The organism is Kitasatospora sp. NPDC058162, assembly GCF_042884005.1.
In the GTDB taxonomy this organism is placed as follows: Bacteria; Actinomycetota; Actinomycetes; order Streptomycetales; family Streptomycetaceae; genus Kitasatospora.
The window spans coordinates 1-56,169 of the sequence record NZ_JBHVUS010000050.1; the positions used below are offsets into that span (position 1 = coordinate 1).

Sequence of the window (56,169 nt, forward strand, 5' to 3'; positions counted from 1 at the left end):
CGGTCTGAAAATCACCCGTCACGCCCCTCTCCGCACCCACCCCCTCCACCGCCCCCTCCCGCAGCGCGTCCCTCTCGCCTTGGGCGGGGGAGGGGTGGGGAGGTGGTGAGGGTGGGTTGGTTTGTGCTGGTTTGTATGGGTTTGGGGGTGGGGGGACACTGGGCGCATGCCGGAGTTGCCTGAGGTTGAGGCGTTGAGTTCCTTTTTGGGCGCGCGGGTGGTCGGGCGGGAGATCGCTCGGGTGCAGGTGGTGGCGATCAGTGCGTTGAAGACGTACGACCCGCCGGTGGCTGCCTTGGAGGGGCGGACGGTGGGGGCGGTGGGGCGGCGGGGGAAGTTCCTGGATGTCGAGGCGGGTGGGTTGCACCTGGTGGTTCATCTGGCGCGGGCGGGGTGGTTGCGGTGGAGGGAGCAGGTGCCGGATGAGCCGGTGCGGCCGGGGGCGAGGAATCCCTTGGCATTGCGGGTGCGGTTGGCGGGTGGGGACGGGTTCGATCTGACGGAGGCGGGGACGAAGAAGGGCCTCGCCGTTTATGTGGTGCGGGACCCGGTGGAGGTGCCGGGGGTGGCCAGGTTGGGGCCGGATCCGTTGGATCTCGGGGTGGAGGATTTCGCCGCGCTGCTGCGGGGGGAGCGGCGTCGGATCAAGGGGGTGCTGCGGGACCAGAGCGTGCTGGCGGGGGTGGGCAACGCCTATTCGGACGAGGTGCTGCACGTGGCGCGGATGTCGCCGTACAAGTTGGCGTCGAGCTTGACGGAGGAGGAGACGGCGCGGCTGTACGAGGCGCTCGGGGGCACGCTGCGGGAGGCGGTGGAGCGGTCGCGGGGGCTCGCGGCGGGGGAGCTCAAGGCGGAGAAGAAGCTCGGGATGCGGGTGCACGGGCGGACCGGGCTGCCGTGTCCGGTGTGCGGGGACACGGTGCGGGAGGTGTCCTTCGCGGATTCGTCGCTGCAGTACTGCCCGACCTGTCAGACCGGCGGCAAGCCGTTGGCGGACCGGCGGCTGTCGCGGCTGTTGAAGTGAGGCTCACTTCAACAGCCGCGTTGTCTTTCAGCGCTTGATGGCGACGCCGCCCCAGTAGTAGGCGGCCTTCGGGTCGGCCGGGGGCTCGCCGTCCGGGCGCCAGGCCAGGACCGGGGAGAGGCCCGGCTCGACCAGGTCCCAGCCGTCGAAGAAGCGCAGGACGTCGTCGTAGCTGCGGGGGACGAGGGTCATCCCGCCGGCCCGGGCCGCTTCGGCGACCTTGCCGACAGCTTCCGGGGCGAAGTCCGCGGTGGGGGTGGTGAGGGCGATGCAGCTGCCGGCGGGAAGGGCGTCGCGCAGGGCGGCGACCCGGCCCCAGGGGTCGTCCTCGTCGGCGATCAGCATCAGGACGGCGATCATCAGCAGGCCGACCGGCTGGGTGAGGTCGAGGGTGGAGGTGAGCGCCGGGTCGGCGAACAGTTCCTCGGGCTTGCGCAGGTCGGCGTGGATGTAGGTGGTGCGGCTGGCCGGGCTGGAGACCATCAGGGCGCGCGCGTGGGCGAGCACGATGGGGTCGTTGTCGACGTACACGACGCGGGTGCCGGGGCTGACGGCCTCGGCGATCTCGTGGGTGTTCGGCGAGGTGGGGATGCCGGTGCCGAGGTCGAGGAACTGGCGGATGCCGTGCTCCTGGGCGAGGTACCGGACCGCCCGGCCCTGGAAGGCGCGGTTGGCCTTGGCCATCTGCTTGACGCTGGGCACGGCCTCCTCGATGGCCTGGCCCATGGCGCGGTCCGGCGGGAAGTTGGTCTTGCCGCCCAGCCAGTAGTCGTAGACGCGCGCGGAGTGCGGAGTGGTCGTGTCGACGCCGAAACGTTCCCACTGGCTCAGCTCGGCGGCGTCCTCGTGCTGGGGGAAGTCCTGACTTGTCGTCATGGCCACGTCCTCTGATGGCAGATCATCACACTGGGGGAGCCATAGCGTAGCGGTCGTGGGGGGAGGCCGGGCGTCCGGTGGGGCGGGTGGTGGCGGTGTGGGCCGTCGGAGTGGTGATGGGTGCGCTGGGGGAGGGGCGGTGATCAGGGGGGCAAGCATTCAGAATGCTGTCTGATCGTCAGATTACTTCGTCGGTGTCCTCTCGGATCACCTCGCGCAGGTTGTTGTTGGTCGCGGCCGGGATGTCGTTGCTCGGCGGCGCCGCTGGTTGCAAGAGTCCTTGGGGTGGTGGGGGCGTCGCCGCTCCGGAGGGGGTGACGGAGGTGCTGGCGACGGAGGCGCCCGGGGCGCCCGGGGCTCCGACGCCCTCGCCGGTGCCGCCGTCCGCCACTGCGACGGCCAGTGCGGCGGCTACTTCCGCGCCGAGCGTCCAGCCCGTCCGCAAGGTGCTCAGTGATGCGGAGAGCAAGCCGGTCTATGACCTGGACCCGGCCCAGCGGGTGGTGGCGCTCACCATCGACGACGGGCCGGACCCCAAGTACACGCCCCAGGTGCTGGCGCTGCTCCAGCAGCACGGGATCCGGGCGACCTTCTTCCTGATCGGCGAGAACGCGGTGGAGCACCCGGCCCTGGTGAAGGAGATCGCGGACCGGGGCCACCACATCGCCAACCACACCTGGACCCATCCGGACCTGCGGCACATGTCCGAGAGCGCCGTCCGGGACGAGCTGGAGCGGACCAGCGACCTGCTGCACCGGACCACCGGGCGGCTGCCCACCTGGTTCCGGGCGCCGGGCGGGGACTTCTCGCCGGTGTCGCTGCGGGTGGCCGCCGAGATGGGGCTGCGGAACATGGCCTGGTCGATCGACCCCAGGGACTGGTCCCGGCCGGGGACGTCATCGATCATCGACACCGTCCTCAAGGAGGTGCGGCCGGGGTCGATCGTGCTCAACCACGACGGCGGCGGGGACCGCTCGCAGACGGTGGCGGCGCTGAAGACGTACCTGCCGGTGCTGATCGATTCGGGGTACCTCTTCACGGCGCCGCCGAATTGATTTCGAATGTCGATGGCGGGCGATGTTTGGGTGGGTGGCGGCTTTGCTGTTTAAACCACTCGAATGGGTGGATTAGAAGAAGCGTTTCTGCGGATTTTTGGCCTTTAGGGTGATCTCGCACCAGTTCATCGGGTACCTCGAGTACCGCCTGAAAGGCTCTCCCATGCGTCTCCGCAATGCTGTTCTCGCCGTCGCCAGCGCCGCTGCCCTCGTCCTCGCCGTTCCGATGTCGGCCAATGCCGCCACCGGGGACTTCCTCTACAAGGTCGGGCCGCTGCCCGGGGTCCTGACCGGGCTGGCCGACCCGGAGAGCCGGGTGTGCATCGACGTCCCGGAAACCGGGAACGGGACGGCTTACGCGCCGGAGAACCTCACCACCTCGACGGCCACGGTGTTCCTCGAGGCCAACTGTGACGGTGACGTCTTCTACACGCTGAACCCGGGCAAGAAGGCCGGCGACCGGCTGAAGTTCCGCTCGGTCGTCTTCTCCTGAGTCGGGTGGCCCGGGTCGGACGGTCGGCGTAGCTTCGAACTGTCCGGCCCGGCCACCGGCGCCTCGCTGTGCCCGGGTGCCGCGGTCCGGGTAGAGCGAAGGAGGTCCGGGATGACCGGCTACGCACACCCTGAGGCGCTGGTCCGCACCGAGTGGCTGGCCGACCACCTGGATGACGGGACGGTCCGGGTCGTCGAGGTCGACGAGGACAGCAGCGCCTATGAGCGGGACCACATCCCCGGTGCGGTGGGGTGGAACTGGACCACTGATCTGCACAGCCAGGTCGGGCGGGACTACGCGGACCGTGACGGCGTCCAGCACCTGTTGCGGGCGGCCGGGGTGGAGGACGACACCACCGTGGTGCTGTACGGCGGCAACAACAACTGGTTCGCGGCGTACGCGTTCTGGCTGTTGCGGCTGCGGGGGTTCGGGCCCGTGCGGCTGTTGGACGGCGGGCGGAAGAAGTGGGAGCTGGAGGGGCGGGAGCTCACCCGTGAGGTGATGGACTACCAGCACACCGGGTACCGGCTGACCGGGCCGGAGCGGCCCGAGCTGCGGGCGCTGCGGGACGAGGTACTGGCCAAGGCGGAGGTGTTCGCCAAGCCCGGTGCGGACGCGGTGCTGGTGGACGTCCGTTCCCCGGCGGAGTTCCGGGGCGAGCTGATCGCGCCGCCGCACCTGCCGCAGGAACAGGCCCAGGTGCCCGGGCACATCCCCGGGGCGGTCAATGTGCCCTGGTCGCAGGCGGCCAACGACGACGGCTCGTTCCGCTCGGCGGAGGAGCTGCGGGAGCTGTACGGGGGCAAAGGGGTCGGGGCGGAGCGCGAGGTGATCGCCTACTGCCGGATCGGCGAGCGCTCGGCGCACACCTGGTTCGCGCTCACCGAGCTGCTGGGGTACCCGCACGTGAAGAACTACGACGGTTCCTGGACGGAGTACGGCTCGCTGGTGCGGGCGCCGGTGGTGCTGGGGGCCTGAGGGGCGGGTGGGGTGGGTGGCGGTGGTGGGGCGGTGTCATTTCGGCGCGTTTCTTTTCATGAACATCTCATAGTTGGGGAGTGGACCGGGGGCTGCCGGGACAAGGATCGATCCGACCCAATCGATCCGGTGATCCTGGAGGACCACGTTGCGCAAGAGGCTGATCGTCTCCGCCGCCAGTGCCCTGAGCCTGTTCCTGGCCGTCCCCGCCTCGGCCGCCGACTTCCAACCCGGCGCGGCCGGGATCGGCGACCCCTATTACCCGACCTACGGCAACGGCGGCTACCGCGTCTCCCACTACGACATCCGGTTGAAGTACCAGCCCGCGACCGACGAGCTGGAGGGCACCACCACCATCCTCGCCACGGCCACCCAGGACCTCTCCCGGTTCAACCTCGACTTCGCGCTGAACGTCTCCGAGGTGCGGGTCAACGGGCGGGCGGCGGCCTTCGCCACCAGCGGCGAGCAGGAGCTGGAGATCACCCCGGCCCGTCCGCTGGCCAAGGGCAGCCAGGCCACCGTGGTGGTCCGCTACAAGGGCGTGCCGTCCACCGTGAAGAAGTACGGCTTCACCGCCTGGCACCGCACCCCCGACGGCGCGGTGGCGGCCGACGAGCCCGAGGCGGCGTGGTGGTGGTTCCCGAGCAACGACCACCCCAGCAACAAGGCCACCTATGACGTCTCGGTGCTGGTGCCGGACGGCAACCAGGTGATCAGCAACGGCGTGCTGACAGGCACCAGCTCGAAGGCCGGCTGGACCCGCTACAGCTGGCGCGAGAACAAGCCCCAGGCGACCTATCTGACGACCTTGGCGGTCGGGAAGTTCGACATCACCACCGACACCACCGCGAGCGGGCTGCCGGTCTACAACGCGTACAGCAAGGACCTCGGCGAGAACGCGGACGCCGCCCGGGCCAGCGTGGAGCGCACCGGCGAGCTGGTGGACTGGCTGAGCGGCTACTTCGGCGACTACCCGTTCAGCTCGGTCGGCGGGTACGTGCCCAACGTCCCGACCGGCTACGCCCTGGAGACCCAGACCCGGGTCTTCTACAGCCCCAAGCAGTTCGCCAAGGGCACCAACACCTCGGTGGTCGTGCACGAGCTGGCCCACCAGTGGTACGGCGACAGCGTCTCGCTCTCGCGCTGGAGCGACATCTGGCTGAACGAGGGCTTCGCGAGCTACGCCCAGTTCCTCTGGTCCGAGCACGAGAACGAGGGCACCGCGCAGGAGCTGGCCGACTACATCTACGCCTCGCACCCGGCCGACGACCCGTTCTGGAGCGTCAAGCCGGGCGACCCGGGCGCGGACAACCAGTTCTCCAACGCGGTCTACGACCGGGGTGCGGTGGCCATCCAGGCACTGCGCAACACCGTCGGGGACGAGAAGTTCTTCCGGATCCTCAAGGGCTGGCCCACCGAGCGCAAGTACGGCAACGCGACCATCGCGGAGTTCCAGGCGTACGCGGAGAAGGTGTCCGGGCAGAAGCTCGGGGACCTCTTCAAGACCTGGCTGTTCACCCCGGGCAAGCCGGCCGTCGGACCGGTGGCACCGGGTGCCGCGACCGCCGCACTGGCGCCGGGGGCGCGGGACGACGCCAAGGCGTTGGTGGAGCCGAAGTCCTGGACGAAGATCCAGGAGGCCCATTCGGTGCACGACCACTGACACCCGGTGGGGTGAGGTGACGGGCGTGGCCCGGCCGGAGGGCCGGGCTACGCCGCTCCGGGGCCGTCCGCCGCCAGCAGTTCGGTGAGGCGGCGAACGGCGAAGGGTATGAGCTCGCGGACCGGGACCAGCCGGCAGGGCGCGTTGCCGACCAGCACCTCGCGGATGCCGGCCAGCTCCTCGAACTCCCGCCCCACGACCGGGAAGTGGGTGTCGTTGTCGTTCCCCACGTCCGGTGTCTCGATCCAGACCCGCTCGCCCTGGATCGCCATCGGGAAGCGGCGGAGCTTGAGCCGGCGGTTCGGCGCGAAGGTCTCCGCGTAGTGCAGGAAGGTGTTGCGGTTGTGCCCGACGCCGACCAGCAGGACGTACCCGCCGAGGTCGTGCAGGGCGCCGAAGGGCGACTCCCGGCCGACGGCCCAGCCGAGCGAGCGGCGGGCGGTGACCTCGCGGGCGTGGGCGCCGACGGCGGCGACCGAGGCCTGCGGGTGGGTGCTGCGGAGGCTCTCCGGCAGAGCGCGCAGCGTCTCGGCGATCGCGCCCATCGGGGACGGCAGTCCGGCGTGGAACAGCGGGACGGCGGCCCGCAGTTCGGCGATCTCGGGGGTGGGCAGGCCGGCGTGGTCCGGCGCCGGGTCGCGGACCGTGCTGCCGGTGAAGGCCGGCACGGCCACCGTGCCGCCGGGCCCGACGGCCTCGCGCAGGCTGGCCACCACGGCCGCCGCCCCGCCCTCGACCGGGCCCAGGCTGGAGAGCGAGGAGTGCACGATCATCGCCATGCCCGGGCGGACGCCGACCCGGTGCCAGCCCTCCACGAGGTCGGCGGTGGTGAGCGGGCTGGTGCCCGGTGTGGTCATGGTCCCCCCTGGTGGTGGCGGTGTTGTCGGGCTGATGGGTGTGCTGGTGCTGATTCGTACCGGTGTGGTGTGAATGTTCGGGGCTGACCCTAGCGGGTGGCACTGACAATCGGTCAGGAGGGGGGTACCCTGCGTCAGTCCTCCGGGAGGGTGGTCAGCGGATGGCCTGCCCGGCCAGGGCCAGGGCCTCCTGTTCGGGGGTGAAGCCGTGCCCCAGCGGGGGTTCGCCGCGCTCGCGGTCCCAGGCGAGCACGTCGGCGGCGGTCACCGCGAGCGGGGTGGCGGGCAGTCCGGCCGCGCGGGCCCGGGCCGGGTCGCGCTGCTGGCCGGGCCAGAGCGGTTCGGCCCGGACCAGCGGGAAGAACGGCGGCGGGGCGCTCTCCGGCGGGACGGGGACGATCTCGATCCCGGTGCCCGCGACCTCGGCACAGGTGGTGATCAGCCCGCCCAGGGTGGTCGGTTCGGCCGGGCCCACGGCGTGGAAGGCGCCCGGCCGGTCGTCCTGGACCAGCCGGAGCACCAGCCGGGCCAGGTCGCGCGAGTCGACCACCTGGACGGGCTGATCGGGGCGCCCCGGCAGCGCGATCCGGCCGCCGCGGGCCGCCCGGCGCACCCAGTAGGTCAGACCGCGCTGCTCGTCGTACGGCCCGGCGACCTTTCCGGGGCGCACGATCGTCGCCCGGTCGCCGTAGCGGGCGGTGACGTCCTGCTCGCAGGCGACCTTGAGCCGGCCGTACGTCTCCTCGGTCAGCTCGTCGGCCTCGCGCAGCGGCGCGCGGAGCGGGGCGGACTCGTCGGAGTGCGGGGCGAGTCCGCCCCGGCGGTAGACGGCGTGGCTGGAGATGAAGACGTAGCGGCCGACCCGGTCGCCGAGGGCGGTCATGGCCTGGCCGACCTGGTGCGGGCGGTAGCCGCTGACGTCCACCACGGCGTCCCAGCTGCCCTCGCGCAGGGCGGTGTAGTCGCCGGTGTCGCGGTCGCCGAGGAGGTGACGGGCCTCGGGGAAGAGGCCGGGGTTCGTCCGGCCGCGGTGGAAGAGGGTGACCTCTGCGCCGCTGCTCAGGGCGTCGGCGGCGATCGCGCGGCCGACGAAGGAGGTGCCGCCCAGGAGGAGGATCCGCATGGATTCCAGGCTAGGACGGTGGTCAAACCGTTTTGGTCGGACGCGCTGTTGATCAGGCGTCGTGCGGGTGCGGGGTGAGCGCGGGGTAGTCGGTGTAGCCGGTGGCCTGCTGGCCGTAGAGGTGGGTCTCGTCGACGGGGGCGAGCGGGGCGTCGGCGGCGAAGCGGGCCGGGAGGTCCGGGTTGGCGATGAAGGCGCGGCCGTAGGAGACCAGGTCGGCGAGGCCGGCGGCGAGCACCGCCTCGCCGCGCTCGCGGTCGGTGGGGGCGCGGTTCTCGCCGACGTTGGCGATCAGCGGGCCGGACCAGCGGGGGCGCAGGTCGGCCAGGGCCGGGTAGTCGTCGTTGTCGGTGAGGTGGAGGTAGGCCAGGCCGAGGCCGTCGAGTTCGGCCAGCAGGGCCCGGTAGACCGGGGCCGGGTCGGCCTCGTGCATGCCGAACTGCGGGTTGCCGGGGGAGAGTCGCAGGCCGAGGCGGTGCGGGCCGATCGCCGCGGCGACCGCGGTGACCAGCTCGATCGGGAAGCGGAGCCGGTCGGCGAGGGTGCCGGGGCCGTACTCGTCGGTGCGCAGGTTGGTGTTGTCGGCGAGGAACTGGTGGATCAGGTAGGAGTTGGCGCCGTGCAGTTCGACGGCGTCGAAGCCCGCGGCGAGCGCGTTGCGGGCGGCGGCGACGTGGTCGGCGACGGTCCGGTGGATCTCGGCCCGGGTCAGCTCGCGCGGGGTGACGGCCTCGGCCTTGCCGCCGTCCCGGACGTGCACCGGCCCCGGCGCCGGGACGGCGGAGGGGCCGGCGGGGATGTCGCCGAGCAGTCGGTTCAGCGGGTGGCCCTGGCGGCCGCCGTGCATCAGCTGGGCGACGATCCGCCCGCCCGCCGCGTGCACCGCATCGGTCACGGCGCGCCAGCCGGCCACGTGGGCGGGGGTCTCCAACCCGGGCAGGCGCCAGCCGGATTGGCCCTCCCGGCTGGGCCAGATGCCCTCGGTGACGATCAGTCCGGCGCTCGCGCGCTGGGCGTAGTACTCGGCGACGAGGGGCAGCGGCGTACCGTCCTCGGCGGCCCGGTAGCGCGTCATCGGGGCCATCACGACGCGGTTGGGCAGGTCGAGCGCGCCGAGGCGGTACGGGCTGAGCAGGGATTCGGTGGTGGTCGTCATGCCGGTACGGTAGAACTTGACACCGGTGTCAGGTTCAAGCTCCGGGCTCGGCGGAGGGGGCTGCCTTCGCGGCTTCGGTGAGGATCAACTCCTCGATGCCGTAGAGGAATTCCGCCATCGACGGGCGCGGGAGGACGGTCGGGTCGGCGGTCATGGCGAGGCTCAGGGCCTCGGGGGACTGCAGGGCGTCGAGGGCGTAGGTCAGGCCGGGGCGCGGCTCGAACTCGACCGGCCAGCTGAGCGTGGTGCCCCCGTCGCCCAAGCCTGGTGCGGCCGGGAGCAGTTCGCGGGTGTCGTTGAAGACGCAGGAGCGGTCGGCGAGCGGCACGCCCTCGGCGGTGAGCTGCTCGATCTCGGCGGCCAGCGCGAGCTTGTCGAAGTAGGCGTGCCGGTAGGTGCCGATCGCGGCGGCGTGGGTGCGGCGCACGACCTCGCCGAACTCGCTGGTGGTGTCGGGGAGATGGAACAGGCCGTCGCCCGCCACCACGCTCACCGCGTTGGTCAGCCCGGACAGGAAGCGGTTGTTGACCACCACGTCGAGCACGGCCTCGGTGGTGCCGGCGAGGCGGGCGGTCATCGTGGCGGTGGCCGCCAGCAGGACCGAGGAGGTGCTCACCCGGTGGGTGGCGGCGACCAGTTCGACCGCCCGGGGGAGGGCGGCGGAGCGCAGCACGGCATTGGGGAACCGGGTGGGCCGCTCCGCCGCCGTGGACGGGGGGAACAGGCGGGGCGGGCCGAGGCGGAGCTTGCGCAGGACCTGCTTGCGGGCGGCCGCGTCGCGCCGCCGACCCCGCTCGGAGGCCTGGAACTCGGCTTCCTCCAGGGGCTGTTGGGCGATCTCGCGGAGTGCGGCGAGCTCGGCGGGGGAGTGGCCGAGGCTGAGTGCGGTCAGGTCGGCGATCAGGCGGCTCATTCCGGCGCCGTCCACGGCGGTGTGGGAGAGCACCAGGCTGATGTGCCGGACCAGGCCGTCGGCCGCCACCACGCCGACCCGGATGGGCCATTGGGTGGCGGTGTCGAAGGGGCGTTCGGTCAGTTCCTGGTGCAGCCGGGCGCCGGCCTCGGCGGGATCGGTGCCGTCGGTGGGATAGTGCACCTCGACGGTGAACGTGCCTTCAGGGTCGACGACTTGGCGCAGCTGTCCGTCCGGATCCGGCAGCAGTCGGGTGTGCAGCGAGTCGTGCAGGTGCAGCAGCTGCGGCAGCGCGTGGAGCAGGTCCGGCAGGGGCAGGCCGGGGTCCAGCGGGGTGGCGGTGGCGATGGTGTAGCGCGGCACGTCGGCCGGGGGGAGTCGGCGGACGGCGTCCCAGATGGCCCGTTGGCCCCAGGTGGCCGGTCCGGAGCCGGACCGGCCGGACGAGAACGCGATCTCCAGCAGTTGGCGTGTGGTCACCGTGTGGCTCTCCAGGGTGCGGTCGTTCGGAATCGTCGGTGCCGGTGCGTTGGGAGCGCGGGTGCTGCTGGGGAGAGTGTGGCGTACGGCCCGTCGGGCGTCGAGGGGTGGCTGGTGGTCGGGCGGGGGTTCCGCAACTATCTCGACATGAAGTATCTTGACGTCGAGATTGATGGTGGACGCGAAACGAGGGTTTGTCATGCGGGGGAACGGACTGTGGGCGCAGCTGCCGCGGCCGCCGGGCGGGCGGGACGCGCGGATCATGCTGTTCGCCCAGGGCGTCGACCGGACCGGCACCGGGGTGTGGGCGGCTGCCTCCGTCCTGTACTTCACCTATGTGTGTGGCATGGACGCCGGGCGGCTCGGACTGCTGCTCGGGGTGGGCGCGGTGGCCGGGATCGTCGGCTCCCCGCTGGCCGGCCGGGCCGCCGAACGGTTCTCGGTGCGCGGCCTGCTGATCGGCTGCCACCTGCTGCGGGTGGCCACCATGGCCCTGCTGCTGGTGGTCCAGGACTTCACCGCGCTGCTGGCCTCGGTGGCCCTGACCTGCCTGGCCGAACGCGGCGCCAAGACCCTGGAGATGCTCTTCGCCACCCGGGTCGCGGGCGAGCGGCGGGCCACCTACCAGGCGCTGTTCCGCAGCGTGGCCAACGGCGGGACCGCGGTCGGGACGGGCTTCGCGGCGATCGGCCTGGCGGTGGGCACCACGACCGCGTACCGGGCGCTGATCGTGGCCAACGCGCTCTCCTACGTGCTGGCCGCCGTCCTGATCCGGCGCACCGCGGAGCCCGCCGGGCGCGGTCTGGTCGCGGCGCCCTCGGCCGCGCCGGTGGAGGCGGAGGAGGCCCCCGGCGCCGTGTCGAGCCCCTGGCGCGACCGCGGCTACCTGCTGTTCGTGCTGCTGGACCTGCCGATGTGCCTGGACGACTCCGTCCTCAACGTCGGCCTGCCGCTCTGGCTCATCCACCACACCGACGCGCCGCACGCCGTCGTCCCGGCCTTCCTCACCCTCAACACCGTGCTGGTGGTGGTGCTCCAACTACGGGTCTCCGGCTGGGCCGAGCGCCCCGGCGGGGCGACCAGGGCGGTCGGCTGGTACGGGGTCATCCTGCTGGCCGGCTGCCTGCTGATCGCGCTCTCCACCGGCGGCGGCCCGCTGACCGCCTCGCTCGCCCTGCTGGCGGCGGCCGCGCTGGTCACGCTCGCCGAACTGATGCGGTCCGTGAGCTCCTGGGAACTCGCCGTCGCCCTGGCGCCGCCGCGCGCCCGGGCCTCCTACCTGGGTGTGGCGGGCATGTCCCAGTCGGTCCAGAAGTCGGTGGGCCCGATGCTGCTGACCGGCGTGGTGATGGCCGCCGGCCCGGCCGGCTGGCTGGCCCTCGGCGCCGCCTCCACCGGCCTGGCCGCCCTCCAGCGCCGTGCCAGCCTGCGCCGCCTCGCGGCGCTGGCGGCGACCCCGGCGGCCGCTCCGGTCGCGGCGGTGCCCGTCGGCTGAGCGGAGGGGCGGGTGAGGGGGGCGGGGGCTCCGGGCCGCCGCGCCGGCTTCAGGCCGTGCCTACGTCCGCGGTGAAGCAGAGCCGGCCGTGCACCCGGAGCCACCAGCCGCGGGCGTCCGGTCCGGAGAATTCGGCGCTGACCCGCCGGAGGCCGGAGGCCGGAGGGCGACGGGCGGGTGGACTGGGTGCGCGGGGACCTCGAGGACCGGGCGGCGCCGACCCGGCTCCCGGGTCGGCGGCGATGTCGAGGAGTGCGAGGCGGTCAACGTCCGCGGGACCGAGGCCCTGGCGGTCGGGGCCGGTCAGAACCGGCGGGCCGGGTCGAGGTCCACCGCGAGCAGGCGCAGCGCCGCGTCGTGCGGGCTGTCCGGCTCGGCGTGGTAGAACTTCAGGATGTTCCCGTCGCCCAGGTCGGCCGACTGGTACATCAACTCGAACTCCCCGACGCTCGGGTGGTCGAAGGTTTTCGTCCCGACGGTGCAGTTCGCGACCCGGTGGCTGATCCAGAGCTTGGAGAACTCCTCGCTCCCGATGCTCAGTTCGCCGATCAGCTCGGCCAACTGCGGGTCGTGCCGGTGGTTCCCGGCGATGAACCGGAGGTACGAGACGTTCGACCGGGCCTCCAGCGGCCAGTCCACGTACAGCCCGCGGACGTTGTCGTCCAGGAAGTTCAGCCGGATGACGTTCGGCCGGACCGTCGCGTTCTTCGGTGCGTCGTAGTCCAGGTGCGGTGCGAACAGCCGGTGGTAGAGCGAGTTCCAACCGAGGATGTCACAGCGGTAGTTGAGCACCGCCACCGCGGCGTTCCCGAGCGAGTCGACCAGCATCCGGGTGTACGGGCTGATCCGGTCGACCTGGCGGGCCGGCAGCTCCCGCTCGGTCACCGGGGTGCCCACCTTGAGCAGGTAGTCCTCCTCGTCCGGGCTGAGGTCCAGGGCGCGCGCGATCGCGACCAGGATGGCCGGCGAGGCGTGCGCGGTCTGGGACTGCTCCAGCCGCGTGTAGTACGTGGGGCTTACCCCGGCGAGTGCCGCCACCTCCTCCCGCCGCAGGCCGGGCACCCGGCGCGCACCGCGCACCGCCAGCCCGATCTCCTCCGGTTGGACCCGCTCACGCATCCGCTTGAGGTAGCTACCCAGGTCGGTGTTCACTGGTTTTTCCACGCTCCTAGTGTCACACGGGGGCTGAACAGGGATCCGACGGTCTTCGGGCCACATCAGCCGGTGGTCGCCGTGGTGCGCCGGCGCAGCGCCGCCCACAGGAGCAGGCCGGCCACGATGAGCAGCCCGGCGTCGACGGCCAGCGCGAGGTGGATGCCCGACAGTTCGTCGGCCGCGCCGCCCCCGTCGCCGATGCTCGCGGCGAACACCGCGCTCAGCAGCGGGATGCCGACGGCGATGCCGACCTGCTGCGCCTGGGTGGCCATGCCGGTGGCCATGCCCTGCATCGAGGAGTCGACGGCCGAGGTGGCGATCACCATGAAGGAGAGCATCGCCAGCATCGAGAAGACGCCGTTGACGAACTGCGCGGCGACCACGGGGACGAGCCAGACCGACCCGTCCGTCATCCACACCATGGGCAGCATGAACAGGCCCTGGCCCGCGAGCGCGGTGCCGAGCAGGACGCGCGGGGAGACCTTGCCGACGATCTTCGGGCCGATGGTGCCGCCGAGGATCTGGCCGGCGCCGACCCCGAGCAGGGCGAGTCCGGCGGCCAACGAGGAGTAGCCCAGCACGTTCTGCACGTACAGGCCGGTGAAGAAGATCATCGCGGTCTCGCCGCCGAAGATGAACAGCGCGCCGAGGTTGCTCAGGGCGATGTCCGGCAGGCGCAGGATGCGCACCGGCACCAGGGCGCCCTCGGTGCGGCCCTCGACCACCCAGAACACGGCGAGCAGCACGGCGGCGCCCACCAGGGTGCCGATGGCGACGGCGTCCAGGCCGGACTCGGCGGCCCGGGTGATGCCGTAGATGCCGGCGAACAGACCGGCGGTGATCAGCAGGGCGCCCGGCAGGTCCAGCCGGCCACGGGTCTCGGCGCGGCTCTCCTGGACCACGATCGGGACCACGATCACGGCGGCCACGGCGACCGGGATGTTGATGAAGAACGCCCAGCGCCAGGAGAGCAGTTCGGTGAGGACGCCGCCGAGGATCGAGCCGACGGTGAAGCCGGAGCTCATCATGACGCCGTTCAGCCCGAGCGCCTTGGTGCGCAGCGCGGGGTCGGTGAAGGAAGTGGTCAGCAGTGCCATCGCGGCCGGGGTGATGGCGGCGGTGGCCAGGCCCTGGAGGGTGCGGGCCACCAGCAGCAGCGCCGGGGAGGTGGCGATGCCGCCGATCAGCGAGGCGACCGCGAGCACCACCATGCCAGCGACGAAGATCCGGCGCCGGCCGAGGTAGTCGCCGACCCGGCCGAAGACCAGGGTGCAGCCGGCCGCGCAGAGCGCGAACATCGTGGTGATCCACTGCAGGTTCCCGGCCGTGAACCCGAGGTCCACCCCGACCCGGGGCAGCGTCACGTTCAGGATCGAGAAGTCGGCCGCCATCATGAACTGGGAGGCGAGCAGGACCACCAGGACGGTCAGCTGGCGGCCGGTCATGCGCACGGAGCCGGCCGGGGCCGTGGCGGCGACGGCGGCGGTGTCGGTTGTCATGTTGCCAGCCTGGTGGGACCGGGGTTGATCAGCCAGAACCCGGCTGTGCCTACCCCCGCCCTGCCTACCACTGGCAGTGCCAGGCAGGGCGTTGTCGGTTCGGGCGCCAGGCGGACGGGTCGCGTGCTGTGTGGTCGCCGCTCAGGTGCGGGTGGCGGTGATGAGGTGGTAGTCGAGGAGGCCGTGGCGCCAGGCGGGGAGGAAGTTGCGGGTCCAGTGGTCGGTGGGGACGGTGTCGGTGAGGTAGCGGTCGAGGCCGGGCCAGACGTCGGGGCCGATGGATTCGGTGGTGACGGGGGTGAAGCCGGCGTCGGTGAGGTCGGTGGTGAAGTCGTCGAGGGGGTGGGCGACGTCGAGGCCGTCGGCGAAGCTGGCGAGGAGGATCTTGAGGCGTTCGGCGATCTCGGGGCCGGGGGCGGCGAAGAAGGTGGTGACGACGAGGCGGCCGCCGGGGCGTAGGACGCGGGCGGCTTCGCGGGCGAAGCCGGTGAGTTCGCGGAAGTGCTGGGCGGCTTCGACGGAGTAGAGGCCGTCCAGGGAGGCGTCGGCGAAGGGGAGCCGGTCGGCGGAGCCGAGGGTGTAGGCGAGGCGGTCGGGATAGGTGGCCAGGGCGCGGGCGTTGACGGCGCGGGCGCGTTCGATCTGGTCGGGGTGGATGTCGACGCCGGTGACGGTGGCGAAGCGGAACTCCCGTAGTGCGAGGGCCGCGCCGAGACCGCGGCCGCAGCCGACCTCGGCCAGGAGCAGCTGGCCGCGCGGCTCCGGGAAGGCGTTCAGCACCCGGCGGTAGAGCTGCTCCTGGCTGTGCACCCGGTCGTCGGGGGTGGGGGCGGTCAGGTCGATGCCGTGCCAGTCACCGAAGTTGATGAACCCGCCTGCGAAGCTGGCAGCCTTGGCGAGATCGTCGGTGCCGTAGGTCCGGCGCACGGTCGGGGGGATGTGGTCCTGGTTCATGGGCTTCGGTTCCTTGGGCTGGCGTGTAGTCGGGGGCTCGGTGGAGCGGGTTCCGCGATATCGGTCCTGCCAAGAGCGCAGGTCAGCTAGGGTGCAAGGGTGTCCCCCCGCCCAAGGAGGGGGCGGTGCTGAGGTCGTCGGTGCCGTACGTCCGGCGTACCGTCGGGGGGATGTGGTTGTGGTCCATGGGTGGTCGGGTCTCCTGCTCGGTTCACGCCCGGCGGTCGGGCGCGCCGAGGTACGTACCCAAACCTGTGGTGGTCCGAACACGGTACGTGACGACGCGGGTTCGGGGTTGACGGGGCGTGGAAACCCGGTGTCCGGCGGGGGTCCGCGTTCGCTAGAGTCCGCCGGAGTCCGCCCGGTAGTCGACCGGACCCGCCCCAGGGCGCGAGCACGAGGAGCACGACCCCCATGAGCACCGAGGACCGGCCCGTACCGTCGTTGACCGGCGGCGAACGGGAGATGCTGCGCGGCTTCCTGGACTTCCACCGGGCGACCCTCGCCATGAAGTGCGAGGGCCTGAGCGACGAGCAACTGCGGCAGTGCTCCAGCCCGCCGTCCACGCTGAGCCTGCTCGGGCTGGTGCGGCACATGGCCGAGGTGGAGCGCACCTGGTTCCGCAAGGTGATCAACGGGGAGTCGATCACGCTGGTCTGGTCCGAGGAGAACGACTACCAGGTGGCCTACGACGCCACCGGGGCCACCCGCGCCGAGGCCTTCGACGCCTGGCGGGCCGAGGTCGAGCACTCCCGCCGGATCGAGCTGGCGGCCCCCTCGCTCGACGTCACCGGCTACCAGCCGCGCTGGGAGGCCGAGGTGTCGCTGCGACTGGTGATGCTGCACCTGATCCACGAGTACGCCCGGCACAACGGGCACGCGGACTTCCTGCGCGAGGCCATCGACGGCACGGTCGGGGTCTGACGCCCCGGCCGGTCCTACCAGCCGAGCAGGTGGGTGCGGACGGCGAGCGCGTCGAGGACCGACTTGGCGGTGGTCTCCGTGGTGAGGGCGGAGGTGTCGAGCTCGTACGGGGTGGTGGCGGCCGCGGTGGTGAGGACCACGTGGTGGAGGGCCGCGCCGGTGGTGCGGCTCTCGCGGCGGAAGGTGTCCAGGGTGGCCGGGGTGCCGGTGCACTCGACGACGACCTGGTAGCCGCCGGTGGCGTAGGCGAAGGCGGCCTGGGCGGCGGCCGCGAGGGCGGTGACGTCCTGCCGGTCGGCCCCGGGCTGGTGCGCCGACAGCCGGCCGTTGCGGATGACCTGGAGGAAGTCGTCCGTCCGCAGGTGGACGCTCGGGTGCAGCTCCCGGACGAGCAGCTCCGCGACCGGGCTGCCGCCCGCTCCTGCGCCGGCGGCCCCGGCGGGGTCGACGAGGACGAGGACGCCCCCGGCGCCCCGGCCGCCCCCGAGCTCCGGCCCACCTACGGTCGTACGGTTCACAGCTGCTGATCCCTTCACGGGCCGGGGACGGTCGGGTTCGGACGGGTTCGGTCGGACAGCCGGGGCGAGGCGGTGGGAGCGCGAAGGAGCCGGTCGGCCCGGATGCGGACAGCCGACCGCCTCGTCCCTACGACTGATGTGTTTCGGGGATCAACCTAGTCCAAACGGGTGGTCCGAGTCGTCCCCTCCCGGCCTGTGGGCAGGTCGGCGGGCGGTCTCAGCGCTCCTCGGCGCGCAGCACGATCGGGTTGGTGAGGGCCGCCATCGGGCCCCAGGGCAGCTCCTCGCCCATCGTGTTGCCCTTGCCGGGCGTCCCGTCGGCCCTCGGGTGGCGCACCTCGGCGCGGACGTAGGCGGCGAGCGAGGCGGTGGTGCGCCAGACCACCGTGCCGGAGCCGCCGGCGGGCAGCGACTCCTGGTGCATCTGGCCCTCGTCGGTGATCAGCCGGACGGTGCCGCCGGGCACGCCGGAGACGGCGAGCCGGACGTCCACCGGGGCGTCGGCCGGGACGGTCAGCTCTTCGCCGATGCCCGCCTGGCGGCCGCCGCCGGTGGCGGTGAGGTCGAGCCTGACGGCGGCGGACTCGGCCAGCCAGCTGCGCCCGGCGCGCAGCCCGTCGAGGACCGCGTCGCGGGTGAGGTCCTCGGCGAGGACGACGTTGTGCGGGAGGCCGATCACCTGGGGGGCGCTGTGGGCGTCGCTGTTGCCCATCGCGGGCCGCCAGGAGCGGTCGCCGTCCCCGCCGCCCCGGAGGGCCACGGCGAGCTGGGAGTCCCAGGTGTCGACGGCCGACTCGTCGTCGTACGTCCAGGGCCCGTTCCACACCTCGACGGCGTCGGCCTGCTCGTAGCCGAACTTCCACTGGCAGGCGACGTACGGGCAGTACGGGTGCGCGGGCACCACCAGGCCGCCGGAGCGGTGGACCTGGCGGACGAAGCGCGGGAACTCCTCGTCACGGGAGCGGTAGCGCCAGTCGACGAACCGGCCGGCCTCCAGGCCCAGGGCCAGCCAGTGGCCGTTGCGGGTGGTGATCTCCTCGCCGGGGATGATCAGCAGGTCGGGGCCGGCCAGCGGGCCCCAGACGGCGTGCGAGGAGCTGGTGTTGTGGTCGGTGGAGACGATGAAGTCCAGGCCGGCCGCGCGGGCCCCGGCGGCCACCTCCTCGGGCAGGCGGCGCCCGTCGGAGTGCACGGTGTGCAGGTGGCAGTCGCCCCGGTACCAGGCCCGGCCGCGGCCGCGGGCCCGCTCCGGCGGGTAGGCCGGGGTGAACTCCGGGCCCGGCTCGCCGAACCGGAGGGTGACCTGCACGTGGTAGTCCAGGCCCTGCGGGGCGACCTGGTACGGGCCCAGGGCGATGTGCCAGGTGCCCGGGTTGATCGGGCCGGGGAGGTAGCCGGGGGTGGCGGTGTCGCGGGCGAGGGCGAACTCGGTGCGGAAGCCGCCGGACCAGCCGCGGAAGCCGTCGCCGCCGAGGTCGGTGCCGCGTTCGTCGAAGATGCCGATGTCGCAGGAGTTGCCGGGGGTGCCGGCCGGGACCGGCGGCTTGTCGTAGCCGTAGGAGACGGCGATCTCGCGGACGCCGTCGGGGACTTCGAGCGGGAGGTAGACGAAGTCGGGGCAGCCGGTGGGGAGGTGGCCGGTGAGGGTGAGGGTGCGGTCGGTCGGGTCCGTCGTGTCCGCGTCCCGGCTCGGGGCGGCGGAGGCGGTGCCGACGGCGCCGACCGTGGCGGCCAGGCCGAGGGCGGCGGCGGCTCCGGTGGCGAGGCCGGTGCGGAGCAGGTCGCGGCGGGCGGGGTTGGTCGGTTCGGCGGGGTCGGTCGGCTCTGCGGGGTGCGAGTGGGGTGTGGGGTGTGAGGGCGGTGTGGGGTCGGCGGGCATCGGGGCCTCCGGGCTGGGGTTGGCGGGTCCGTCGGTTCGCCTACCCCGGGGGGTGAACCCGGGGTGAGGCGGGGCCCACCGGGGTGGGGCGGGTCGGTGAAAGGGGCCCGGGGGGCGGGGCGGGGCGAGTTGCGGGGAGTGGCGATTGGTCCGTTCATGGTCATGTGATCGACGGTATGAGCCGATATGGGTCGGTATGACGGATGACGGTGGCGCCGGGTGGCGACGGGTCGGGCGGGAGGCTGGTGTGGCACTGAGTCGGCGGGCGTTGCTGACGGCGGCGGTGGCGGGGGGCGCGCTGGCGGGGTGCGGGAGGGGGCGGGCCCCGGAGGGGGGCGGGGCGGTCTCGCCGGCGGTCACCGGGCCCGCTGCGGATACGGCCACGGCGGCGGTGTCGGCATCGGCCTCAGCCACGGCGTCGGCTGCGCCCTCGTCCGCCGCGCCTTCGTCCGCCGCGCCCACGGCGCCCCGGGAGCCCGGCCGGGCCGAGCTGGTGCAGCGCTACGCGGCCCTGGCGCCGACCGCGTGGGGCCTGGACCTCCCCGGGGTGGTCACCGGGCTGCCGGAGGGACAGCAGGCCACGGCGCTCACCTTCGACGCCTGCGGGGGCCCCGGCGGGAGCCGCTACGACGCCGAGCTGATCGACTTCCTGCGCGCCCACGACGTCCCGGCCACGCTGTTCCTGAACGCCCGCTGGATCGACGCCAATCCGCACACCTTCGAGCAGCTCGCCGCCGACCCGCTGTTCGAGATCGGCAACCACGGCACCGTCCACCGCCCGCTCTCGGTGACCGGCCGCTCGGCGGAGGGGATCGCCGGCACCGGCGGGGTCGGCGAGGTGTACGACGAGGTCGCGGGCAACGCCCACAAGCTGACCGAGCTGCTCGGGCGCCCGCCGCGGTTCTTCCGGTCCGGCACCGCGTACTACGACGACGTCGCCGTCCGGGTGGTCGCCGACCTGGGCGAACGGATCGCCGGGTTCACCGTGAACGCGGACGGCGGGGCGACCCTCCCGGCCGCCGAGGTGCGGCAGGAGGTCGCGTCGGCGCCGCCGGGGGCGATCGTCATCGGGCACATGAACCAGCCGGGCCGCGGCACCGCCCGCGGGGTGGCGGCCGCGCTGCCGGGGCTGCTGGCGGCGGGGCGGCGGTTCGTCCGGCTGTCCGACGCGCTCTGAGCTGCCCCGGGGGGCCTCCGTCGGCTACGCCAGGCGCAGGCCGCCCGGGTGCCGCTCCTCGATGATGTCGACCAGCCAGTCGAAGACCGTCGGGCCCTTGCCCGCCCGGGCGTCGGCCAGCCGGGCCGCGACGTTCTCGCGGTTGGTGGGGTGCACCCGGGGGAGCCGCAGCTCCAGCTGGCGGACCGTCTCCTGGTAGCCGAGGTTGCGGCGGGAGGTCTCGTGGTCGCGCCACTCGATGACGTAGTCGCCGTCGTCGGGTGTGCCGAAGCCGCCGCTCAGGCAGTCGGCGAAGGCGTCCAGGTTGCGGCCGAAGTAGCCGTCCGCGCCGATCTTGCGACCGACCTCGTCCCAGAAGTCCTCGAGAGTGCCGATCTTCCCGCCGTCGATCACATAAGTCACCGTCACGGGGACGAGGATATGCCCGGGCGGCGAACCGCAAGACACTCCCTAGGGCTGGACGGCGATCGCGGTGGCGAGCAGCCCGTCGCGCACCGCCCAGCGGCCGTCGAAGCCGTCCAGCCGGCGGCCGCCGACCACCGGGCCGGGCACCAGCAGTCGGGCGGTGAAGGTGCCGTCGGGGGAGAGGTCGAGCTCGGCCTCGTGGAAGTCCAGCCACAGCTGGGTGAGCGGGAACCAGGCCTTGTAGACCGACTCCTTGGCGCTGAACAGGATGCGGTCCCACGGCGTGTCCGGGTGGTCGGCGGCGAGTTTCGCCAGCCGCTGCTGCTCGACGGGCAGGGCGACGGACTCCAGGACGCCCTCGGGGAGCGGCAGCGCGGGCTCGGCGTCGATGCCGATCGAGGCCAGGGTGCCGGCCCGGGTCACGGCGGCCGCGCGGAAGCCGTCGCAGTGGGTGAGGCTGCCGATCACGCCGTCCGGCCAGCTCGGCGCCCCGCGCAGGCCCGGGACGAGCGGGCGGTACGGCACGCCGAGGCGGGCCAGCGCGGTGCGGGCGCAGTGGCGGACGGTGGTGAACTCGCGGCGGCGCTTGTCCACGGCGCGGGCTACGGCGGCCTCCTCGGCGGGCTCCAGCTGCGCCTCGGGCGGGTCGTCGTAGGCCACCTCGGTCACCACGACGTCCGGCAGCAGGTCCCCGATCACGCGTTCCCCCCTGGGTCGACAGCGCGGGCGGACGCCGCGCGGATCGAGCCTAGCCGGGGCGGGCGGCCCCGGTCCGTGATCTTCGGCAAATGGGGAGCGGGCGGCCCGGCTCAGTTGAACACGGCGGCCGCCGCGCGCGGGGACCGGGCGATCGTCTCCGGGTGGTACGGCGCGGGGGCGCGGGGGCGCGTTCAAGTGAGCCGGGGTCGGGGCCTGTCCGGGGGCGGGTCGGTGATTGCCGCCCGTCACTGCCCGAGCAGGTGGGCGAAGTCCAGGCCGAGGCTGCCGAGTACGGGCAGCGCGCCGAGGTCGGTCACGCCGCCGACCGGGATGCTGTAGCCCTGGTTCACCTCTCGGTTCGCCGGGCTGGCCGCCGCGGCGGCCGAGGGGGCGGCGACGGCCGGGGTCAGGACGGCGCCGAGGAGCAGGGCGGCGAGTGCGGTGCGCATGGGGCGGGCCTCCGGGGCGGGCGGGGGTGACGGCCTGTCAACACCCTCCGTGGCGTCGCGGTCACGCATCTTCGCCCCTTCGGCCGCATTGGTAAAGATCCTTGCCTTGTGTTGATGGCAACACCGGGGAGGTCTGGACCACGCCGAGGAGGAGCGCATACGTTCCCTTCACCGGGTGGGCATCGAACGGTCGTCGAACTGCGGTGCGGCGCCGTCGAGTTGCTCATGTCATGCCCATGGCCAGCGCCCGGGACCGTCGAACCGGAGGGAACGAACCATGCGCGCCATCGGCAAGAACCTCAGGATCCTCGCGGGCGCCCCGCTCGCGGCCGCCGCCCTCATCGCCCTCACGGCGGGCTCCGCGAGTGCCGCGATACCGATCAACAAGCCGATGACCGGCAAGGCCACCTACTACACCGACGCGGGCTACGGCGCCTGCGGCACCCAGATCAACGCCTCCAACCAGCTGCTGGTCGCCGTCTCGCACACCTGGTGGACCACCGCCAACCCCAACAACGACCCGGTGTGCAAGGGCATTTCGGTCAAGGTGACCTACCAGGGCAAGACCATCACCGTCCCGGTGAAGGACCAGTGTCCGTCCTGCGACTCCAGTCACATCGACCTCAGCCAGCCCGCCTTCGCCAAGCTGGCCCCGCTCGACAAGGGCGTGATCAACGGCCTCACCTGGCAGTTCGTCAAGACCGGGGCGAACGGCAAGACCGTCGCGCTGTCCGAGCCCGTCACCGGCTCGACCATCGGCTGAGCGCCGCCGACGGCCGCCGGGTCCACCCCCGCCGTGCCTGCGGGGGTGGGCCCGGCGGCCGTCAACTCCCCTCTGCGGTCGGGTCCGTGGCGCCGAGCTGCGGGGCCATGGCGAGCAGCAGCTGGACCGCCGGGGAGGCCGTCCGCGGATTGTGCGCTAGGCCCAGCGTGACCGTCGGCACCGGGCGCGCCATCCGGCGCAGGCTGACGCCGGGTATCCGGAACACCCGCGCCCGGCCCTCCGGGATGGGCGCGATGCCGTGGCCCGCCGCCACCGCCAGCAGCAGTTGCTCGTCGTCCGGCTCCTCGCGGACGATCCGGGGCGGCCGGTCGGGCCAGAGCTGCCCGGTGATCGACGCGTGCATCCCGGGACCGTTCCCGCGCGGCCACAGCACCACCGGTTCGTCCCGGATGCTGCCCCGGTCGAGCCGGCCGCGGCCCCGGGCGAGCGGGTGGCCGCTCGGCACCGCGACCAGCAGTTCCTCCTCCGCGATGACCCGGCAGGCCAGCTCGGGGACATCCAGCGGCGGACGGACGAAGGCCGCGTCCAGCCGCCCGGCGAGCAGCTCGTCGACGTTGTGGGCCGTCCAGCCGGTCTGCAGGGCGACCTCCACCCGGGGGTAACGGCCGCGGAACTCGCCCATCAGGGTGTCCGAGACGCCGCCGCGCGCCGAGCGGGTGTACGCCACCCGCAGGCTGCCCTGCCGCCCCCGGGCCACCGCCGTGATCCGCCGGTCCGCCTCGGCCACCTGGCGCAGCAGCTGCCGGGCCTCCTCGGCGACCGCGCCGCCGATCGGGGTCAAGGTGCAGCCCCTGCTGGTGCGTTCCACCAGCTGCACGCCGAGCTGCCGCTCCAGCGCCTTGATCTGCTGGCTCAGTGCGGGCTGCGCCACCCGCAGTCGGCGGGCGGCCCGGGTGAAGTTCAACTCCTCGGCCAGGACGGAGAAGTAACGCATGCGACGGAGGTCCATCGGCCGATGATAGGCCCGCCGTGCGGGGCCGGTTCCCGGCCTCCGGGCCGTCCACCGGCGGCGATAAGGGCGCCTTATCGGCGGGGGACGCAACCGGTCTTGGACGCCTCCCGGCGTGCCCCGCTTATCTGGAATCCGGCCGCCGCGGCCAGATCGGTCGGCGGGCCGGGAGGAGGGGATCACGGTGGATCTGGACGGGAACGTGGGCGCGCACGGGAACGCGGACGCGGACGTGGTGGTGATCGGCAGCGGGATCATCGGGCTCAGCACGGCCCTGCGCCTCCAGGAGCAGGGCCTGCGGGTCGTGGTGGTGACGGCGGACGGCCTGCTGTCGACGGTCTCGGCCGTGGCGGCCGCCGTCTGGTACCCGGTGGGCGTGGCGGCGGGCGAGCGGGTGGCCGCCTGGTCCGCGGCCACCTACGCCGAACTCGCCCGGCAGGCCCGGGCCGGCGCCCCCGGCGTCGTCCTGCGCGACACCTGGATGCCCGCGCACCGTCGGCAGGAGGACGGCACCCCCTGGTGGGGCGCCGGCGTCCCCGACCTGCGCCGACTGGGGCCGGCCGACCTCGCCCCGGCCTACGCGGACGGCTGGCGGTTCACCGCCCCGACGGTCGAGATGCCGCTCTACCTGCCCTGGCTGCTCGGCCGCTTCCTCGACGGCGGCGGCGAGGTCGTCCACCGGCGGCTCGACACCCTCCACCAGGCCCGCGCCTGGGCGCCCGTGGTCGTCAACGCCTCCGGCCTCGGCGCCCGCGCTCTGTGCGGGGACGACGCGGTGCGGCCGGTGCGCGGACAGCTCGTCCTGGTGCGCAACCCCGGCCTGCGGGCCTCGCTGCGGATCCAGGACGACCCGGCCGGGTACACCTACGTCCATCCGCGCAGCCGCGACGTCGTCCTCGGCGGCACCTTCGAGGAGGGCAGCTGGGACCTCGGCGGCGACCGGGCGACGGCCGAGGCGATCCTCGCCCGGTGCGCGGCGCACGTCCCCGAACTGCGCGGCGCCGAGATCACCGGCTGCCCGGTCGGACTGCGGCCCGACCGCCGGGGCGGGGTGCGGCTGGCGGCCGAGGAGACGGCGGACGGGCTGCGGATCGTGCACAACTACGGGCACGGCGGGGCGGGCGTGACGCTGAGCTGGGGGTGCGCGGACGCGGTGGCGCGGCTGGTGGGAGCCGGTGCGCCAATCCGATGAATCGTCCTGCGGGTGTGGCCATCCATGGCTAGACTCCCGGACCGTCGTGCGGTCGTTCCGTACCGAAATCCATTCCCGCGGAGGAGTCTTGGCCTCGATCACCCTCGACGCCGAGCGCCGCGTCCGCGCCGACGCCGGACGCGTCCGGATCGCCGCCGTGGAGGCGCTGCGCTCGCTCGGCTACCAGGTCACCTCGGAGCAGGCCACCGTGGTGGAGGCCCGGCGCGGCTCGGCCGTCCGCTCCGCGATGCTGCTGCCCGACGAAGTCCCGCTCGCGGTGCGGCTGCAGCTCGCCCCCGTCGACGACCACTCCACCACGGTGTCGGTGCACCTGACCGACCGGTCCGTCTCGGTGGTCGCGCTGGGCGTGCAGAACCCGTACGTGACGGCGTACCAGGGCACGCTGCTTGCCCTCGACCGGGCACTGACCGGCCTGGACCCCGAGGCGGCGGCCGGCTTCCCCCAGCCCCGCTGGTGGGCCAGCGCACCGCAGGCGGAGGCGCTCGCGCGGCACCACCAGACCGGCCAGCGGGTGGTCGGCGGCGTCACCGCCCTGATCAACGACCGGCTGTCCGGCGCCCCCCGGGCCACCGGGCCGTCCCTGTGGGGCGGCGTCCAGGGCGCCGTCTTCCACTCCCGGGAGGGCGTCCTCGCCCTGGACCGGGCGGCCCTGGCCGGCCTGCTGGCGATCCCGGTGATGATGAGCAGCCGACCGGACGGCGTACCGGAACAACTCGCCGCCGAGGTGGCCCGGTTGGCCGTCGCCGTCGAGGGGAGCCTGGCGGCGGTCGGGGTCGGCGTGGTGGACGTGCGGGTCGGCAGCGAACAGCGCCCGGCCTTCGAGTTCCTGTACCGGCAGTACGGCATCCGCTGCCGGCTGCCGGTCCGGACCCTGTGCACCTGCCGGGACTGCCGGCAGACCAAGGTGGTGAACCTGGACCTCCAGCGGGCGCGGGAGCGCAGGCGGCGGCTGAAGATGGTCACGTCCGTGCTGCACGCGGCGCACGGCAAGGACGGCGAGGTCAACGCCTTCCAGCTCTTCGGGGCCTTCTTCCAACACCGCAAGGTCGAACCGGACTTCATCTGCTCGCGCTGCGAGAGCACCGAGGCCGACGAGCACGCGGTGACGTTCTGCCCCGGGTGCGGGGGCATGCGCACGGAGGGGGCGCTGATCACCTGCGGGGAGTGCGGGTACGACTTCGGGGCGCTGGTGGCGGGGCTCACGGTGTGGGGTGTGGCGCCGCCTCCGATGCCGCCGGTTCCGCCGCTTCCGCCGATTCCTTCGGTTCCGCCGGTTCCCCCGCCGCCCGCCGTCCCGCCGATGCCGACCGCTGCCCCGATACCGGCGCCGCCCGCCGCCCCGCCCGGCTTCGGCCCGCCGCCCGGGGACTTCGCCCCGCCGCCACCCCCGACCTGCGGCATCTGCGGCGGCAGCTACCCGGTCCTGTGGTCCGTCCAGGTCCTCGACGGCGTCAACCCCCGGCCGCTCACCGTCTGCCGCACCTCCCCGCAGTGCTCACCGGCCTCGGTGGTCCCCCCGGCGCGGATCCTGGCCTGATCTGTGCAGCTGAACGAAGGGGAGCACATGACGGGAGCGGGGATGAAGGGGATCACCTTCCAGGCGTGGCGGGGGCCGCACTACGTGACCCTGGCCGAAGTGCTGGGCCGGTTGGGCGGTTCCGGCCACGGGCTGCGGTGGCGGGTCGAGTGTGACGAGCGGTGGGACCTCACGGCGGAGCTGGAGCGCCGCTCGGCGGGGGAGGGCATGGACACCCCGACGCTGCTCGCCCTGGTCTCCCCGGCCGTCCAACTGGTCGACGCCGAGGCCACCGGGTTCGCCGGGGGCGAGCCGGTGGTGGTGCTCACGGAGTTCGACAGCTCGCTGTGGGAGGTCCGGGCCGCCGACGAGCGCGTCCTCGCGGAACTGCGGCAGCACTACCCGGACGCCGTGCCGCTCTGATCGGGGGCTGCCCGTGCCTGCGGCAGCGCGGGCACGGGCAGGCCGGTGGCGGGGGACGACGAGGAGGGGCGCCGGTGCGCCGGCGGTGCTGAGAGGGGAGTTCGGGCGATGCCGATGCTGTACGTGGTGGTGTGTGCGGCCGGAGTGGCGGGCGGGGTGGGCGAGTTGGTGGCCGCTGCGCAGGGGCGGGGGTGGGAGGTGGGGGTGGTGGCGACTCCGCTCGCCATGGGGTTCATCGACGTCGGGGCGATCGAGGAGCAGACGGGTTTCCCGATCCGGTCGGCCTGGCGGAAGCCCGGGGAGCCCCGGCCGTTGCCGGATCCGGAGGCGATCGTGGTCGCCCCCGCGACGTTCAACACGATCAACAAGTGGAGCGCCGGGATCTCGGACACGCTGGCGCTGGGCATCCTGTGCGAGTCGTACGGGTGGGGGATCCCGGTGGCGGTGCAGCCGTGCCTGAGTACGGCGCAGGCGGCGCATCCGGCGTACGAGGAGAGCCTGGCGCGGCTGCGGCGGATGGGGGTGCGGGTCGCGGACTTCGTGCCGGGGGCGTACAGCTGGACGCGGGTGCTGGAGCTGCTGGGGGACTGACAGGGTGGCTGGGCGGGCGCCCGGATCCTGGCAGTGTGCGGGTGTTCCGTCGTGATCGGCCCGGAGTAGCGTCCGGGCAGGTCGGCGACGGTGTGGGAGGTTCCGGTGGCAGCGGTCAACGGTGGGGTGTCGTTCTGGTACGCGGCGGGCGGGGTGCCGGAGCCGGGGCCCGCGCTGCCGGGGGACGCCGATGTCGATGTGTGCGTGGTCGGCGGCGGGTACACCGGGCTGTGGACGGCCTACTACCTGAAGAAGGCCGAACCCTCCCTGCGGATCGCCCTGTTGGAGCGCCGCTTCTGCGGTTACGGGGCCTCGGGGCGCAACGGCGGGTGGCTGTACAACGGCTTCGCCGGGCGCGGTGCCTTCGCGAGGAAGTACGGGCGCGCGGGCGCGGTGGCGATGCAGCGGGTGATGGACGCGGCGGTCGGGGAGGTCGTCGAGGTGGCGGCCGCCGAGCGGATCGAGGCGGACGTGGTCCGCGGCGGGGTGCTGGAAGTGGCCCGGAGCGCGCCGCAGTTGGCGCGGTTGAGGGAGTACGTCGAGGCCGAGCGCGGCTACGGCGAGGGCCGGGTGGAGGAGCTCTCCGCGAAGGAGGCGGCGGAGCGGATCGGCGTCACGGACGTCCGGGGCGGGGCCTGGTCCCCGTACGGTGCGCGGATCCAGCCGGCGAAGCTCGTCAGGGGGCTGGCACGGGTGGTGCGGGGCCTGGGCGTCGAGGTGTACGAGGGGACGCCGGTCACGGCGGTCCTTCCCGGCCGGGGGAGCCGTCGCCCGCGCGCCGTGACCCCGTACGGGACGGTCACGGCCGGTCAAGTCCTGCGCGCCACCGAGGGATTCACCGCCGGGCTGCGCGGCGAGCGGCGGACCTGGCTGCCGATGAACTCGGCGATGGTCGCCACCGAGCCGCTGCCCGCCGAGTTCTGGGCGGAGGTCAACTGGCAGGGCCGGGAGGTGCTCGGGGACTTCGCGCACGCCTACATGTACGCCCAGCGGACCGCCGACGACCGGATCGCGCTGGGCGGGCGGGGCGTGCCCTACCGCTTCGGGTCGCGGACGGACTCGGACGGGAGCACCCAGGTGGAGACGGTGCGCCAGCTCCGCGGGATCCTGGACCGGTTCTTCCCGGCCGCCGCGCAGGCCCGGATCGACCACGCCTGGGCGGGCGTGCTGGGCGTCCCCCGGGACTGGTGCGCGACGGTGGACCTGGACCGGTCGAGCGGGCTCGGCTGGGCGGGCGGGTACGTCGGCAGCGGGGTGACCACGACCAACCTGGCCGGCCGCACCCTGTGCGACCTGGTGCTCGGGCGGGACACCGAGCTGACCGGGCTGCCCTGGGTGGGACACACAGTGCGGCGCTGGGAGCCGGAGCCGCTGCGCTGGCTGGGGGTGCGGGCGATGTAAGCCGCGTACCACGCCGCCGACCGGCAGGAGGCGGCCGGGCGGGCCACCACCTCGCCGATCGCCCGGGCGGCGGACCGGGTGTCCGGGCGAATCTGACGGGCCGTTCGGCCGAGGGGTGCGGCTGGGCTGCCGGGAGGCCCGCCGTGCGGCGCGCACCGTGGGGGCGTGCTGAGGAGAACCCTGCCGGCCCTGTGCCTGGCCCTGCTGCTCTGTGCGCCCGCGAGCCGCGCGTACGCCGTGTCCACTGCCTCCGGTACGCCCGCCGAGGAGGTGGCCGTCGTGGACCAGGCGTCCCGCCGCGTCCTCGTCCTGCGGGGGGTCGAGGAGCTGATGGCGTACCAGGGCGTCGACCGTCCGCCCGTCGTGTGGTCCTGGACGGCCGACCGGGCGCCCGAACTCGGCGACCTCGACCCCGAGCAGAGCTGGGACGACCCGGACGAGGTGAAGAGCCGGACCCTGGAGGGCCGCCGCTACCTGCTGACCACCGCCTCCGGCGGGCTCGCCGCCGTCGTCGACACCGCCACCGGCGCCAGCCGCTGGGCGGCGGACCTCGGCGGGGAGGTCAACCCGCACAGCATCGAGCTGCTCCCGGACGGCAACGTCGCGGTCGCCGCGAGCGCCGGCGGGTGGGTGCGGCTGTACGCCGCCTCGCAGGGCTCCCGGGCCACCGCCCATGCGACCTTCCCGCTCCCCGGCGCGCACGGGGTGCACTGGGACGGGCGGACCGGCCTGCTCTGGGTGCTCGGCGACGGCGAGCTGACCGGGCTGCGGGTCGGCGGGACCCCGGACGCGCCGACCCTGACCGCCGTCCGCAGCGCGCCGCTGCCCGACCAGGGCGGCCATGACCTCGCGCCCGTCCTGGGCGCGCCCGGCCGGTTCTGGGTGAGCACCCTGAACGGCCTCTGGCAGTACGACCCCGCCGCCGACGGGTTCACCCCCGTCCATCTGGCCGATCCCGCGGATCCGGCCGCGGATCCGGGCGCAGATCCTGCCGCCGAGCGGGACGTCAAGAGCATCGGCGACGACCCCGCCGGCACCGGTCGGCTGCTGACGGCGGCCCCCGATCACAGCGGCCCGTGCGACTGGTGCACCTCGGTGATCCGGCTGCACCGCCCGGAGGGGACGTGGAAGTTGACCGGCGCGCGGCTGTACAAGGCGCGCTGGTGGAGCTCCTATTAGCAGATTCATGACGCACGGTAGTCGATCTTGCTCGGCGCGTCGGTGATATCACCCGTTCTGCTTACCGCATTCGGCTGACAGGGCATATTGTGTACCCCCGCAAACTACTCCGATGGAAGTCAGTTTCCCGTCGCGGTCCGAAAACCATCTGCGGACCCGCGTCGACTGGGATAGCGTCGAAGGCGTCGGGGGGCCGACACCGATCAGGGTGTATTCGAACGTCAGTTACCGGGCCGTAATGGCTCGAATTGGTCCTGGAGAAAAGCATGAGGAATTCCCCGGAGGAAATCCGGTCGGACGTCATCGACGATCTGCAGCTCGCGGTCGACTCGCTGGCCGCTTTCCCGGCCAGGAATGCGGCCGGAACGGCGGATGTCACCGAACGGCTCGCGGCGGTCGCCGAACTCTGCCGGTCGGTCGACGTGGTGCTCGACAGCCTCGTCGTCCAGGCGGCCGCCGAGGCCGCCGAGGAGGGCTGGACCGCGGCCCGGATGGCCGCCGAACAGTCCGGCTACTACGCCAGGTTGCAGCGGGCGCTGCTGCCCACCGCTGCCGCGGCCGGGCTGACGCAGCAGTGAGCGCGCTGCACCCGGGCGCGCACGTGCTGTCCTGCCCCACCCGGTGGAGCGACGTCGACGAGAACGGGCACATCAACAACGCCCGGCTGGTCGGCTACATCCAGGAGGGGATTTACGACCTGTTCTGCCACCACGCGACCGCCGTACGGGAATCGCTGTTCCCGTCCGGATTCATTATCGCGCGGCACGAGATCGATTACCTGGAGCAGTTGCACCACCGCCCCGAGCCATTGTCGGTGCGGCTGACGGTGGAGCAGCTCGGGCGGAGTTCCGCCCATGTCGAGGTGAATGTCTGCCGCGAGCCGCTCACCTTTATGCGGGCGCGGACCGTGGTGGTCGCCCGGGACCAGGAATCCGGGCGCTCGCGCAAACTGAGCCAGAGCGAGCGGCGCTTTCTGGCGGCGTTTATGTCGGTCTCGGCGTCCGGCGCGGCGTCGGACACGGTGCGTGGCGAGGGTCCGGCCGCCGCTGCCGCCGCCAAGGCGACGGCGCCGGCCCAGCGGGTACCGGCCCGGTCCGGTGGCAGGGTGGGCCTGCCGCGCGGTCCGCGCAGACGGTGCCGCACCTCGGCGGGCTGACCGCCCGCCGACCCGTGGGCCCCCGTGCCGGTGACGGCGCGGGCCGGCGGCGTGATCGACAACGGCGTCGATCCGTCGGTCCGGCCCGATTCCCGGCCCGATTCCCGGCCCCGTTCTCGGCCCGGTTCCCGGCCCCGTTCCCGGCCCCGTTCCCGGCCCTGTCTTCCGCAGCGCCCGACGGCACCCGACGACGGCGTCAGGGTTCCGTTCGGGAGTCCGGCCGCCGCCCGTACCGGCGGGTCCGCCCGGTCCGGACCGCAGTACGCTGAGCAGCACGGGAACCGGTACGTCCCCCGGCGGTCACGGGCTGCGATGAGGCAGCCCCTCCCGGACCATCGGCCGCCGGCCCGGCCCGGTCCCGCCGACCGGAAGGAGGACGCGATGACCATCTCCTGGGAGGACTTCCTCGCGCGCGTCGTGGAGCGCGGCGAGTACCGGGGCGAGGCGGAGGCGGACCACGCCGTCCGGGTCGTGCTCGGCCTGCTGGGCGAGCACCTGGTGGGCGCGGAGCGCAGCGAGCTCGCGGACGCGCTGCCCGGCACGTACGCCTCGCTGCTCCGGGACGCCCGGCCCGCCGCCGAGCCGCTGACCGCCGAGCGCTTCGTGGAGGCCGTGGTGGGCTGGATCGGTGGGGCGACCACGGCGACGGTGCCGTGGGACATCGGGGCGGTGCTCAGCACGATGGCCGACCTCGTCCCGGGGGAACTGGTCGACCGGGTGATCGAGCAGCTGCCGGACGGCTACGACCTGCTCTTCGGGCACCCGTTGCCCGCCTGAGCACGTCCTCCCGGCGGGAATCGCCGGTCTCTAACGGCCTGTGGTGGCCCGGAACAGCTCAGCGCCCGGACCGGTCAGCTCGACCGGTCCGGCGCCCGGGCGCAGGTAGGCGGCGGCGCCCCGGGGCAGGTCGAGGCCGGGGTGTCCGGGGGCGTGCAGCCGGGCCCGGCCCGCGGTGCAGAGCAGGATCTGCGGCGTGGGCAGCTCGACGCGGACGGGAACGGCCGACGGGTGCAGCCGGGAGAGCCGGAACTCCCCTGCCGGGGAGGGGAATTCGGCTTCGACGGCGTTCAGCGGGCGGGCGTCGAGGAGGACGGGCCCGGCGGCCCGGAAGTCGGTGACGGCCAGCAGGCCGGCCGCGTCGACGTGCTTGCCGGTGAGCCCGCAGCGCAGCACGTTGTCCGAGTTGGCCATCAACTCGACGCCCACGCCCCGGAGATAGGCGTGCGGCACCCCGGCGGCCAGGTACAGCGCCTGTCCGGCGCCGAGTCGGACGTGGTTGAGCAGCAGCGCGGCGAGCAGCCCCCGGTCCCCGGGGTACTCGTCGGCGAGGCGGGCGTACGCGGCGAACGCCTCGGCGTACGGGCCGTCGGCGGTGGCGGACGCGGTCGCGGTGCGACCCAGGGCCGCCGTGACCTCGGCGAGTTCGGGCTCCCCGGCGGCCAGGGCCCGGCGCAGCAGCGCGGGCAGCGCCTCGGCGGCGGGCCGCTCGCGCAGGGCGGCCGCCCAGGGGGCGAGCACGCCGAGGGCGTCCAGCAGCCGGGCGGTGGCGGCCGGCGGCCGGAAGCCGCAGAGGGCCTCGAAGTCGCCCAGTGAGCACAGTAGTTCGGGCTTGTGGGAGCGGTCCTTGTACACCCGTTCCGGGGCGTCCGCCGGGACGCCCCGGAGCTGTTCGGCGGCGTACCCGGCCGCGGCCTGGGCGCGGCTCGGGTGGACTTGCAGGGAGAGCGCCCGGTCGGCGGCCAACACCTTGAACAGGAACGGCAGTTCCGGGCCGAACCGGCGTACGGTGGCCGGCCCGAGCAGGCCGTCCGGGTCGGCGGCGATCAGGGCGTCGAGCGGTCGGCCGCCCGCCCGGGAGGGCGCCGAGGGGTGGGCGCCCATCCACAGTTCGGCCTGCGGGGTGCCGTCCGGCGGGGTGCCGGTGAGGGCGGGGACGGCGGTGCGGGAGCCCCAGGGGTAGCGGCGGACCGGGTTGTCGAGCAGGGCGTAGGGGGGCATGCCGGGGGTCTCCCGAGGGGCGGTCAGCGGCAGATCGCCGCCGCGCCGATCAGCCCGGCGTCGGTGCCGAGTTCGGCGCGGCGCACGTCCAGTCCGCGGATGTAGGACAGGGCGGCGTAGCGGTCCAGGTGGCGGGCGAGCGGGGCGAAGAGCACCTCCCCGGCGGTGGCGACGCCGCCGCCGACCACCACCCGGTGCAGGTCGACCAGGGCGGCGGTGGCCGCGATCCCGGCGGCCAGCGCCTGGGCGGCCCGGTCGAAGGAGGCCAGCGCGAGCGGGTCGCCCGCGGCGGCGGAGGCGGCCACGGCGCGGGCCGTGGTGTCCGCGCCGGGCGGCCGCCAGCCGTCGGCGAGGGCCCGGCGGGCGATCGCGGTGCCGCTGGCCAGGCCCTCCAGGCAGCCGCGGGAGCCGCACGGGCAGGGCTCGCCGTCGAGGTCGACGGTGATGTGGCCGAGGTGCCCGGCGTTGCCGCTGGGGCCGGGGCGGACGGCGCCGTCCAGCACCAGTCCGGCGCCGACGCCGGTGGACACCACCAGGCAGAGCGCGTTGTCGGCGCCCCGGGCGGCGCCCTGCCAGTGCTCGGCGGCGGCCATCGCGACGCCGTCCCCGGCGAGGTGGACGGGCAGCGTGCGGGCGGCCACCGCCGGGTGCGCGGCCACCTCGGCGACCAGCGGGAAGCCGCGCCAGCCGGGGATGTTGACCGGGCTGACGGTGCCGTCGACGAGGTCGACCGGTCCGGCGCTGCCGACGCCGACGGCCGTCACGGCGGCCCAGTCGGGCGTGCCCGCGAGCTGGTCCAGCACCTTGTGCACCACGGCGAGCACGGCCGGGCCCGGCTCCCGGGCGGGGGTGGGCAGCTGGAGCCGGTGCCGCAGCCGTCCGTCGCCGTCGACCAGCGCCCCGGCGATCTTGGTGCCGCCGATGTCGAGGGCGGCGAACAGCGGGGTGGGCGGCATGGCGGGCTCCAGGGGGTCGGCGGCGCCCCGGCCGGGCGGGGCCGGGGCGCTCCCACGGTAGCGGGACGGTCGGTGCGCGGGTCGGTTGGTCAGCGGGACGGTTGGTGCGGGGGCCAGCGGGTCAGCGGGCGGCGCTGAGCCGCAGGGTGACCAGTTCGAACGGCCGCAGGGCCAGCCGCACCGCGCCGTCCTCGACCGCGACCTCGCCGCGGGTGCCGTCCCAGGGCCGTTCCAGCAGGTCGCAGGGGACGGCGCCGGCCAGCGGGAAGGAGGTGGTGAGCCGGCCCCGGGCGCGGCCGCCGCCGGCCTCGTAGACCCGGACGACCAGGTCGCCGCTGCGGTCGTCGGCGAGCTTGACGGCGCTGACCACCAGGGCGTCGTGGTCCACCTCGACCAGCGGCGCGACCCGCTCGGCGCTGCCGGTGACCCGCCGCTCGGGCAGGCCGATCCGGTAGCCCTCGCGGACGGCGTCGCCGATGGCCGCGCCGGGCACCAGCGCGTGCCGGAAGCGGTGCCGGCCCTGGTCGGTCTTCGGGTCGGGGAAGCGCGGGGCGCGCAGCAGCGAGAAGCGGACCGTGGTGGTGGTGCCGCCGTCCTCCGGGCGCACGGTGCGGGTGACGTCGTGGCCGTAGGTGGAGGCGGTCACCAGGGCCACGCCCCAGCCCGGCTCGTCCAGGTGGACGAAGCGGTGGTTGCAGGCCTCGAACTTGGCGGCGTCCCAGCTGGTGTTGGTGTGGGTGGGCCGGTAGAGGTGGCCGAACTGGGTCTCGGCGGCGTAGCGCTCGGTGTGGACGTCCAGCGGGAAGGCCGCCTTGAGGAACTTCTCGGTCTCGTGCCAGTCGACTTCGGTGTCGAGGTCGAGCCGCTGCTCGCCGGCGCGCAGGGTGAGGGTCTGGACGACGGTCGAGGAGCCGAAGGAGCGCTCGATCCGGACGCTCGCCCGGTCGCCGGTGGCCGTGGCGGTGAGGGAGTCGACAGCGGTCAGGTCGGTGACGGTGTTGCGGTAGAACCGGTCCACGTCCCAGGCGTCCCACATGTTGGGGAAGTCGGGGTGCAGTTGGAGCAGGTTGGCGCGGCTGCCGGGGGCGACGGTCTCCCGGCCGCTGGACCGCTCGACCACCGAGGTGATCAGCCCGTCGGCGTCGACCACCACCTCCAGCAGGCCGTTGCCCAGGGTGAACCCGCCTCCGGGCCGCTCGACCACCGTGCAGGGCGCACCGGCGGTGACGGCGACGGCGGCGCCGCCCGCCGGGACGGCCGAACGGGCGTGGGGAGCCGCGTTGAACACCAACTCCCTTCCACCGTCCGCCGATCCGGCCAGCGCCTGCTGGGCGGCGCCGATCAGCCCCTCCAGCTCCTGCGCCACCGCCGCGTAGGTGGCCTCGGCCTCGCGGTGCACCCAGGCGATCGAGGAGCCAGGCAGGATGTCGTGGAACTGGTGCAGCAGCACGGTCTTCCAGATCCGGTCCAGCTGCTCGTACGGGTACTCGTAAGACTCCTCGGTACCGGCGCCCGAGGCGTCTGCACTCTCGGCGCCGGTGCGCAACGCGGCCGTGGCGCACCAGAGTTCGGCCTCGCGCAGCAGGTTCTCGCTGCGCCGGTTGCCCTGCTTGGTCTTCGCCTGGCTGGTCAGGGTGGCCCGGTGCAGCTCCAGGTAGAGCTCGCCGACCCAGACCGGCGGGTCGGGGTACTCGGCCTCGGCCTTGGTGAAGAACTCGGCGGGGTTCTCCCAGCGGACGGTGGCCGAGCCCTCCAAGTCCCGCAGCCGGGCGGCCTTGGCGACCATCTCGCGGGTCGTCCCGCCGCCGCCGTCGCCCCAGCCGGTCGGGGCGATCGAGTGCCGGGCCACCCCCTTGTCCTTGAAGTTGCGGGCCGCGTGGGCGATTTCGCTGCCCTTCATGGAGCAGTTGTAGGTGTCCACGGGCGGGAAGTGGGTGAAGATGCGCGTCCCGTCGATGCCCTCCCAGAGGAAGGTGTGGTGCGGGAACCTGTTGACCTGGCTCCAGGAGATCTTCTGGGTCAGCAGCCACTTGGAGCCGGCGTTGCGGATGATCTGCGGCAGGCCGCCGGTGAAGCCGAAGGTGTCCGGCAGCCAGGCCTCGCGGTTCTCGACCCCGAACTCCTTCAGGAAGAACCGCTTGCCGTGCACGAACTGACGGGCCATCGCCTCCGAGCTCGGCATGTTGGTGTCGGACTCCACCCACATGCCGCCGGCCGGCACGAACCGGCCCTCGGCGACCGCCTTGCGCACCCGGGCGTACACCTCCGGGCGGTGCTCCTTGATCCAGGCGTACTGCTGCGCCTGGGACATGGTGTAGCGGAACTCCGGCTCGTCCTCGAGCAGGGCGGTCATGTTGGCGGTGGTGCGGGCCACCTTGCGCACCGTCTCGCGCAGCGGCCACAGCCAGGCCGAGTCGATGTGGGCGTGGCCGATCGCGCTGATCCGGTGCGCGGACGCCGCGGCGGGTGCGGCCAGTACCGCGGTCAGCTCCGAACGGGCCGCGGCGGCCGTGCCGTTGACGTCCTGGAGGTCGATCGCGTCCAGGGCGCGCTCGACCGCGCGCAGCACCTCCCAGCGCCGGGCGCCGTCCACCGGCAGCTCGGCCATCAGCTCGCCGAGCACCTCCAGGTCCAGCGAGAGCTGCCAGACGGTGTCGTCGAAGACCGCGAGGTCCATCCGGGCGAGCCTGTACTGCGGCCGGTCGCCGGCCGTCTCCTTGTCGCCCAACTCGGTGGGCAGGAAGGGGTGGTAGTCCAGGATGACCGGGTTGGCGGCGGCCTCGACGTGCAGCAGCACCTGCTCCCCGCCGGCCGCCGGGGCGGCGATCCGCACCCACTGGTTGCGCGGGTTGAGGCCCTTCACCGGGCTGCCGTCCGGGCGGTAGACCAGGCCCTCGCACTGGAAGCCGGGCATGTTGGCGTCGAAGCCGAGGTCGATCAGCGCCTCGACCGTCCGCCCGGCCCAGGCCTGCGGCACCGTGCCGGACACCGTCAGCCAGCTGGTGCCCCACGGCGCGCCCCAGGCGTCGCCGACGGCGATCGGGGTGCGCGGCGCGGCCAGCCCCTCGGCGACCGGGACGGGCTCGCCGGGGGCGGTCCAGATGCCGACCTCCAGCGGGACGGACTCGGGGTACACGGCCGGGAGGATGCGCTCCTCCAGGACGCGCTTGAGGCGGGACTCGACGAGGGTGCGGTCATCGTGCATGTCGGCAGGCTCCGTTGCGTGCGGCGAGGGCAGGTGGACAGAGGAGGACGGCTACAGAGAACGTACGTCGGCGGGGTGGACCACCTCGGTGATGCCGCGCGCGGCCAGGTGCGCCGCGTCCCCGGCGCGTTCGGCGAGCACCGTGGTCGGGCGGGCGCCGGCCTCGGCGAGGCGCATGAAGGCCTCGTACACCGGGCCGCCGGGGCCGCAGTCCGCGCGGCGGGGGGAGGTGACCTCGTCGCCGGTGGCGACCACCACGGCGGTGCTGCGCGGCTTGGGCGGCTGCCAGTGGCGGCGGGCCTCGGCGGCGGCCTCGGCGAGCCGGGCGCCAGCCGGTTTGACGGCCCGGTCGGTGGTCAACAGGCCGAGGCTGTACTCCAGTTCGGGGAAGTCGGCGAGCGAGCGGTCCACGTCGTGGGAGCACCACCAGGTGATCCCCCAGACGTCCGGGCAGTCCAGGACGGCCTCGACGGTGGCGCCGGTGAACCGGGCCGCGTCCCCGGCGGTGATGTGCGGGGCGGGCGCGCCGACCTCCTGCAGCCAGACGGGGCGGGCCGGGTCGTCCGCCCAGGCCTTGGAGAGCTCGACCAGGTACGCGGCGTGCTGGGCGGTGGCCGTGGAGTGGGCGCCGTAGCGCTGGGCGGTGCCGTTGAACACCCAGGAGTGCACGGCGGTGGCGGCGCCGAGGCGGGCCGAGTGCCAGGGGGTGAACGGGTGTTCGTCCAGGTACCAGGCCGCGTCGTAGGAGGCGTGCAGGTGCAGCCGCCCGGGCGCGCCGTCCTCGCAGGCGGCGAGCATCCGGCGCAGCCAGGCCTCCGCCTCGGCGGGGGTGCACCGGTCGGGGTCGGGGTGCGGGGCGCCGGAGAACTGGTTGATCTCGTTGCCGAGCGTCATCCCGAGGAAGTTCGGCCGCTCGCGCAGCGCGCCGGCGAGGGTGCGCAGGTAGGCGGACTGGCCGTCCAGGACCTCCGGGTCGGTGAACAGGTTGCGGCGGTGCCAGGTCCGCGTCCAGGCGGGCAGGAAGTCGAAGGAGGACAGGTGGCCCTGGAGGCCGTCCACCGCGACGTCCAGGCCGCGTTCGCCGGCCGCGTCCACCAGCGCGGTCAGCTGCTCGACGGCGCGCGGGCGGATCAGGGTGCGGTTGGGCTGGAACAGCGGCCAGAGCGGGAAGACCCGGACGTGGTCCAGGCCGAGGGCGGCGACGGAGTCGAAGTCGGCGCGCACGGCGTCGAGGTCGAAGTCCAGCCAGTGGTGGAACCAGCCCTTGCTGGGCGTGTAGTTGACGCCGAAGCGCGGCGCCTGCGGGGTGGTGGTCACGGGGGCTACCTCAACTGGGAAGGGGCGTACGGACGGTGTGCCCTTGGGGCCTCAGCCCTTGACGGCTCCCTCCTCGACGCCCTTGAAGAAGAAGCGCTGGCAGACGGCGAACACCACGACGATCGGCAGGAAGGCGATCATGGTGCCGGCCGCGATCAGCCGGGGATTGGCGGAGAAGGTGCCGTTGAGGTACTGGAGTCCGACGGTCAGGGTGTACTTCTGCGGGTCGTTGAGCACGATCAGCGGCCAGAGGAAGTCGTCCCAGGCGCCGATGAAGGTGAAGATGACGATCACGCTGAGCATGCCGCGCACGTTCGGCAGGCCGATGTGCCACAGCCGCTGCCAGACGTTGGCGCCGTCCACCAGCGCCGCCTGGTCGAGTTCGGCGGGGACAGCGGCGAAGGCGGTGCGCATCAGCAGCACGTTCAGCATCGCGATCGCCCCGGGCAGGGCCACGCCGGCCAGGCTGTCGGCCAGGCCCAGGCCGCGCACCAGCACGTACTGGGAGACGATGGTGACCTCGCCGGGCAGCACCAGGGTGGCCAGGAACAGGCCCAGGACCAGCCGGGCGCCGCGGAAGCGCAGCCGGGCGAGGGCGTAGCCGGCCAGGGTGCAGCCGACCACGTTGCCGGTGATGCAGACGGCGGCGACGATCACCGAGTTGAGGGCGTACGTCCACACCGGGATGGTGTCGGCGACCGTGCCGAAGTTGCCCAGGGTGGGCTGGTCCGGCAGGAAGCTCGGGGTGCGGGTGTAGACGTCCTCGGTGGGGCCCTTGAGGGAGGTGGACAGCTGCCACAGGAAGGGGCCGATGACCAGCAGCAGGACGAGCACCAGGAGCAGGTAGCGGGCGGCGGTCTGTCCGCGGGTGGGGGTGTTGAAGCCGCGGGCGGGCTTGGCGCGGGGAGTGGTCTCGGGGGTGGGGTTGGTTTTGGGACGGAGGGTGGTCACGGGGTCAGGCCGCCTTCCGGTTCAGCCGCAGCAGGAACAGCATCGGGCCGAGCGTGACGACGAACAGCAGCAGGCTGAGCGCGGAGGCGTAGCCCAGGTGGCCGTTGAAGCCCCGGCTGTACATCTGGATCAGCATCACCACCGACATGTCGCGGCCGCCGGGGCCGCCCAGTCCGTTGGAGAGTACGTACAGCTCGGAGAAGACGCGCAGCGAACTCACCGAGATCAGCGCGGAGATGAGCACCATGGTCGGACGCACCCCCGGCAGGGTGATGTGCCACAAGCGGCGCAGCGGGCTCGCGCCGTCCACGGCCGCCGCCTCGTGCAGCTCGTGCGGGACGTTGGCGAGGGCGGACAGGTAGATGACCATGTAGTAGCCGAGGCCCTTCCAGACGGTCAGGGCGATCGCGCTGAACAGCAGCAGCCAGCGGTCGGTGAGGAAGGGGACCGGCGAGTGGGCCAGGCCGCCCTCCTGGAGCAGGCCGTTGACCAGGCCCCGGTCGTCCAGCACCCAGCCCCAGATCAGCGCCACCACGACGGCGGAGGCGATCACCGGGGTGTAGAAGGCGGTCCGGAAGAAGGTGATGCCGGGGATCCGGCGCTGGACCAGCAGGGCGAGCAGCAGCGGCAGGACGGTCAGCAGGGGGAGGCAGACCAGCATGAACACGATGCTGTTGAGCAGGGCGTCGGCGAGCTGGGCGTCGTCCAGCAGGCGGCCGTAGTTCTCCAGGCCGGTGAACCGGCCGCCGCCGATGGGCTTGGCGTTGGTGAAGGAGAGGATCACCGTGTTGACGGCCGGCCAGAGGTTGAAGACGGCCAGCCAGACTATCGCGGGGCCGGCGAGCAGCCAGGGGGTGAACCAGCGCCGGTGGGTCATGCGGATGCCTTCCTGGGGCTGGGCCTTCCGGGGCCCGGGGCGGCGGGTGTGGGGGAGGACCCGCCGCTTCGCCGGTACGGGACGTCGAGGTGCCGTGGGGGTCGCGGGCCGGGGGTCGGGCTCCGTGCGCGGTGGGGGTCAGCCCTTGAGGAGCTTGTCGCACTGCTCCACGGCGGTGTCCAGGGCCTGCTTGGAGCTGCTCTGGCCGCTGATGGCGAGGGCGAACTGCTGCTTGACGATGGTGCCCATCGCGTCGTCCACCTCGACCGGCTGGATCAGCTCGGCCTTGGCGAGCGAGGTGAAGGCGATCACCTTGGCGTCGCCCGCGTTGGTGCCGTCGCTCCGGCTGAAGAACGGGTCGTTCGCGGAGGCCTTGGTGGACGGGAAGACGCTGGTCAGGTGGGCGAAGGCGGCCTGGTTCTCGGGGCTGGTGACCCAGCGGGCCAGGGCGACCGCGGCGGCCGGGTTCTTGGTGTTCTTCGGGATGGACAGGCCCTGGACGTACAGCGGCGGGGTGCCCATCGCGGGGGAGGGGACGACCTTCGGGGCGAGGGTGGGGTTGTCGGTGGCGAGGCTGGTGATGAAGTTGCCGCCGCCGGTGGTCCAGGCCGCGGTGCCGGCGCTGAACAGCTTGGAGTTGCCGGCGTAGGTGTCGGTGAGCACCCCGTTCGGCATCAGGCCCTCCTTGAAGGCGTCGCGGTACTTGTCGAGCAGCGCGGCGGCCTCGGGGGTGTTGAAGGTGAAGGACTTGCCGTCGTCGGCCATGATCTTGACGCCGATGTTGTAGAGGTCGCCGAGGCCGGGCTTGCGGCTCATCAGGTAGGCCTGGCCGCCGGACTTCTCCTTCATCACCCGGGCCTGGGCGATCAGCTCGTCGAGGGTGGTCGGGGGCTTCTTGGGGTCCAGCCCGTTCTTCGTGAGGAGCTCTGAACTCCAGTAGTTCACATCGGTGTTGAGGTACCAGGGGTAGCCGAAGGTGCCCTGGTAGCCGTGGTAGCGGTAGGCGCCCACGCCGCCGGCCACGTACTCGTCGGCGAGCTTGGGGTCGGCCTTGGCCACGTCCAGCAGGACGTCCTTCTTGGCGAGCGGGAAGGCGAAGTCCGGCGGGAGGTTGACCACGTCGGGCAGGGTGCCGGAGGCGGCCTGGCTGAGCACCTTGTCGGAGTAGCCCTCGCCGGGCTGGTCCAGCCAGTCGACCTCGACGCCGGGGTACTTCTTCTTGAAGCCGTCGATCACGCCCTGCATGTAGTCGGTGAACTTCGGCTTGAGCGCCCAGGTCTGGATCGAGACCTTGCCCTTGACCTCGCCGGTGGCGGCCGCACTCGCCACGTTGTCGCTGGTCTTGGTGTCGCCGGAGCCGAGTCCGCAGCCGGTGAGGGCCGCCGCGGTGAGGGCCGTCGTCGTCAGTGCCGCCCAGATTCTTCGCATGAGGGTCTCCCGGTGGTCCTGGGTTCTGGGGTGGGTGGTGGAGGTCAGAACCTGCTGGATGTCGGAACCTGCTGGATGTCAGGTCCCGCAATAACTAAACCGGTCTAGCTCTGGCAGGGACTATGCTCCCGCCTAAACTTGACTGTCAAGAGAGGAGTCGGATCCTGTGGGCAGACCGACGATCGCCGACATCGCGCGCCAGGCCGGCGTCTCCAAGGGCGCGGTCTCCTTCGCGCTCAACGGCCGCCCCGGTGTCAGCGAGGCGACCAGGGACCGGATCCTGCGGGTCGCCGAGGAGATGAACTGGCGCCCGCACAGCGCCGCCCGCGCCCTCGGCGGCGCCCGCTCCGACGCCGTCGGCCTGGTGATCGCCCGCCCCGCCCGCACCATCGGCGTCGAGCCGTTCTTCAGCCAACTGCTCTCCGGCCTCCAGGCCGTGCTCTCGGCCAGCTCGGTCGCGCTGCACCTGATGGTCGTCGAGGACACCGCCGCCGAGATCGAGGTCTACCGCCGCTGGGCCTCCGAACACCGGGTGGACGGCTTCATCGTGGTCGACCTCCAGGTCAAGGACCCGCGACTGCCCGTGCTGGACGAGCTCGGGCTGCCCGCCGTCGTCCTCGGCGGGCCCGGCAAGGGCGGCAACCAGCTGCGGATCTGGGCCGACGACCGGGAGGCGATGCTCTCCATCGTCGACTACCTGGCCGCCATCGGGCACCGCCGTATCGCCCACCTCGCCGGGCTCCCGCACTTCCAGCACACCCAGCGCCGGATCCGCGCGCTGCGCGACGCCTCGCGCCGGCTCGGGCTGGAGGAGGCGGTGTCGGTGCCCACCGACTTCAGCGACGCCGAGGGCGCGGCGGCCACCCGCACGCTGCTCTCCCGGGCCGCCCGGCCCACCGCGATCGTCTACGACAGCGACGTGATGGCCGTCGCCGGGCTCGGCGTGGCCGGGGAGATGGGTGTTTCGGTGCCCGGGGAGCTGTCGATCGTCTCCTTCGACGACTCGGTGCTCGCCCGGATCGTCCACCCGCCGCTGACCGCACTCAGCCGGGACACCTTCGCGCTCGGCGAGCAGGTCGCGCGCAGCCTGCTGGAGGCGCTGGACGGCGCCGGGGACGGGCGGGACCTCCAGATGCCCACGCCCCGGCTGACCGTACGGGAGTCCACCTCGCCGCCCGGTGGCGGTTTCTAGCCCCGTCGGGTGGTTGTTGTCCGAGTCGTTGACAGTCGTTCTGAACCGGTTTAGCCTCGCTGCGCCGAGAGGGTCCGCTCCTGCTGCCCGCTCCTCCGGCCTCCGGCTTCCCTCGGTTCAGCACCGGCACGCCCGCATGCGGCCGGCCCCCGTCCACGACGGCGGGCCCGCCCCCACCTCCTCCGCTCCTCCGCCCGATCGGAGCCCCCGCATGTCACGACGCCTCCCCCTGCTGCTCAGCGCCGTCCTCGCGACGGCCGCACTGACCGCCACCCCCTCCGCCTGGGCCGCCCCCGTCGCCGCACCGCCGCCGACGACCGCTCCGGCCGGCGCCTTAGGTGCCCCCACTGCCGCCGGTCCGGGCAGCCAGCCGTACGCCTCCTACTGGTACCCGAACACGATCCTCACCTGGGACCCAGCCACCGACCCGGACGCCCGGTTCAACCGCTCCCGCGTCCCGCTGCAGCCGCGCACCAGCGACCCGGCGCTGGCCGCCAACCCCAACGCCCATGCGGGCGAGGGGAAGATCGCCTCGCTGGTCTCCTTCGGCCCCACCTCCAACAACCCCTCCCAGGGCTCCGCCGACCCCAACTACTACGCCTTCGGCTACTGGCAGTACGTCGACAAGCTGGTGTTCTGGGGCGGCTCGGCCGGCGAGGGCCTGATCCTCGCGCCCAACCCGACCGTGATCGACGCCGCCCACCGCAACGGCGTGAAGGTCTACGGCACCGTGTTCTTCCCGCCCGCCGCGTACGGCGGCCAGCTCCAGTGGGTGCGCGACTTCGTCCAGAAGTCCGGCAACCGCTACCCCGTCGCCGACAAGCTCGCCCAGGCCGCCCGGTACTACGGCTTCGACGGCTGGTTCATCAACCAGGAGACCGGCGGCGGGGATTCGGGCCTCGCCACCGAAGTGCGCAACCTGATGCAGTACACCAAGGCGCAGACCGACACCGAGTTCATGTGGTACGACGCGATGACCACGTCCGGCGCGGTCGACTGGCAGAACGCCCTCACCTCCGCCAACTCGCCCTTCCTGCAGGACGGTTCGAAGAGAACCTCGGACTCGATGTTCCTCAACTTCGGCTGGACGCCGGACGGCCTGGACTCCTCCCGCACGCTGGCCCGGCAACTCGGCCGCAGCGAGTACGAGTTGTACTCCGGTATCGACACCGAGGCGAACGGCTACAACACCTCGGTGGACTGGAACACCCTCTTCCCGTCCGGGCAGCCGCACTCCACCTCGCTCGGCCTCTACCGCCCTGAGTGGACCTGGAAGTCCGCCACCGACCGGGCCGACTTCTACGCCAAGGACGCCCGCTACTGGGTCGGCGCCAACAACGACCCGTCCAAGGTCGACCTCTCCTCCGGGTGGCCCGGTCTGGCGGGCTACGTCGCCGAGTCCTCGCCGATCACCGCCAAGCCCTTCGTCACCAACTTCGACACCGGCCAGGGCGACTTCTACAACGCGGCCGGCACCCGGGTCGCCACCGGCGGCTGGAACAACCTCTCGCTCCAGGACGTCCCGCCGACCTACCGCTGGGTGGTCGACTCCAGCGGCAGCAGGCTCAGCCCGTCCGTCGACTTCACCGACGCCTACCAGGGCGGCTCCTCACTGCGGCTGACCGGCACCCTGGACGCCACCAACACCGTGCGGCTCTACCAGACCAGCCTGCCGGTCGCCGCGGACACCAAGCTCGACCTGGTGGTCAAGACCCCCGCCGCCGGCCCGACCAAGCTCAAGGCCGCGGTTTCCTTCACCGACACCCCGGGCAGCTTCACCACCGTGGACGTCGGGGACAACGCCGGCACCGGCTGGGAGCGGCACACCCTCGACCTCTCCCCGTACGCGGGCCGCACCATCGCCCAGCTCGCCCTCCAGGTCGACGGCACCGACCCGGCCTACGACCTGCGGGTCGGCCAAGTCGCCCTCTACGACGGCGCGGTGCAGACCCCGGCCGCGCCCAGCGGGCTGACCGTCCTGGGTGCGAGCGACGTCACGGCGGGCGTCAGCCAGTCGCTGCGGCTCTCCTGGACGGCGGCTCCCGGCGGCAACGTCCACCACTACGAGGTGTACCGGCGCAACGCGGACGGCAGCCGGACCTTCCTGGGCGCCACGCCCAACGACGCCTACTTCGTCGGGCGGCTCGACCGGGCGGGCACCGAGGCCGCCACCACGCTGGACGTGGAAGCCGTCTCCACCACCTACGGGCACTCGGCCGTCGCCTCCACCACGGTGGGCTGGAACGGCACCCCGCCGACGGGGTCGGTGAACCTGGCGCTGAACCGCCCCGCCACCGCCTCCGGCCAGTGCAACGCCAACGAGGGCCCGGCCAAGGCCGTCAACGGCAGCGTCAGCGGCGGGACCAGTGACAAGTGGTGCACGCTGACGGCCGCCAAGTGGCTGGAGGTGGACCTCGGTTCGGCGAAGAAGCTGTCGAAGTTCGTGGTCAAGCACGCGTCGGCGGGCGGGGAGAGCGCCTCGTACAACACCCGGGACTTCTCGGTGCAGGTCCGCTCGAAGACCACCGATCCCTGGACGACGGTCGCCACCGTGACCGGCAACACCGCGGGCACCACCACCCACCCGGTGGACACCACCGCCCGCTACGTCCGGCTGGTCATCACCAAGCCCACCCAGAACAACGATCCGGCCGCCCGCGTCTACGAGTTCGAGGCCTGGGGCCAGTAGGCCTCCGTACCGAAAGGACCAACCCCCGTGCCGGTCACCACCATCACCGCGGTCGAGAGCACCGACCTGTTCACCGGGCCCGAGGACGCCCCGCGCCAGCTGCTGCGGGTCACGGTCGAGGGCCCGGCCGCCCGGATCACCGTCACCGGTGCGGGCGTCCGCGGCGAGGCGACCGGCACGGGGCCGGTCGAAGTCCCCCTGGAGATCACCGGAGCGGCCGTCGGCGCCCGACTGCCCGTCACCGTACGGGTGGCAGCGTGCGAGGCGGCCGGCACCGTGGAGGTCGCCGAACCCGGCTGGACGATGTTCCTGGTCTCCCACTTCCACTACGACCCGGTCTGGTGGAACACCCAGGCCGCCTACACCTCGCCGTGGGAACTGCTCGCCGCCGACGCCACCACCCGGCCGCTCTGGGAGCGCAACGGCTTCGCCCTCGTGGACGCCCACCTGGACCTCGCCCTGCGGGACCCGGTGTACAAGTTCGTGCTTGCCGAAGTCGACTACCTGAAACCGTACTTCGACCAGCACCCGGAGCGCCGCGAGGTGCTCCGGACGCTGCTGGAGCGCGGGCAGGTCGAACTGGTCGGCGGCACCTACAACGAGCCCAACACCAACCTCACCGGCGCCGAGACCACCATCCGCAACATCGTCTACGGCATCGGCTACCAGCGCGACATCCTCGGCGGTGACCCCCGAACTGCCTGGCAGCTCGACGTGTTCGGGCACGACCCGCAGTTCCCCGGCCACCTCGCCGCGGCCGGCCTGACCGGCAGTGCCTGGGCGCGCGGGCCGTTCCACCAGTGGGGCCCGATCCAGAAGAACTTCCGCCAGGGCAAGGACGACGCCCGGGTGATGCAGTTCCCCAGCGAGTTCGAGTGGATCGCCCCCGGCGGGGAGGGCGTGCTCACCCACTACATGCCGCACCACTACTCGGCCGGCTGGTGGATGGACTCCTCGCCCGACCTCGCCGCCGCCGAGCAGGCCGTCTACGAGCTGTACCGGAAACTCAAGCCGGTGGGCGCGACGAAGAACCTGCTGCTGCCGGTGGGGACGGACTACACCCCGCCGAACAAGTGGGTCACCGCGATCCACCGCTCCTGGGCCGACAAGTACCTGTGGCCGCGCTTCGTCTGCGCCACCCCGCGCGACTTCCTGGACGCCGTCCGGGCCGAACTCGCCGCCACCGGGCGCCGGCCCAGCCCGCAGACCCGCGACATGAACCCGGTGTACACCGGCAAGGACGTCTCGTACATCGACACCAAGCAGGCCCAACGGGCGGGCGAGGTCGCGGCGGTGGACGCGGAGAAGCTCGCCGCGCTGGCGGTGGTGAACGGGCTCGGGAGCTACCCGGCGGCCGCACTCGACAAGGTGTGGCGCCAACTCGCCTACGGGGCGCACCACGACGCGATCACGGGGAGCGAGTCCGACCAGGTGTACCTGGACCTGCTGGGCGGCTGGCGGGAGGCGTACGATCTTGCCTCAGCCGTCCGGGACGCCTCCCTGGACGCGTTGACGGCGCAGATCTCGACGGTCGGCGTCGGGTCGGCGGTCGTGGTGACCAACACGCTGTCCTTCGACCGGACGGACCTGGTGTCGGTCCAACTCCCGGGCGGTGTCGGGTCGGTGCGGGTCCTGGACCAGGCGGGCGCGGCGGTGCCGAGCGCCGTCGACCGGGGAGTGCTGCGGTTCCTGGCAGCTGACGTCCCGGCCCTGGGCTGGCGTACCTGGCGGCTGGTTTCCGGGGCGCCGTCGGCCTCGGCCTGGGACGAGGCCGAGGGTGCGGTGATCGCCAACGCGCGGTACCGGGTGACGGCCGACCCCGCCCGCGGTGGCGGGCTCAGCTCGGTCTACGACCTGCGGCACGCACGGGAGTTGATCCAGGCCGGCCGGATCGGCAACGAACTGCGGGTGTACGAGGAGTACCCGCAGCACCCCGACTTCGGCGAGGGCCCCTGGCACCTGGTGCCCAGCGGGCCGGTGGTCGGCTCCGGGGCCGCGGTTGCGTCGGTACGCCGTGAGACCGGTCCGCTCGGCGAGCGGCTGGTGATCGACGGGACGGTCGACGGCCTCCGCTACGAACAGACCGTGACGCTCTGGCACGGCCTGGACCGGGTCGACTGCCGGACCAGGGTGGTCGACTACTCCGGCGCCGACCGGCTGCTGCGGCTGCGCTTCCCGGTGGACGTCCCCGGCGGGCTCCCGGTCAGCGAGGTCGCGGGGGCGGTCGTCGGGCGCGGCTTCGCGATGCCGGACGTCGACTCGGCGGAGGCGCCGTGGACCCTGGACAACCTGGCCAACACCTGGTTCGGCCTGGGCTCCACCGCGCGGGTGGAGCTCACCGACCCGGCGGGGGCGGCCGTGGGCGCGCGGGCGCTCGGCGTGGCCGAGGTGGTCGTGCCGACCCTGGACGAGGCCGCCGACGCCCGCCCGCTGGTGGTCGCCCTCGCCCGGGTCGGGGTCACCGCCACCACCTCGGGCGCGGACTGGGCGCGGTACGGCTGGCTGGACGTGGACTCCAACCTGCCGGACTTCCGGATCGTCGTCGGCGGTCCGGAAGTCAACGAAGCAGCACGGGAGTTGATCGACCGGGCGGGTGAGGAGTACGCGGCCGTGCTCAAGGCGCACGGCGCGGTGTGGGTGCCGGCACTGACCCCGCTCGCCGAGGTGTGGCGGCCGGACGCTGACCTGCGGGACCTGCGCTCGCTGCCCGCGCTGGTGGTGTCCGACCTGCCGGCGCTGGTGGACGACCTCGCGGACGCCCGGATCAGTGCCGTCTGCCCGGCGCCGGTGTCGGCCTCGGTGTCGGAGGAACTCGCCGACCACACCGTGGCCTTGCTCAGCTTCGGCCTGCCCGGCTTCGCGGTGGACACCACCGGCGCACTGCACCTGTCGCTGATGCGCTCCTGCACCGGCTGGCCGTCCGGCGTCTGGATCGACCCGCCCCGGCGCACCCTGCCGGACGGCGCCTCCTTCCAACTCCAGCACTGGACGCATGAGTTCAGCTACGCACTGGTCGGCGGCGACGGCGACTGGCGGACGCAGACGCTGCCCGCGCAGGGCCAGGAGTTCAACCACCCGCTGTACGCGCGGATCGTGGCCGCGCCGCAGGACGGTCCGCTGCCGGCCACCCTGTCCTGGCTGCGGGTCGAACCGCAGCGCGAGGTGCTGCTCGGCGCGCTCAAGCCGGCCGGGAACCCGATCGCCCACGGCTCGGCGGCTCCGGTGGGGCGCGAACTCACCGTCCGGCTGGTCGAGTCGACCGGCCTCGGGCGGACGGCTGAGCTGGGTGGTGCGCTCGGTCTGACGGAGCTGCGGTCGGCCGACCTGCTGGAACGCCCTGACGGTCCGGCCGACTTGGTCCTCGCCGGCTCGCGGATCGCCACCCTGCTCGCCGCCCCCGGCGTTGTGGTCCCCGGCGTCGCGGTCCGGCCCGAGGGCCCGGTGCTCGGCCCGGTCGCCGAACCCGCCCAACCCGTGCACGCCCGCTACTGGCTGCACAACCGGGGCCCGGCCCCGCTCGGCTACCTGCCGGTGTCGGTCGGCGCCTCGCCCGGGCTGCTGCGGACGGCGGGGGAGGCGGTGACCCTGTCCGTGGCCCTCTCCTCCCAGCTGCGGGACGCCGCCGTCGAGGGCACGGCGGTCGTGCTGCCCCCGGAGGGCTGGGCGAGCAGCCTCGGCAGCCGCCCGTACCGGCTCGCCCCCGACGGCCACCTGCGGTTCCCCGTCACCCTCACCCCGCCGGCGGACGCCCGGCCCGGGCTGCACTTCGCCGCCGTCCGGATCGAGCACGACGGCCAGCAGATCGAGGACGTGGTGACCATCGCCGTCGGCGACCTCCCCGACCTGCTCCCCGTCCCCGGCGACGCCCCCGAGGACTGGACGGCCGCCCAGGGCACCAAGGCGGCGACCGGCCGGGACACCGGGCTGTCCGTCGAGGTCTCTGCCGAGGTCCTGCGGGTCGCCCCCGGCGGGCGGGCCGCCCTCGGCCTCACCCTCACCAACCGGACCCGGGGCGAGATCCGGGGCGAGCTGCAACTGGTCTCGCCCTGGGGGACGTGGGAGGCGATCGCCGACCCGGTGCGCGGCTTCGCCGTCCCGGCCGACACGGCCGTCACCGCCGAGTTCGAGATCACCGCCCCCGAGTCGCTGGACCCCGGCGCGTACTGGGCCCTGGCCAAGGTCATGTGGTTCGGCCGCTGCCAGTACGCCCCGACCGTCGCCCTGGTGGTGGAGGCGTGACTCTCGGCCTGCTCGACGGACGCCCCCTCCCGCGCACGGCCCTCGACGCGCGCCTCGCCGCCCTGCGGGGCGGCCCGCGCGCCACCGCCCTGCCCCTGCCCGGCAGTTCGGAGGACCGGCAGCTCACCCGGTGGGTGGCGCAGGTGCTGCTGACCGAGGCCCTCTGCGAGACGGTCGCCACCGAACGCGGCCTGCCGGTTTCCGCTTCCGGCCCGGCCCGCCTCGACCAACAGGCCGCCGTCGAACTCGGCTCCATCACGGCAGCCGCCTACGAGGGCAGCGCAGCCGTCCGCGCCGTCTACGCATCCGTGACCGCCTGTATCGAGCCGTCCGCCGCCGACCTCGCCCACTACCGCGCCGTAACCAGTCGCCCACCGGCCACCCGCTGGCACCTCGCCCTCCCCGACGGCGGCTTCGAAGCCGACCCCGACACCCTCCCGGAGGCCCTCGCCGAAGCGCTCCGCGCATCCCCGCCGGGCGAGTGGGTCACCGTAGGCCCCTGGACGGCGATGCTCCTCGCCACCCTGGCCGTACCGCAGTACCCCGACCCCACCCCGGCCCTCCGGGACGCCGCGCGAAGGGCGGAGTTCGTCCGCTGGCTGGATCACGAGCGAGCCCGACGCCTCACCCTGGTCGAAGGATTGGAACACCCCGGCGACCCGGCCCAACCCGACAACCACCACCGCCACTGACCAGCCCGGTCGATGCCCCACAGGGCAGGCCGGGTGCGTGGCGGGGCCCTTGCAGGCGCATGACCATGGGTCATATTTCGCCAGCACACGATCGATGAGGCGTCCCGGCGCACCTCATGTGATGATCCATCAGTCGTACTCCACGGGTGGATCAAGGAGAACTGTCATGGCAGAGGCAAGAGTTCGCGATCTCACGGGCAAGGTCGCGATCGTGGTGGGCGGTAGCCGCAACCAGGGCGCGGCCTGCGCCGAGGTGCTGGCGGCGCGCGGCGCCACCGTGGTGATCAGCTACGCCAACGACGCACAGGCGGCCGAGCAGACCGTCGCGGCGCTGCGCAAGCACGACGTCACCGCGGAGGCGGTGCGCTCCGACGCCGCCGTGTCCGCGGACGTCACCGCGCTGTTCGCCGGCGTGGTGGAGCGGCACGGGCGGCTCGACATCGTGGTGCACCTGCCCGGCATGGTGCTCAAGAAGCCGCTGGCCGAGATCACCGACGAGGAGTTCGACCGGGTGATCGACCTGAACACCCGCAGCGCGTTCTACAGCCTGCGGGCGGCGGCGCGCACACTCGCGGACGGCGGCCGGTACGTGATCCTCTCCACCACGCTGACCTCGGTGATGACCGGACCGTACGGGCTCTACTCGGGCAGCAAGGCCGCCGTCGAGCGCATGGTCCTGGCGGCGGCCAAGGAGCTGGGCGCGCGCGGCATCACGGTCAACGCGGTGGCCCCCGGCCCGGTGGACACGTCCTTCTACCGGGACGCCGAGACCCCGGAGTCGATGGCCGCCGCCGCGAACCACAGCCCGCGCGGCCGGATCGGGCACCCCGGGGACATCGCCCCGGTGGTGGGCTGGCTGGTCGGCGACGAGGCGGGTTGGGTGTCCGGCCAGACGGTGCGCGCCAACGGCGCGATGTTCTGAGCGGATCCGCGTGACGGAGGCCCCTTCAGGCGGTGGATCTATAGGCCTGAAAGTCGCTATCCGAAACAGATGATCAGCCCATATGAATAGCTCCACGGCCTGAGCAGCCACCCTGGATCAGAAGGAGCCATCACCCATGATTCGCCTCCGCACCACCTGTATGGCCATCGCGGGCACCGCCGCTATGTTCGCCCTTACTGCGGCGCCCGCCCAGGCCGCCCCGGGCGATGTCACGACCACGTGCGCAAGTACGGCCACCCCGGCGGGTTTCGTCGATGTGAGCTGGGGTTACAGCAGCAGTTGCGGTACGCAGAGCTTCAGCCCGAACATCAAGCAGATCAAGCAGCTCACCGGCCTGCCCGTCGGTACCGTGGTCCAGGCCTGCGGCACCACCTACCCGCCCGCGGGCTGGATCCAGACCAGCTCGTACTACACCAGCAGCTGCGTCGCCTGGTCGAACCCGAGCTTCAACAACAACGCCTGGCAGCTGAAGCGCGTCTCCTGATCCGGTAACTTCCGGAGACTCCGGTACCTGCGGGGCCTCCGGTGACACCGGAGGCCCCGCAGGGTGGGTCGAACGGCAAGGGAGCTGTGCCATGCGGGAACTCACGTACGAGGACGTCGAGGCCGCCGCCGAGCGGATCGCCGGGCGGGTCCGTCCCGTCGCCCTGACGGCGGTCGATCCGCCGTCCGGGCGGTCCGGTGAGCTGTGGCTGGCGCTGGAGTTCATGCAGCACACCGGGTCGTTCAAGGCCCGCGGTGCGCAGAACTTCCTCCAGGCGCACCGCGAGGCCGGCACCCTCCCCGACACCGGGGTGACCATCGCCTCCGGCGGCAACGCCGGGTTGGCGTGCGCCTGGGCGGCCCGGCAACAGGGCGTCCCGGCAACGGTGTTCGTGCCGACCACGGCGCCGCCGGTGAAGGTGTCCAAGCTCCGCGGCTACGGCGCCGACGTGCGGCTGGTCGGCTCGGAGTACGCGGAGGCCCAGGCGGCCTGCGCGGAGTTCGCGGCGGCCGGCGGTGCGCTCGCGGCGCACGCGTACGACCATCCGCTGATCGCGGCCGGGGCGGGCACGCTGCTGGAGGAGATCCGCGACCGGATCCCGGGCCTGGACACCGTGGTGGTCGCGGTGGGCGGCGGCGGGCTGCTCGCGGGCGTCGCCACCGCCGCCCGGGAGCACGGCATCCGTACGGTCGCGGTGGAGCCGGAGAACTGCCGCGCGCTGAACGCGGCCCTGGCAGCGGGCCGCCCGGTCGACGTGGCGGTGGACTCGGTCGCCGCGGACTCGCTCGGCGCCCGGCGGGTCTCGGCCGCGGCCGTCCGGGCGGCCCGGCTGGACGGCGTCCGCTCCGTGCTGGTGCCGGACGCCGAGATCGTCCGGGCGCGCCGAGCCCTCTGGGACGACCACCGGGTGGTCGTCGAGCACGGCGCCGCCACCGCCCTGGCGGCGCTGAACGGCCAGGCCGGCGGCTACCGGCCCGAGCCCGGCGAGAAGGTCTGCGTGGTGCTGTGCGGGGCCAACACCGATCCGTCCGACCTGGTGGTCGCGACCCCGGACGTCGGGCCCGCCGCCGAGGGGCGCTGAGGGGCGCCGAGGTAGGTGAGGACGGCGAGGACGCGCCGGTCGCCGCTGTCCTCGGGCGGGAGGTCGAGCTTCAGGAAGATGTTGCCGACGTGCTTGTGCACGGCCCGCTCGGTGACCACGAGGCGATCGGCGATCTCGGAGTTCCCGTACCCCTGGGCCATCATCGCGAGCACCTCGCGTTCGCGCTCGGTGAGCCGTGACAGCGGGCTGCCGCGCGTCGCGAGCAACTGCCGGACCACATCTGGGTCCAGCGCGGTGCCGCCGGCCGCCACCCGGTGCAGCGCGTCGAGGAAGTCGTCGACCCGGGCGACCCGGTCCTTGAGCAGGTAGCCGACGCCGGTGCCGTCGGCTAGCAGCTCGCGGGCGTAGGTGTCCTCGACGTACTGGGAGAGCACGAGGATCGGCAGCCCGGGGACGCGTTCCCGGGCGCGCAGCGCGGCCCTGATGCCCTCGTCGGTGAAGGTCGGGGGGAGGCGGACGTCCACCACGGCCACGTCCGGCCGGTGGGTGACGGCGGCGGTCACCGAGTAACCGGAGGATGTCCTCGCCTTCAGGCGGGGGAGGACTCGGGCTTCCCGCGTAGTGGGTCAGCGGTGGCCGTATCGCAGTCAAGGCGATCCGGCGTCTCAGGTGGCGTGGCGCGGTGAGCGACCTCAAGTCGGTGCACGATTTCGGAGTTGAGGGACCGTCTGTTGAGCTTGGCCTGCGTGGTCAGCCATGCGTGGGTGTCAGCGGGGAGCCGTAGGGTGATGCGTGTTTCGTGATCCATGTCACAAGAGTAGTGGTAAACTGACACCATGGCGACACTAAAGGAGTCCGGGGAGGTCGGGCATGCCCGGTACACCTACCGACTTCGCGTGTCGTCCACCGCGCTCGCTCTGCTCGAGGCGGAGTGGGGACGATGCCGCTGGATCTGGAATGAGTGCGTCCACCAGTCCCGCAAGACTGCCGCCGCTAACAATGCGCGGCCTCAGGGCGCGGACAAGGTGACGTGCGGTCCAGCGCAGCTCGACAAGATGCTGACCGATGCCCGCGCCGCCATGTCGTGGCTGCGGGAGGGCGCTTCGGTTCCGCAGCAGCAGATCATCCGGGACTTCGCCAAGTCCCGCGCCAAGGCCCTCAAGGACATCAAGGCGAAGCTTCCACAGCACCGCCGCGCCGGGATGCCGAAGCCGAAGAAGAAGCGCGAGGCGCCGTCCAGCCTGAACTACACGCGGCGCGGGTTCCGGTTGAAGGATGGTCGCCTGCACCTCGCGGGCGGCATCGTGCTGACGGTGGCATGGTCGCGTGCCCTTCCGTCCGCGCCGTCGTCGGTGCGCGTGTACCGGGACGCCGTAGGGCACTGGTGGGCGTCGTTCGTCGTCGCCACCACTACCGAGCCGCTGCCCGCGACCGGCGCGGTGATAGGCATCGACTGGGGCGTCAAGGAGACCGCGACCACCACCAGCGACCTGCACGACCTACCGCACGCGCAGCACGGGAAGAACGCCGCCGCCGCGTTGGCCAAGTACCAGCGCCGCATGGCACGCCGCAAGCCCTCCAAGGGCAAGCCCGCATCCAAGGGCTACCGCGAAGCGAAGCGCCAGACAGCCAAGCTGCACAAGAAGGTCGCCAACCAGCGGACCGACACGGCCCGCAAGTGGGCCAAGTCCGTGGTCCGCGACCACGATGCCCTTGCGGTGGAGGACTTCCGGCCGAAGTTCCTCGCCAAGACCACCATGGGAAGGAAAGCCGCCGACGCCGCCATCGGCTCGGTCAAGCGTGCCCTGATCGAGATGGGCCGCAAGCACGGCCGGACCGTGCACCTGGTCCACCCCGCGCACACCACGATGGACTGCGCGCACTGCATGACGAGAGCCAAGCATGCACTGCCGCTGGGAATGCGCACCTACACCTGCACCGTGTGCGGAGTCTCATCCCCCCGGGACAAGAACTCCGCACGCGTGATGCTCATCCGGGCTGGACTCGTACCCGGCTGATGTTGAGGGCGTAAGACACGGCGGTCCGCAGGGCCACCATGCAGCCCGAGTCGGAAATCCCCCAGACGAAGGCGGAGTCCCCCGCCTTCAGGCGGGGGAGCAGTCAACATGATCCCGCTCTGGCTCGACGGCCTCCGCCGCACGGACGCCGCGCAGGGGACCCCGCGGCTCGCGGCGCTGTGCATGATCCTGATGATGCTGGTGCCGGCGCTGACCGCCTTCGGCCTCACCGCACGCGGCCGGGGGCCGCGCGAGGCCGCGCGGGTGCTCGGACTCGCCAGGTCGACCCCGTGGCGGCACGAGGTCCGCTCCGTCGCCGTCGCGCTCACGATCCCGCTCGGCCTCACCGCCGCCGGCCTGGCCCTGGCCACGGCGGCCGGCTGGTACACCCCCGCGCACCTGTCCGGGCCCGCGACGATCGCGCCGCTCGTACTCAGTGCGCTGCTGTCCGTCCCGCTGTACTTCGGTGAGGAACTCGGCTGGCAGGGATACCTGTTGCCCCGGCTGCTCCGCTACGGCCGGACCTGCGGCCTGCTGATCGGCGGCGCGATCTGGGGGGCCTGGCACGTCCCGATGACGGCCCTCGGCGGGAGCTACCCCGGCCACTCGGTCCTGCTGGGCATACCCGTGGCCGTGGTGACCGCGATGCTGCTCGGGACGGTGATCGCCACCGTCCGGTTGGCCACCGGGTCGGTTTGGGCGGCCGTCGCGGCGCACCTGTCGCTCAACGAGTTCACGCTGCCGCTGACCCGCGAGGTCTCGGACCGCCTCGTCGACCCGCTGCTCGCCGGCCCGTTGAGCGTCTCGACCTGGCCGGTGACCGCCCTTGCCGTGCTGGGCAGTTGGCTGGCGTACCGGCGGGGTACGGGGCGGCGGCTGTCCCCCGGCCGTGCGGTCGAACCCCGTTGATCACCGTCGGGCGTTGCGGCATGATCGAGGACCGCCCGATCCCCTGTGTTCCCTGGAGGTCCCGAACGTGGCATGGTCCGAGCGCCTGGTGGTGCGCGACGGGGTCCGGCTCGCCTGCCGGGACTGGGACGGGCCGGGGCAGCCCGTCGTGCTGCTGCACGGACTGGCCGGTCATTCGGGTGAATGGGAGCTGCTGGCAGGGGAGTTGAGCTCCCGGCATCGCGTCGTCGCGGTCGACCAGCGCG

The 56,169-nt window shown here is 73.1% G+C and carries 51 protein-coding genes and 1 pseudogene (1 of these 52 only partly in view); 28 read left to right on the plus strand and 24 right to left on the minus strand.

Annotated features, from left to right (window positions below; genetic code table 11):
• The first annotated feature begins 166 nt into the window (after window positions 1–166).
• On the plus strand, window positions 167–1,024 hold the full coding sequence (locus ACFVXG_RS42475; protein WP_387935856.1) for an Fpg/Nei family DNA glycosylase: 858 nt from the start codon (window positions 167–169) through the stop codon (window positions 1,022–1,024).
• A gap of 27 nt (window positions 1,025–1,051) precedes the next feature.
• Here ACFVXG_RS42475 and ACFVXG_RS42480 read toward each other — a convergent pair whose 3' ends face one another.
• Window positions 1,052–1,900 carry an SAM-dependent methyltransferase gene (locus ACFVXG_RS42480; protein ID WP_387935857.1) on the minus strand — a complete coding sequence of 283 codons (849 nt, stop codon included), beginning with the start codon at window positions 1,898–1,900 and terminating at the stop codon, window positions 1,052–1,054.
• A 178-nt stretch (window positions 1,901–2,078) separates the two neighbouring features.
• Window positions 2,079–2,345 carry a hypothetical protein gene (locus ACFVXG_RS42485; RefSeq protein ID WP_387935858.1) on the minus strand — a complete coding sequence of 89 codons (267 nt, stop codon included), beginning with the start codon at window positions 2,343–2,345 and terminating at the stop codon, window positions 2,079–2,081.
• A 1-nt stretch (window position 2,346) separates the two neighbouring features.
• On the opposite strand from ACFVXG_RS42485, the gene ACFVXG_RS42490 reads away from it, so the two are divergent.
• The 4 genes from ACFVXG_RS42490 to ACFVXG_RS42505 all read left to right on the plus strand — a co-directional run bounded on the left by ACFVXG_RS42490 (window position 2,347) and on the right by ACFVXG_RS42505 (window position 6,089).
• The gene (locus ACFVXG_RS42490) at window positions 2,347–2,955 is read left to right on the plus strand and encodes a polysaccharide deacetylase family protein (RefSeq protein ID WP_387935859.1); all 609 of its coding nucleotides are present in this window, start codon (window positions 2,347–2,349) and stop codon (window positions 2,953–2,955) included.
• A gap of 163 nt (window positions 2,956–3,118) precedes the next feature.
• On the plus strand, window positions 3,119–3,448 hold the full coding sequence (locus ACFVXG_RS42495) for a hypothetical protein (protein WP_387935860.1): 330 nt from the start codon (window positions 3,119–3,121) through the stop codon (window positions 3,446–3,448).
• A 111-nt stretch (window positions 3,449–3,559) separates the two neighbouring features.
• Window positions 3,560–4,426, plus strand: coding sequence for a sulfurtransferase (locus ACFVXG_RS42500; protein ID WP_387935861.1), 867 nt, complete (start codon window positions 3,560–3,562; stop codon window positions 4,424–4,426).
• Between the two features lie 148 nt (window positions 4,427–4,574).
• Entirely contained in the window at window positions 4,575–6,089 is a 1,515-nt protein-coding gene (locus ACFVXG_RS42505; RefSeq protein ID WP_387935862.1) for a M1 family metallopeptidase, read from the plus strand.
• 47 nt (window positions 6,090–6,136) lie between these two features.
• Here the strand turns inward: ACFVXG_RS42505 and ACFVXG_RS42510 are convergent, their stop codons facing one another.
• From ACFVXG_RS42510 to ACFVXG_RS42525, 4 genes are all read right to left on the minus strand, one after another.
• Window positions 6,137–6,946: an aminoglycoside N(3)-acetyltransferase gene (locus tag ACFVXG_RS42510; RefSeq protein ID WP_387935863.1), complete on the minus strand. Its 810-nt coding sequence runs from the start codon at window positions 6,944–6,946 to the stop codon at window positions 6,137–6,139.
• 154 nt (window positions 6,947–7,100) lie between these two features.
• Window positions 7,101–8,069: an NAD-dependent epimerase/dehydratase family protein gene (locus tag ACFVXG_RS42515; RefSeq protein ID WP_387935864.1), complete on the minus strand. Its 969-nt coding sequence runs from the start codon at window positions 8,067–8,069 to the stop codon at window positions 7,101–7,103.
• A gap of 52 nt (window positions 8,070–8,121) precedes the next feature.
• The gene (locus ACFVXG_RS42520) at window positions 8,122–9,225 is read right to left on the minus strand and encodes an alkene reductase (protein WP_387935865.1); all 1,104 of its coding nucleotides are present in this window, start codon (window positions 9,223–9,225) and stop codon (window positions 8,122–8,124) included.
• A 34-nt stretch (window positions 9,226–9,259) separates the two neighbouring features.
• Window positions 9,260–10,618, minus strand: coding sequence for a condensation domain-containing protein (locus ACFVXG_RS42525; RefSeq protein WP_387935866.1), 1,359 nt, complete (start codon window positions 10,616–10,618; stop codon window positions 9,260–9,262).
• Window positions 10,619–10,817: 199 nt separating this feature from the next.
• Here ACFVXG_RS42525 and ACFVXG_RS42530 point away from each other — a divergent pair, with 199 nt between their 5' ends.
• A complete protein-coding gene (locus ACFVXG_RS42530; protein WP_387935867.1) occupies window positions 10,818–12,113 on the plus strand; it encodes an MFS transporter in 1,296 nt (431 codons plus the stop codon).
• A 303-nt stretch (window positions 12,114–12,416) separates the two neighbouring features.
• Here the strand turns inward: ACFVXG_RS42530 and ACFVXG_RS42535 are convergent, their stop codons facing one another.
• From ACFVXG_RS42535 to ACFVXG_RS42545, 3 genes are all read right to left on the minus strand, one after another.
• Window positions 12,417–13,277, minus strand: coding sequence for a helix-turn-helix domain-containing protein (locus tag ACFVXG_RS42535; RefSeq protein WP_387935868.1), 861 nt, complete (start codon window positions 13,275–13,277; stop codon window positions 12,417–12,419).
• Between the two features lie 53 nt (window positions 13,278–13,330).
• Window positions 13,331–14,767, minus strand: a complete 1,437-nt coding sequence (locus tag ACFVXG_RS42540; RefSeq protein WP_387935869.1) for an MFS transporter — start codon at window positions 14,765–14,767, stop codon at window positions 13,331–13,333.
• Window positions 14,768–14,908: 141 nt separating this feature from the next.
• Window positions 14,909–15,721: a class I SAM-dependent methyltransferase gene (locus ACFVXG_RS42545; RefSeq protein ID WP_387935870.1), complete on the minus strand. Its 813-nt coding sequence runs from the start codon at window positions 15,719–15,721 to the stop codon at window positions 14,909–14,911.
• 414 nt (window positions 15,722–16,135) lie between these two features.
• Between ACFVXG_RS42545 and ACFVXG_RS42550 the strand changes: the two genes are divergently transcribed.
• Window positions 16,136–16,645, plus strand: a complete 510-nt coding sequence (locus ACFVXG_RS42550; RefSeq protein ID WP_387935871.1) for a DinB family protein — start codon at window positions 16,136–16,138, stop codon at window positions 16,643–16,645.
• A 14-nt stretch (window positions 16,646–16,659) separates the two neighbouring features.
• Here ACFVXG_RS42550 and ACFVXG_RS42555 read toward each other — a convergent pair whose 3' ends face one another.
• Both ACFVXG_RS42555 and ACFVXG_RS42560 read right to left on the minus strand, forming a co-directional pair.
• A complete protein-coding gene (locus tag ACFVXG_RS42555) occupies window positions 16,660–17,163 on the minus strand; it encodes a hypothetical protein (RefSeq protein ID WP_387935872.1) in 504 nt (167 codons plus the stop codon).
• A gap of 217 nt (window positions 17,164–17,380) precedes the next feature.
• Entirely contained in the window at window positions 17,381–19,042 is a 1,662-nt protein-coding gene (locus ACFVXG_RS42560) for a CehA/McbA family metallohydrolase (RefSeq protein WP_387935873.1), read from the minus strand.
• 493 nt (window positions 19,043–19,535) lie between these two features.
• On the opposite strand from ACFVXG_RS42560, the gene ACFVXG_RS42565 reads away from it, so the two are divergent.
• On the plus strand, window positions 19,536–20,219 hold the full coding sequence (locus tag ACFVXG_RS42565; RefSeq protein ID WP_387935874.1) for a polysaccharide deacetylase family protein: 684 nt from the start codon (window positions 19,536–19,538) through the stop codon (window positions 20,217–20,219).
• A 24-nt stretch (window positions 20,220–20,243) separates the two neighbouring features.
• Here the strand turns inward: ACFVXG_RS42565 and ACFVXG_RS42570 are convergent, their stop codons facing one another.
• The 3 genes from ACFVXG_RS42570 to ACFVXG_RS42580 form a co-directional block, all read right to left on the minus strand.
• Window positions 20,244–20,627 (minus strand): barstar family protein, encoded by a 384-nt coding sequence (locus ACFVXG_RS42570; RefSeq protein ID WP_387935875.1) that lies wholly within the window; start codon window positions 20,625–20,627, stop codon window positions 20,244–20,246.
• 42 nt (window positions 20,628–20,669) lie between these two features.
• Window positions 20,670–21,323 carry a 4'-phosphopantetheinyl transferase gene (locus ACFVXG_RS42575; RefSeq protein ID WP_387935876.1) on the minus strand — a complete coding sequence of 218 codons (654 nt, stop codon included), beginning with the start codon at window positions 21,321–21,323 and terminating at the stop codon, window positions 20,670–20,672.
• 245 nt (window positions 21,324–21,568) lie between these two features.
• A complete protein-coding gene (locus tag ACFVXG_RS42580; protein ID WP_387935877.1) occupies window positions 21,569–21,772 on the minus strand; it encodes a hypothetical protein in 204 nt (67 codons plus the stop codon).
• A 277-nt stretch (window positions 21,773–22,049) separates the two neighbouring features.
• On the opposite strand from ACFVXG_RS42580, the gene ACFVXG_RS42585 reads away from it, so the two are divergent.
• On the plus strand, window positions 22,050–22,535 hold the full coding sequence (locus ACFVXG_RS42585; protein WP_387935878.1) for a cysteine/serine endopeptidase inhibitor: 486 nt from the start codon (window positions 22,050–22,052) through the stop codon (window positions 22,533–22,535).
• A 61-nt stretch (window positions 22,536–22,596) separates the two neighbouring features.
• Here the strand turns inward: ACFVXG_RS42585 and ACFVXG_RS42590 are convergent, their stop codons facing one another.
• Window positions 22,597–23,505 carry a LysR family transcriptional regulator gene (locus ACFVXG_RS42590; protein WP_387935879.1) on the minus strand — a complete coding sequence of 303 codons (909 nt, stop codon included), beginning with the start codon at window positions 23,503–23,505 and terminating at the stop codon, window positions 22,597–22,599.
• Window positions 23,506–23,689: 184 nt separating this feature from the next.
• Here ACFVXG_RS42590 and ACFVXG_RS42595 point away from each other — a divergent pair, with 184 nt between their 5' ends.
• The 9 genes and pseudogenes from ACFVXG_RS42595 to ACFVXG_RS42635 all read left to right on the plus strand — a co-directional run bounded on the left by ACFVXG_RS42595 (window position 23,690) and on the right by ACFVXG_RS42635 (window position 31,761).
• Window positions 23,690–24,697 carry an FAD-dependent oxidoreductase gene (locus ACFVXG_RS42595; RefSeq protein ID WP_387935880.1) on the plus strand — a complete coding sequence of 336 codons (1,008 nt, stop codon included), beginning with the start codon at window positions 23,690–23,692 and terminating at the stop codon, window positions 24,695–24,697.
• Between the two features lie 88 nt (window positions 24,698–24,785).
• On the plus strand, window positions 24,786–26,255 hold the full coding sequence (locus ACFVXG_RS42600; protein ID WP_387935881.1) for a hypothetical protein: 1,470 nt from the start codon (window positions 24,786–24,788) through the stop codon (window positions 26,253–26,255).
• Between the two features lie 42 nt (window positions 26,256–26,297).
• Window positions 26,298–26,657 (plus strand): hypothetical protein, encoded by a 360-nt coding sequence (locus ACFVXG_RS42605; RefSeq protein WP_387935882.1) that lies wholly within the window; start codon window positions 26,298–26,300, stop codon window positions 26,655–26,657.
• Window positions 26,658–26,765: 108 nt separating this feature from the next.
• Window positions 26,766–27,248, plus strand: a complete 483-nt coding sequence (locus tag ACFVXG_RS42610) for a flavoprotein (RefSeq protein ID WP_387935883.1) — start codon at window positions 26,766–26,768, stop codon at window positions 27,246–27,248.
• A 105-nt stretch (window positions 27,249–27,353) separates the two neighbouring features.
• Window positions 27,354–28,745 (plus strand): annotated as a pseudogene (locus ACFVXG_RS42615) (NAD(P)/FAD-dependent oxidoreductase).
• A gap of 69 nt (window positions 28,746–28,814) precedes the next feature.
• The gene (locus ACFVXG_RS42620) at window positions 28,815–29,828 is read left to right on the plus strand and encodes a DUF6528 family protein (RefSeq protein WP_387935884.1); all 1,014 of its coding nucleotides are present in this window, start codon (window positions 28,815–28,817) and stop codon (window positions 29,826–29,828) included.
• A gap of 266 nt (window positions 29,829–30,094) precedes the next feature.
• Window positions 30,095–30,406: a hypothetical protein gene (locus ACFVXG_RS42625; protein WP_350503116.1), complete on the plus strand. Its 312-nt coding sequence runs from the start codon at window positions 30,095–30,097 to the stop codon at window positions 30,404–30,406.
• Complete coding sequence (locus tag ACFVXG_RS42630) at window positions 30,403–30,984, plus strand: acyl-CoA thioesterase (protein WP_387935885.1); 582 nt, start codon at window positions 30,403–30,405, stop codon at window positions 30,982–30,984. Before ACFVXG_RS42625 ends, ACFVXG_RS42630 begins: the two co-directional genes overlap by 4 nt.
• 381 nt (window positions 30,985–31,365) lie before the next feature.
• Entirely contained in the window at window positions 31,366–31,761 is a 396-nt protein-coding gene (locus tag ACFVXG_RS42635) for a DUF2267 domain-containing protein (protein ID WP_387935886.1), read from the plus strand.
• A 30-nt stretch (window positions 31,762–31,791) separates the two neighbouring features.
• Here the strand turns inward: ACFVXG_RS42635 and manA are convergent, their stop codons facing one another.
• From manA to ACFVXG_RS42670, 7 genes are all read right to left on the minus strand, one after another.
• Complete coding sequence (gene manA / locus ACFVXG_RS42640; protein ID WP_387935887.1) at window positions 31,792–32,982, minus strand: mannose-6-phosphate isomerase, class I; 1,191 nt, start codon at window positions 32,980–32,982, stop codon at window positions 31,792–31,794.
• A gap of 23 nt (window positions 32,983–33,005) precedes the next feature.
• Complete coding sequence (locus ACFVXG_RS42645; RefSeq protein WP_387935888.1) at window positions 33,006–33,938, minus strand: ROK family protein; 933 nt, start codon at window positions 33,936–33,938, stop codon at window positions 33,006–33,008.
• A gap of 121 nt (window positions 33,939–34,059) precedes the next feature.
• Window positions 34,060–37,143, minus strand: coding sequence for an alpha-mannosidase (locus ACFVXG_RS42650; RefSeq protein ID WP_387935889.1), 3,084 nt, complete (start codon window positions 37,141–37,143; stop codon window positions 34,060–34,062).
• A 51-nt stretch (window positions 37,144–37,194) separates the two neighbouring features.
• Window positions 37,195–38,460: a glycosyl hydrolase gene (locus ACFVXG_RS42655; RefSeq protein ID WP_387935890.1), complete on the minus strand. Its 1,266-nt coding sequence runs from the start codon at window positions 38,458–38,460 to the stop codon at window positions 37,195–37,197.
• 51 nt (window positions 38,461–38,511) lie between these two features.
• Window positions 38,512–39,411 carry a carbohydrate ABC transporter permease gene (locus ACFVXG_RS42660; protein WP_387935891.1) on the minus strand — a complete coding sequence of 300 codons (900 nt, stop codon included), beginning with the start codon at window positions 39,409–39,411 and terminating at the stop codon, window positions 38,512–38,514.
• A gap of 4 nt (window positions 39,412–39,415) precedes the next feature.
• Window positions 39,416–40,288 (minus strand): carbohydrate ABC transporter permease, encoded by an 873-nt coding sequence (locus ACFVXG_RS42665; RefSeq protein WP_387935892.1) that lies wholly within the window; start codon window positions 40,286–40,288, stop codon window positions 39,416–39,418.
• Between the two features lie 138 nt (window positions 40,289–40,426).
• Window positions 40,427–41,716, minus strand: a complete 1,290-nt coding sequence (locus ACFVXG_RS42670; RefSeq protein ID WP_387935893.1) for an ABC transporter substrate-binding protein — start codon at window positions 41,714–41,716, stop codon at window positions 40,427–40,429.
• Window positions 41,717–41,882: 166 nt separating this feature from the next.
• Between ACFVXG_RS42670 and ACFVXG_RS42675 the strand changes: the two genes are divergently transcribed.
• From ACFVXG_RS42675 to ACFVXG_RS42705, 7 genes are all read left to right on the plus strand, one after another.
• Window positions 41,883–42,908, plus strand: a complete 1,026-nt coding sequence (locus ACFVXG_RS42675; RefSeq protein WP_387935894.1) for a LacI family DNA-binding transcriptional regulator — start codon at window positions 41,883–41,885, stop codon at window positions 42,906–42,908.
• A gap of 211 nt (window positions 42,909–43,119) precedes the next feature.
• On the plus strand, window positions 43,120–45,597 hold the full coding sequence (locus ACFVXG_RS42680) for a discoidin domain-containing protein (protein ID WP_387935895.1): 2,478 nt from the start codon (window positions 43,120–43,122) through the stop codon (window positions 45,595–45,597).
• A 27-nt stretch (window positions 45,598–45,624) separates the two neighbouring features.
• A complete protein-coding gene (locus ACFVXG_RS42685; RefSeq protein ID WP_387935896.1) occupies window positions 45,625–49,836 on the plus strand; it encodes an NEW3 domain-containing protein in 4,212 nt (1,403 codons plus the stop codon).
• The gene (locus tag ACFVXG_RS42690; protein WP_387935897.1) at window positions 49,833–50,528 is read left to right on the plus strand and encodes a hypothetical protein; all 696 of its coding nucleotides are present in this window, start codon (window positions 49,833–49,835) and stop codon (window positions 50,526–50,528) included. The genes ACFVXG_RS42685 and ACFVXG_RS42690 overlap by 4 nt, the downstream gene beginning before the upstream one ends.
• Window positions 50,529–50,694: 166 nt before the next feature.
• Window positions 50,695–51,450: an SDR family oxidoreductase gene (locus ACFVXG_RS42695; protein ID WP_387935898.1), complete on the plus strand. Its 756-nt coding sequence runs from the start codon at window positions 50,695–50,697 to the stop codon at window positions 51,448–51,450.
• 136 nt (window positions 51,451–51,586) lie between these two features.
• Window positions 51,587–51,955 (plus strand): hypothetical protein, encoded by a 369-nt coding sequence (locus tag ACFVXG_RS42700; RefSeq protein ID WP_387935899.1) that lies wholly within the window; start codon window positions 51,587–51,589, stop codon window positions 51,953–51,955.
• A gap of 91 nt (window positions 51,956–52,046) precedes the next feature.
• Window positions 52,047–53,036, plus strand: a complete 990-nt coding sequence (locus ACFVXG_RS42705) for a serine/threonine dehydratase (protein WP_387935900.1) — start codon at window positions 52,047–52,049, stop codon at window positions 53,034–53,036.
• On the opposite strand, the gene ACFVXG_RS42710 is transcribed toward ACFVXG_RS42705, so the two are convergent.
• Together ACFVXG_RS42710 and ACFVXG_RS42715 are read right to left on the minus strand one after the other, a co-directional pair.
• Complete coding sequence (locus tag ACFVXG_RS42710) at window positions 52,922–53,590, minus strand: LuxR C-terminal-related transcriptional regulator (protein ID WP_387935905.1); 669 nt, start codon at window positions 53,588–53,590, stop codon at window positions 52,922–52,924. The genes ACFVXG_RS42705 and ACFVXG_RS42710 overlap by 115 nt on opposite strands.
• The gene (locus tag ACFVXG_RS42715; protein ID WP_387935901.1) at window positions 53,587–53,835 is read right to left on the minus strand and encodes an Arc family DNA-binding protein; all 249 of its coding nucleotides are present in this window, start codon (window positions 53,833–53,835) and stop codon (window positions 53,587–53,589) included. Before ACFVXG_RS42715 ends, ACFVXG_RS42710 begins: the two co-directional genes overlap by 4 nt.
• Here ACFVXG_RS42715 and ACFVXG_RS42720 point away from each other — a divergent pair.
• From ACFVXG_RS42720 to ACFVXG_RS42730, 3 genes are all read left to right on the plus strand, one after another.
• On the plus strand, window positions 53,834–55,015 hold the full coding sequence (locus ACFVXG_RS42720) for an RNA-guided endonuclease InsQ/TnpB family protein (RefSeq protein ID WP_387935902.1): 1,182 nt from the start codon (window positions 53,834–53,836) through the stop codon (window positions 55,013–55,015). The two genes, ACFVXG_RS42715 and ACFVXG_RS42720, sit on opposite strands and share 2 nt — an antisense overlap.
• Before the next feature lie 108 nt (window positions 55,016–55,123).
• A complete protein-coding gene (locus ACFVXG_RS42725; protein WP_387935903.1) occupies window positions 55,124–55,924 on the plus strand; it encodes a CPBP family intramembrane glutamic endopeptidase in 801 nt (266 codons plus the stop codon).
• Window positions 55,925–55,991: 67 nt separating this feature from the next.
• Window positions 55,992–56,169, plus strand: the start of a protein-coding gene (locus ACFVXG_RS42730; protein ID WP_387935904.1) for an alpha/beta fold hydrolase. 623 nt of this gene lie beyond the right edge of the window; only the first 178 of its 801 coding nucleotides appear in the window; it begins with the start codon at window positions 55,992–55,994; its stop codon lies beyond the right edge, outside the window.

What these genes read in the sequence shown, in the direction of transcription:
- ACFVXG_RS42475 (WP_387935856.1), top strand. Translation starts at nt 167, where the DNA reads ATGCCGGAGTTGCCTGAGGTTGAGGCGTTGAGTTCCTTTTTGGGCGCG.
- ACFVXG_RS42480 (WP_387935857.1), bottom strand. Translation starts at nt 1,900, where the DNA reads ATGACGACAAGTCAGGACTTCCCCCAGCACGAGGACGCCGCCGAGCTG.
- ACFVXG_RS42495 (WP_387935860.1), top strand. Translation starts at nt 3,119, where the DNA reads ATGCGTCTCCGCAATGCTGTTCTCGCCGTCGCCAGCGCCGCTGCCCTC.
- ACFVXG_RS42500 (WP_387935861.1), top strand. Translation starts at nt 3,560, where the DNA reads ATGACCGGCTACGCACACCCTGAGGCGCTGGTCCGCACCGAGTGGCTG.
- ACFVXG_RS42510 (WP_387935863.1), bottom strand. Translation starts at nt 6,946, where the DNA reads ATGACCACACCGGGCACCAGCCCGCTCACCACCGCCGACCTCGTGGAG.
- ACFVXG_RS42515 (WP_387935864.1), bottom strand. Translation starts at nt 8,069, where the DNA reads ATGCGGATCCTCCTCCTGGGCGGCACCTCCTTCGTCGGCCGCGCGATC.
- ACFVXG_RS42520 (WP_387935865.1), bottom strand. Translation starts at nt 9,225, where the DNA reads ATGACGACCACCACCGAATCCCTGCTCAGCCCGTACCGCCTCGGCGCG.
- ACFVXG_RS42530 (WP_387935867.1), top strand. Translation starts at nt 10,818, where the DNA reads ATGCGGGGGAACGGACTGTGGGCGCAGCTGCCGCGGCCGCCGGGCGGG.
- ACFVXG_RS42540 (WP_387935869.1), bottom strand. Translation starts at nt 14,767, where the DNA reads ATGACAACCGACACCGCCGCCGTCGCCGCCACGGCCCCGGCCGGCTCC.
- ACFVXG_RS42545 (WP_387935870.1), bottom strand. Translation starts at nt 15,721, where the DNA reads ATGAACCAGGACCACATCCCCCCGACCGTGCGCCGGACCTACGGCACC.
- ACFVXG_RS42550 (WP_387935871.1), top strand. Translation starts at nt 16,136, where the DNA reads ATGAGCACCGAGGACCGGCCCGTACCGTCGTTGACCGGCGGCGAACGG.
- ACFVXG_RS42560 (WP_387935873.1), bottom strand. Translation starts at nt 19,042, where the DNA reads ATGCCCGCCGACCCCACACCGCCCTCACACCCCACACCCCACTCGCAC.
- ACFVXG_RS42580 (WP_387935877.1), bottom strand. Translation starts at nt 21,772, where the DNA reads ATGCGCACCGCACTCGCCGCCCTGCTCCTCGGCGCCGTCCTGACCCCG.
- ACFVXG_RS42585 (WP_387935878.1), top strand. Translation starts at nt 22,050, where the DNA reads ATGCGCGCCATCGGCAAGAACCTCAGGATCCTCGCGGGCGCCCCGCTC.
- ACFVXG_RS42590 (WP_387935879.1), bottom strand. Translation starts at nt 23,505, where the DNA reads ATGGACCTCCGTCGCATGCGTTACTTCTCCGTCCTGGCCGAGGAGTTG.
- ACFVXG_RS42605 (WP_387935882.1), top strand. Translation starts at nt 26,298, where the DNA reads ATGAAGGGGATCACCTTCCAGGCGTGGCGGGGGCCGCACTACGTGACC.
- ACFVXG_RS42610 (WP_387935883.1), top strand. Translation starts at nt 26,766, where the DNA reads ATGCCGATGCTGTACGTGGTGGTGTGTGCGGCCGGAGTGGCGGGCGGG.
- ACFVXG_RS42625 (WP_350503116.1), top strand. Translation starts at nt 30,095, where the DNA reads ATGAGGAATTCCCCGGAGGAAATCCGGTCGGACGTCATCGACGATCTG.
- ACFVXG_RS42635 (WP_387935886.1), top strand. Translation starts at nt 31,366, where the DNA reads ATGACCATCTCCTGGGAGGACTTCCTCGCGCGCGTCGTGGAGCGCGGC.
- manA (WP_387935887.1), bottom strand. Translation starts at nt 32,982, where the DNA reads ATGCCCCCCTACGCCCTGCTCGACAACCCGGTCCGCCGCTACCCCTGG.
- ACFVXG_RS42645 (WP_387935888.1), bottom strand. Translation starts at nt 33,938, where the DNA reads ATGCCGCCCACCCCGCTGTTCGCCGCCCTCGACATCGGCGGCACCAAG.
- ACFVXG_RS42650 (WP_387935889.1), bottom strand. Translation starts at nt 37,143, where the DNA reads ATGCACGATGACCGCACCCTCGTCGAGTCCCGCCTCAAGCGCGTCCTG.
- ACFVXG_RS42665 (WP_387935892.1), bottom strand. Translation starts at nt 40,288, where the DNA reads ATGACCCACCGGCGCTGGTTCACCCCCTGGCTGCTCGCCGGCCCCGCG.
- ACFVXG_RS42670 (WP_387935893.1), bottom strand. Translation starts at nt 41,716, where the DNA reads ATGCGAAGAATCTGGGCGGCACTGACGACGACGGCCCTCACCGCGGCG.
- ACFVXG_RS42680 (WP_387935895.1), top strand. Translation starts at nt 43,120, where the DNA reads ATGTCACGACGCCTCCCCCTGCTGCTCAGCGCCGTCCTCGCGACGGCC.
- ACFVXG_RS42695 (WP_387935898.1), top strand. Translation starts at nt 50,695, where the DNA reads ATGGCAGAGGCAAGAGTTCGCGATCTCACGGGCAAGGTCGCGATCGTG.
- ACFVXG_RS42700 (WP_387935899.1), top strand. Translation starts at nt 51,587, where the DNA reads ATGATTCGCCTCCGCACCACCTGTATGGCCATCGCGGGCACCGCCGCT.
- ACFVXG_RS42705 (WP_387935900.1), top strand. Translation starts at nt 52,047, where the DNA reads ATGCGGGAACTCACGTACGAGGACGTCGAGGCCGCCGCCGAGCGGATC.
- ACFVXG_RS42720 (WP_387935902.1), top strand. Translation starts at nt 53,834, where the DNA reads ATGGCGACACTAAAGGAGTCCGGGGAGGTCGGGCATGCCCGGTACACC.
- ACFVXG_RS42715 (WP_387935901.1), bottom strand. Translation starts at nt 53,835, where the DNA reads ATGGTGTCAGTTTACCACTACTCTTGTGACATGGATCACGAAACACGC.
- ACFVXG_RS42725 (WP_387935903.1), top strand. Translation starts at nt 55,124, where the DNA reads ATGATCCCGCTCTGGCTCGACGGCCTCCGCCGCACGGACGCCGCGCAG.